General features: G+C 62.8%; 43 protein-coding genes (2 of these 43 running past the window's edge). 20 read left to right on the forward strand and 23 right to left on the reverse strand.

Translation table 11 applies throughout. The features are described from left to right. From CKW24_RS13650 to CKW24_RS13665, 4 genes are all read right to left on the reverse strand, one after another. Positions 1 to 659, reverse strand: partial view of an AraC family transcriptional regulator gene (locus tag CKW24_RS13650; protein WP_095168706.1) — the 5' portion only. The gene continues 175 nt to the left of window position 1, outside the view; the window shows 659 of its 834 coding nt (coding positions 1–659); it begins with the start codon at positions 657 to 659; its stop codon lies off the left edge, out of view. Between the two features lie 149 nt (positions 660 to 808). Next, a complete protein-coding gene (locus CKW24_RS13655; protein ID WP_177440642.1) occupies positions 809 to 3,289 on the reverse strand; it encodes a TonB-dependent siderophore receptor in 2,481 nt (826 codons plus the stop codon). Between the two features lie 112 nt (positions 3,290 to 3,401). Next, positions 3,402 to 4,388, reverse strand: coding sequence for a FecR domain-containing protein (locus CKW24_RS13660; RefSeq protein WP_095168707.1), 987 nt, complete (start codon positions 4,386 to 4,388; stop codon positions 3,402 to 3,404). A 6-nt stretch (positions 4,389 to 4,394) separates the two neighbouring features. Further along, positions 4,395 to 4,919: a sigma-70 family RNA polymerase sigma factor gene (locus CKW24_RS13665; RefSeq protein ID WP_095168708.1), complete on the reverse strand. Its 525-nt coding sequence runs from the start codon at positions 4,917 to 4,919 to the stop codon at positions 4,395 to 4,397. Between the two features lie 358 nt (positions 4,920 to 5,277). On the opposite strand from CKW24_RS13665, the gene CKW24_RS13670 reads away from it, so the two are divergent. From CKW24_RS13670 to CKW24_RS13685, 4 genes are all read left to right on the forward strand, one after another. Further along, positions 5,278 to 6,432, forward strand: a complete 1,155-nt coding sequence (locus tag CKW24_RS13670; RefSeq protein WP_095168709.1) for an NnrS family protein — start codon at positions 5,278 to 5,280, stop codon at positions 6,430 to 6,432. A gap of 159 nt (positions 6,433 to 6,591) precedes the next feature. After that, on the forward strand, positions 6,592 to 7,053 hold the full coding sequence (locus tag CKW24_RS13675; RefSeq protein WP_095168710.1) for a (2Fe-2S)-binding protein: 462 nt from the start codon (positions 6,592 to 6,594) through the stop codon (positions 7,051 to 7,053). Between the two features lie 2 nt (positions 7,054 to 7,055). After that, positions 7,056 to 9,224 (forward strand): xanthine dehydrogenase family protein molybdopterin-binding subunit, encoded by a 2,169-nt coding sequence (locus CKW24_RS13680; protein ID WP_095168711.1) that lies wholly within the window; start codon positions 7,056 to 7,058, stop codon positions 9,222 to 9,224. 1 nt (position 9,225) lies between these two features. After that, the gene (locus CKW24_RS13685) at positions 9,226 to 9,804 is read left to right on the forward strand and encodes a hypothetical protein (RefSeq protein WP_095168712.1); all 579 of its coding nucleotides are present in this window, start codon (positions 9,226 to 9,228) and stop codon (positions 9,802 to 9,804) included. Positions 9,805 to 10,279: 475 nt separating this feature from the next. Here the strand turns inward: CKW24_RS13685 and CKW24_RS13690 are convergent, their stop codons facing one another. Next, positions 10,280 to 12,223: a DNA topoisomerase III gene (locus CKW24_RS13690; protein ID WP_095168766.1), complete on the reverse strand. Its 1,944-nt coding sequence runs from the start codon at positions 12,221 to 12,223 to the stop codon at positions 10,280 to 10,282. Positions 12,224 to 12,479: 256 nt separating this feature from the next. Here CKW24_RS13690 and CKW24_RS13695 point away from each other — a divergent pair, with 256 nt between their 5' ends. Together CKW24_RS13695 and CKW24_RS13700 are read left to right on the forward strand one after the other, a co-directional pair. After that, positions 12,480 to 13,805, forward strand: coding sequence for an OprD family porin (locus CKW24_RS13695; RefSeq protein ID WP_095168713.1), 1,326 nt, complete (start codon positions 12,480 to 12,482; stop codon positions 13,803 to 13,805). Between the two features lie 173 nt (positions 13,806 to 13,978). Next, on the forward strand, positions 13,979 to 14,194 hold the full coding sequence (locus tag CKW24_RS13700; RefSeq protein WP_095168714.1) for a hypothetical protein: 216 nt from the start codon (positions 13,979 to 13,981) through the stop codon (positions 14,192 to 14,194). A gap of 173 nt (positions 14,195 to 14,367) precedes the next feature. Here the strand turns inward: CKW24_RS13700 and CKW24_RS13705 are convergent, their stop codons facing one another. The 4 genes from CKW24_RS13705 to CKW24_RS13720 all read right to left on the reverse strand — a co-directional run bounded on the left by CKW24_RS13705 (position 14,368) and on the right by CKW24_RS13720 (position 20,485). Next, positions 14,368 to 14,700, reverse strand: a complete 333-nt coding sequence (locus CKW24_RS13705; RefSeq protein ID WP_095168715.1) for a DUF2790 domain-containing protein — start codon at positions 14,698 to 14,700, stop codon at positions 14,368 to 14,370. 149 nt (positions 14,701 to 14,849) lie between these two features. Next, a complete protein-coding gene (locus CKW24_RS13710; RefSeq protein WP_095168716.1) occupies positions 14,850 to 18,011 on the reverse strand; it encodes a CusA/CzcA family heavy metal efflux RND transporter in 3,162 nt (1,053 codons plus the stop codon). A gap of 26 nt (positions 18,012 to 18,037) precedes the next feature. Next, entirely contained in the window at positions 18,038 to 19,243 is a 1,206-nt protein-coding gene (locus tag CKW24_RS13715) for an efflux RND transporter periplasmic adaptor subunit (protein WP_095168717.1), read from the reverse strand. A 66-nt stretch (positions 19,244 to 19,309) separates the two neighbouring features. Continuing rightward, positions 19,310 to 20,485, reverse strand: a complete 1,176-nt coding sequence (locus CKW24_RS13720) for a TolC family protein (protein ID WP_095168718.1) — start codon at positions 20,483 to 20,485, stop codon at positions 19,310 to 19,312. Between the two features lie 537 nt (positions 20,486 to 21,022). Here CKW24_RS13720 and CKW24_RS13725 point away from each other — a divergent pair. Next, positions 21,023 to 21,697 carry a heavy metal response regulator transcription factor gene (locus CKW24_RS13725; protein ID WP_095168719.1) on the forward strand — a complete coding sequence of 225 codons (675 nt, stop codon included), beginning with the start codon at positions 21,023 to 21,025 and terminating at the stop codon, positions 21,695 to 21,697. Further along, on the forward strand, positions 21,694 to 23,100 hold the full coding sequence (locus CKW24_RS13730; protein ID WP_095168720.1) for a heavy metal sensor histidine kinase: 1,407 nt from the start codon (positions 21,694 to 21,696) through the stop codon (positions 23,098 to 23,100). The genes CKW24_RS13725 and CKW24_RS13730 overlap by 4 nt, the downstream gene beginning before the upstream one ends. A 50-nt stretch (positions 23,101 to 23,150) precedes the next feature. Here the strand turns inward: CKW24_RS13730 and mgtA are convergent, their stop codons facing one another. Further along, positions 23,151 to 25,865 carry a magnesium-translocating P-type ATPase gene (gene mgtA / locus CKW24_RS13735; protein WP_095168721.1) on the reverse strand — a complete coding sequence of 905 codons (2,715 nt, stop codon included), beginning with the start codon at positions 25,863 to 25,865 and terminating at the stop codon, positions 23,151 to 23,153. Positions 25,866 to 26,787: 922 nt separating this feature from the next. Beyond that, positions 26,788 to 27,006, reverse strand: coding sequence for a DUF4287 domain-containing protein (locus CKW24_RS13745; RefSeq protein ID WP_095168723.1), 219 nt, complete (start codon positions 27,004 to 27,006; stop codon positions 26,788 to 26,790). 166 nt (positions 27,007 to 27,172) lie between these two features. On the opposite strand from CKW24_RS13745, the gene CKW24_RS13750 reads away from it, so the two are divergent. From CKW24_RS13750 to CKW24_RS13760, 3 genes are all read left to right on the forward strand, one after another. Continuing rightward, entirely contained in the window at positions 27,173 to 27,694 is a 522-nt protein-coding gene (locus tag CKW24_RS13750; protein ID WP_095168724.1) for a sigma-70 family RNA polymerase sigma factor, read from the forward strand. Beyond that, the gene (locus CKW24_RS13755; protein WP_095168725.1) at positions 27,691 to 28,662 is read left to right on the forward strand and encodes a FecR domain-containing protein; all 972 of its coding nucleotides are present in this window, start codon (positions 27,691 to 27,693) and stop codon (positions 28,660 to 28,662) included. The genes CKW24_RS13750 and CKW24_RS13755 overlap by 4 nt, the downstream gene beginning before the upstream one ends. A gap of 106 nt (positions 28,663 to 28,768) precedes the next feature. Then, a complete protein-coding gene (locus tag CKW24_RS13760; RefSeq protein WP_095168726.1) occupies positions 28,769 to 31,246 on the forward strand; it encodes a TonB-dependent receptor in 2,478 nt (825 codons plus the stop codon). Between the two features lie 252 nt (positions 31,247 to 31,498). Here CKW24_RS13760 and CKW24_RS13765 read toward each other — a convergent pair whose 3' ends face one another. Beyond that, positions 31,499 to 33,121, reverse strand: coding sequence for an MFS transporter (locus CKW24_RS13765; protein ID WP_095168727.1), 1,623 nt, complete (start codon positions 33,119 to 33,121; stop codon positions 31,499 to 31,501). A gap of 108 nt (positions 33,122 to 33,229) precedes the next feature. Beyond that, positions 33,230 to 34,882, reverse strand: a complete 1,653-nt coding sequence (locus CKW24_RS13770; protein ID WP_095168728.1) for a GMC family oxidoreductase — start codon at positions 34,880 to 34,882, stop codon at positions 33,230 to 33,232. Positions 34,883 to 35,015: 133 nt separating this feature from the next. On the opposite strand from CKW24_RS13770, the gene CKW24_RS13775 reads away from it, so the two are divergent. Further along, positions 35,016 to 35,912, forward strand: coding sequence for a LysR family transcriptional regulator (locus CKW24_RS13775; protein ID WP_095168729.1), 897 nt, complete (start codon positions 35,016 to 35,018; stop codon positions 35,910 to 35,912). A gap of 5 nt (positions 35,913 to 35,917) precedes the next feature. On the opposite strand, the gene CKW24_RS13780 is transcribed toward CKW24_RS13775, so the two are convergent. Both CKW24_RS13780 and CKW24_RS13790 read right to left on the reverse strand, forming a co-directional pair. Then, entirely contained in the window at positions 35,918 to 37,021 is a 1,104-nt protein-coding gene (locus CKW24_RS13780) for a DNA alkylation repair protein (RefSeq protein ID WP_095168730.1), read from the reverse strand. A gap of 253 nt (positions 37,022 to 37,274) precedes the next feature. Continuing rightward, positions 37,275 to 39,086, reverse strand: coding sequence for a monovalent cation:proton antiporter-2 (CPA2) family protein (locus tag CKW24_RS13790; RefSeq protein WP_095168732.1), 1,812 nt, complete (start codon positions 39,084 to 39,086; stop codon positions 37,275 to 37,277). A 231-nt stretch (positions 39,087 to 39,317) separates the two neighbouring features. On the opposite strand from CKW24_RS13790, the gene CKW24_RS13795 reads away from it, so the two are divergent. Next, positions 39,318 to 39,656, forward strand: coding sequence for an FKBP-type peptidyl-prolyl cis-trans isomerase (locus CKW24_RS13795; RefSeq protein WP_095168733.1), 339 nt, complete (start codon positions 39,318 to 39,320; stop codon positions 39,654 to 39,656). A gap of 7 nt (positions 39,657 to 39,663) precedes the next feature. On the opposite strand, the gene CKW24_RS13800 is transcribed toward CKW24_RS13795, so the two are convergent. Beyond that, positions 39,664 to 40,770 carry a cytochrome P450 gene (locus CKW24_RS13800; RefSeq protein ID WP_095168734.1) on the reverse strand — a complete coding sequence of 369 codons (1,107 nt, stop codon included), beginning with the start codon at positions 40,768 to 40,770 and terminating at the stop codon, positions 39,664 to 39,666. Between the two features lie 80 nt (positions 40,771 to 40,850). On the opposite strand from CKW24_RS13800, the gene CKW24_RS13805 reads away from it, so the two are divergent. Beyond that, the gene (locus CKW24_RS13805; RefSeq protein WP_095168735.1) at positions 40,851 to 41,615 is read left to right on the forward strand and encodes a helix-turn-helix transcriptional regulator; all 765 of its coding nucleotides are present in this window, start codon (positions 40,851 to 40,853) and stop codon (positions 41,613 to 41,615) included. Between the two features lie 125 nt (positions 41,616 to 41,740). On the opposite strand, the gene CKW24_RS13810 is transcribed toward CKW24_RS13805, so the two are convergent. The 5 genes from CKW24_RS13810 to CKW24_RS13830 form a co-directional block, all read right to left on the reverse strand. Continuing rightward, a complete protein-coding gene (locus tag CKW24_RS13810; RefSeq protein ID WP_095168736.1) occupies positions 41,741 to 42,760 on the reverse strand; it encodes a branched-chain amino acid aminotransferase in 1,020 nt (339 codons plus the stop codon). 242 nt (positions 42,761 to 43,002) lie between these two features. After that, positions 43,003 to 44,385, reverse strand: a complete 1,383-nt coding sequence (gene lpdA / locus CKW24_RS13815; RefSeq protein ID WP_095168737.1) for a dihydrolipoyl dehydrogenase — start codon at positions 44,383 to 44,385, stop codon at positions 43,003 to 43,005. Positions 44,386 to 44,388: 3 nt separating this feature from the next. After that, positions 44,389 to 45,672 carry a dihydrolipoamide acetyltransferase family protein gene (locus CKW24_RS13820; protein WP_095168738.1) on the reverse strand — a complete coding sequence of 428 codons (1,284 nt, stop codon included), beginning with the start codon at positions 45,670 to 45,672 and terminating at the stop codon, positions 44,389 to 44,391. Beyond that, on the reverse strand, positions 45,673 to 46,731 hold the full coding sequence (locus tag CKW24_RS13825; protein WP_095168739.1) for an alpha-ketoacid dehydrogenase subunit beta: 1,059 nt from the start codon (positions 46,729 to 46,731) through the stop codon (positions 45,673 to 45,675). A gap of 1 nt (position 46,732) precedes the next feature. Next, a complete protein-coding gene (locus tag CKW24_RS13830; RefSeq protein ID WP_095168740.1) occupies positions 46,733 to 47,968 on the reverse strand; it encodes a 3-methyl-2-oxobutanoate dehydrogenase (2-methylpropanoyl-transferring) subunit alpha in 1,236 nt (411 codons plus the stop codon). A 186-nt stretch (positions 47,969 to 48,154) separates the two neighbouring features. Between CKW24_RS13830 and bkdR the strand changes: the two genes are divergently transcribed. After that, positions 48,155 to 48,643, forward strand: coding sequence for a Bkd operon transcriptional regulator BkdR (gene bkdR, locus CKW24_RS13835; RefSeq protein WP_095168741.1), 489 nt, complete (start codon positions 48,155 to 48,157; stop codon positions 48,641 to 48,643). 12 nt (positions 48,644 to 48,655) lie between these two features. Here bkdR and CKW24_RS13840 read toward each other — a convergent pair whose 3' ends face one another. Next, entirely contained in the window at positions 48,656 to 49,519 is an 864-nt protein-coding gene (locus tag CKW24_RS13840; protein WP_095168742.1) for an MBL fold metallo-hydrolase, read from the reverse strand. Positions 49,520 to 49,680: 161 nt separating this feature from the next. Between CKW24_RS13840 and CKW24_RS13845 the strand changes: the two genes are divergently transcribed. The 5 genes from CKW24_RS13845 (at position 49,681) to CKW24_RS13870 (ending at position 56,775) form a co-directional block, all read left to right on the forward strand. Beyond that, positions 49,681 to 50,487, forward strand: a complete 807-nt coding sequence (locus CKW24_RS13845) for a sulfite exporter TauE/SafE family protein (protein WP_095168743.1) — start codon at positions 49,681 to 49,683, stop codon at positions 50,485 to 50,487. A gap of 331 nt (positions 50,488 to 50,818) precedes the next feature. Further along, positions 50,819 to 52,003 carry a porin gene (locus tag CKW24_RS13855; RefSeq protein ID WP_095168745.1) on the forward strand — a complete coding sequence of 395 codons (1,185 nt, stop codon included), beginning with the start codon at positions 50,819 to 50,821 and terminating at the stop codon, positions 52,001 to 52,003. A gap of 153 nt (positions 52,004 to 52,156) precedes the next feature. Then, positions 52,157 to 53,320: a nitric oxide-sensing protein NosP gene (nosP, locus tag CKW24_RS13860; RefSeq protein ID WP_095168746.1), complete on the forward strand. Its 1,164-nt coding sequence runs from the start codon at positions 52,157 to 52,159 to the stop codon at positions 53,318 to 53,320. Beyond that, a complete protein-coding gene (nahK, locus tag CKW24_RS13865) occupies positions 53,250 to 55,883 on the forward strand; it encodes a hybrid sensor histidine kinase/response regulator NahK/ErcS' (protein WP_095168747.1) in 2,634 nt (877 codons plus the stop codon). Before nosP ends, nahK begins: the two co-directional genes overlap by 71 nt. Positions 55,884 to 56,028: 145 nt before the next feature. Beyond that, the gene (locus CKW24_RS13870; protein ID WP_095168748.1) at positions 56,029 to 56,775 is read left to right on the forward strand and encodes an SDR family oxidoreductase; all 747 of its coding nucleotides are present in this window, start codon (positions 56,029 to 56,031) and stop codon (positions 56,773 to 56,775) included. Here CKW24_RS13870 and mapR read toward each other — a convergent pair. After that, a protein-coding gene (gene mapR, locus CKW24_RS13875) for a GntR family transcriptional regulator MpaR (protein ID WP_095168749.1) crosses the window boundary here: on the reverse strand, positions 56,772 to 57,671 show its 3' portion. 510 nt of this gene lie beyond the right edge of the window; only the last 900 of its 1,410 coding nucleotides appear in the window; the start codon falls outside the window, past its right edge — the gene reads right to left on this strand; its stop codon occupies positions 56,772 to 56,774. The genes CKW24_RS13870 and mapR overlap by 4 nt on opposite strands.

Below are 57,671 nucleotides of genomic sequence, written 5' to 3' on the forward strand. Positions count from 1 at the left end.
CCGTACTGCTGCTTGAACGCGCGGATCAGGTACGAGGCCGAAAGCTCGGCGGCCGCGCAGATGTCTTCGAGCTTGAGCGCCTGGGTGCAGTGTTCGCGGATATATTCGGCAGCCCGTTCGAGCTTGCTGTTGGGCTCATCGAGCATGACCTGGGCCGGGTTGAGACGGATCTGCACCTCGGTGAAAAACGCCACGGTGGCGCTGTGCTTCTGCAGGGTGGAGGCCTGGGCATCGAGCAGCAGTTCATACAGCAGGTTAAGGCCATCGAACAGCGCGCGGTCGGCGGTATGGGCGCAGGCGAACCGGCGAAAATCCAGCTCGGCAGCAAAGCCCAACTGATGCTGCAGGTCAGTCAGCCAGGGCGTGTCGACATACAACATGAGGTACGACCAGGGTTGATCGTCGATGGGGTTGCAGGCGTGCACGTCACCTGGGTTCATCAGGACCACGGTGCCGGTTGCCACTTGCCAGGCCCCCTGTTCATGCACGTAGGTGCTGCGTCCGGCAGTGATTGCGCCGATCGAAAAGTGTTCGTGGGAATGGCGGGCGTAGCAGACCTCGCGGCCATCGGCGATGGCGCGGGCTTCGATGAAGGGCAGGGCCGCATCACGCCAGAAGCGCGGGGCTTTGTCGGCATCTTTGGTGATGGCGTGCTTCATCGGTCAACGTCCTTTGGCAGTCCGGTGGGCCAGTGTAATGGCTCGCGACGGCAAAGGCTCGTGGTTGTGGGGGGGGGACGATTGTCGGTAGTCAGGCGGGGGAAACCGCACGCTGCCCGGGGAGCGGGCAGCGTGCGGGTGTCACAGGTTTAGAAGTCCCACTTGGTGGTGAGCATCAGGTTGCGTGGCTCGCCGTAGTAGGTGGTGTCGAAGTTACCCAGGCCTGACAGGTACTTCTTGTCGAAGACGTTGTTGGCATTGGCGGTGAAGCTCAGGTGCTCGTTGAACTGGTAGCGGGTCATCAGGTCGACCAGGGAGTAGCCGCCTTGCTTGATCCGGGTGTAGTCACCCACGCTTGAGCTGTAGATGTTGCCGTAGAACGAACTCTGCCAGCTGACGCCGCCGCCGACGGTGACCTTGTCCAGTGCGCCTGGCAGACGGTAGGAGGTGAACGTGCGGAACACGTGCTCCGGCTTGGAGGTGGTCAGCGGATAACCAAAGATCCGTTGCTCATCCTGGTCACGGGTGCGGGCATAGGTGTAGCCGGCCATCAGGTTCCAGCCTTCTTGCAACTCACCGGCCAGCTCCAGCTCGATGCCCTGGGTGGTCGCGCCGTCGATGGCCTTGTAGATGCCTTCGTTGGTGACCGGGTTGGTGCCGATCGACTCGGCGACGTTGTCCTGTTCGATGCGGAACAGGGCCAGGCTGGCGTTCAGCGTGCCGTCCAGGTAGGCGGCCTTGATCCCGGTTTCGTAGCTGTCGCCTTCGACCGGTGCCAGGGTCTTGCCGTCGATGTCCTTGTAGGTCTGCGGTTGGTAGATCGAGGTGTAGCTGGCGTAGACCGAGTAAGTATCGTTGAGGTCATACACGACCCCGGCGTAGGGGGTGACGACCCCGTGTTCCTTGTAGCTGGCGTGGGTGTCGTCAAGGCCCGCGCTTTGGGCGTAGGAATAGTCTTCGTTGTACTTGAAGGTACTTACGCGACTGCCGAGGATGAACGACAGGTCATCGGTAGGACGCAGGCGGGTGGCCAGGTACATGCCGTTCTGGCTCTGGGTGCGCTCGTACTTGCCGTTTTTCGGGAACTCCTGGTACGGCAGGTCGCCGTCCCAGTCATAAATGCTGCCCGGTACCTGGCTGAAGGCACTGGTGTCAAAGGTCGAGCCGGTCTGGCGCGAGTGCGAGGTCATCACGCCGGCCACCAGGTCGTGTTCACGCCCGCCCAGGGTAAACGGCCCCGAGACGTTGGCGTCGGCGGTGTTCTGCACGCGGTGACCTTCCCAGCGACCCCAGTACAGGAACATGCCTTCACCGGTAGCACGGTCCGGGCTGCCGCCGCTGGCCGAGGCCAGGCGGGTGTCGTGGTCGGTGGTTTTCTGGTCGAGGCTGACCTTGAACGTCCAGTCGTTGGCCAGGGCCTGTTCCAGGGAGGTGAAGTAGGTGATGTCGTCGAAGTCGCGACGGCTCCAGTCGGCACCCGGGTTGAAGTGCCGTGGGAAGTCGGTGCGGCCGCCGTCGGCGAAGTAGGTCGGGTTACCGGTCCACGAGGTGCCACGCGGGGTCACGCTGGACTTGTCGATGCCGAAGGTCAGCAGGGTGTCGGGGGTCAGGTCGGCTTCGAGGATGCCGTAGAACAGGTCCTTTTTCTGGCTGTAGTGGTCCAGGTAGGAGTTCTTGTCCTGATAGGCGCCGACAAAGCGCCCGCGCACGCTACCGCTGTCGTTCAGCGGGCCGGAGATATCACCCTCGGTGCGGTAGGCGTCCCAGGAGCCGGCCGTGCCGCTGACTGAGGCCTTGAATTCCTTGGTCGGCTTCTTGCGGACCAGGTTGACGGTGGCGGAGGGGTCGCCGGAGCCGGTCATCAGGCCGGTTGCGCCCTTGACCACTTCGATGCGGTCCAGGGTGGCGGCGTCGACGTTGGTCGCCGCTTCACCGTAGACGCCGTCATAGGGACGATTGATGCCATCGTACTGGTAGTTGGTGATGGCAAAGCCGCGGGAGGAAAACTCCATGCGGTCGCTGTCGTAGGCCTGCTGGCTGATGCCTGGGGTATTGCGCAACACATCGCCGACGCTCTGGGCGCCACGGTCGTCCATTTGCTGGCGGGTGATCACGGTCACCGATTGCGGGGTTTCGCGCAGCGACAGCGGCAGTCCGGTGGCGGTGGCGGTCGAGCCGGTGGTGTAGGAGTGCGTATCTTCGGTGGTCGCGCCCAGGCCCTGGCCGGAGATGGTGGTGGCGCCCAGTTCCAGGGTGCCGTCACCCTTGGGGGCTGCTTGCAGGATGTAGCCGCCATTGTCCAGGGCCTGGGCCTGCAGGCCACTGCCTTGCAGCAAGCGCTGCAGGGCTTCGGTTGCGCTGAAGTTACCTTTCAGGCCCGGGCTGCGCTTGCCGCTGGCCAGGTCGTTGTGCCCGGCGAGGAACACCCCACTTTGCTCGGCGTAGCTGTTCAGGGCCGCGACCAGCGAGCCACTGGCGATGCTGTATTGGCGCTTGCTGCTGGACTGTTCGCTGGCGGCGGTTTCAGCGGCATGGGCGACTGCCGGGGCAAGGCTCAGCAGAGCGGCCGGCAGGGCCAGCGCCAGGGGGCGCAAGGCAAATCGAAAACGGGCAGCGACGTGGTGCGGCATGGGGGTCCCTTTGGATCGAGTCGATCGGCAATTGAAGTACTTGTGCAGGGTTATCCGAACGAAAAACGCAAAAGGGAACCGCGAATCAAAATAATTCGTAATTGATTGATCTTTAGCTTCTGGCGTTGACGTTGACCCACCACGGCATGGGCTTTTCCACCGCGATTGGCAGCGCGGCTGCCAGCAGGCGCAGGGCCTGGTCGGTGTCCTTGAGCGGGAAGGAGCCCATCACCGGCATCTGCGCGACGGCCGGGTCGCAGGCCAGATGGCCGTGGCGGTAGCGGCTCAGTTCTTCGAGCAACTGGCCCAGGGGCAGGTTGTCAGCCAGCAGCACGCCACGGCGCCAGGCTTCGCGTGCAGGGGAGACCGGGTGTTGAGGCTCGAAGCGATCCTGGCTGAAGGCCATTTGTCGGCCAGCGGGCACTACTTGCACCTGGGCGTTGGCCAGGCGCACCTGGACCGCACCTTCGAACACGCTGAGCAAGGTCCGATCCTGGCCCTGGCGCACACTGAAGCGCGTACCCAGGGCGTGTAGCAGGCCCTGGTCGGTGTGCACACGCAACGGCCTGAGGGCGTCCTTGGCGGTGTCGATCAGGATTTCGCCGAGTCGTAGATTGAGCAGCCGCTGGTGGCTGTCGAAGCGTACATCCAGCGCGCTCAAGGCGTTGAGCCAGACCTGGCTGCCATCGCTGAGCCGGGATTCGCGTATTTCACCGGTGCCGGTAGATAGGTCGGCGGTCCAGCGCTCCAGGGTGGCGGGCAGCGAGGTCTGGCGCCAGGCACCGAAGCCCAGCAGGCTGCCCGAGGTCAGGATCAACAACGACTTGAGGGTCTGGCGCCGCGTGACGCTGGTGCGTCCGGAACCGCGCAAGACCTTGCTCGCCGCTTGGGTATCGGTGTCGCCCTGCAGTGGCGCAAAGCGCTCGCCGACCCGCTGCACATACCGCCAGGCATCCTGATGCTCGCCGCTCTGGGCCAGCCAGGCTTGCCAGCGCAGGCGCTCCTGCTCGCCGACCTGTTGGTCGTTGAGTTGCACGTACCAATGGGCCGCTTGCTGCAGGCTGGCGTGACTGAGTTTGTTCAAGGCAGGGGTGGGCAAGGGCGGTTACTCGATCAGCAGGCCGTCGAGTTCGGCCTCGAGAATGGCGCAGTGCATCAGGGCCTGGGCCAGGTACTTCTTGACCATGCGCTCGGACACGCCGATCTCCAGGCCGATGGCTTTGTAGGGCATGCCATGCAGTTGCGCGAGGATGAACGCGTCGCTGACCCGCTGCGGCAGGCGCTGCAACATGGCGTCCACTTCGTGCAGGGTTTCGACGATGATCGCCCGTTGCTCGGGAGAGGGTTGCACGGCCTGGGGGCGTTCGCTCAGTGCCTGCAGCCAGGCCTGTTCCAGTTGCCGGCGGCGCCAGTGATCAATGCACAGGCCACGGGCGATGGTCGCCAGGTAGGAGCGCTCATGGACTTCGCCCTGGAACTCCTGCGGGCGCTTGAGGACTCGGATGAAGGTGTCGTGGGCCAGGTCCGCGGCATCGAAGGCGTTGCTCAGGCGACGACGCAGCAGCTCGTACAACCAGCGATGGTGGCTGGTGTAGAGGTTCTGCACGAGTGAGGTTTCGACGACCATCATAAAGAGCGCATTTCCATACGGCGTGATGGCACCAGAGGTGCAAATGGGAATTGGTCGCGATTAAAGCAAAAGGTGTGTCAGGGTGCAAATGATATTGGTTTGCTTTTAGGCACTTGATTGCTGCGGCCGACGGTAAATTCGTCCAGGCAGCCGGTTCAAGTAGTCATTATGACGTGTGGTGTGGTCGTTATGACCTGAATGGTGTGCAGTCAATATGACTCTCAAACTGTCAAGGCCAGGGTTTGCCGGAGGTTGAAGCTGGCACGGGACTTGATAGCTATCAGCTACAACTGACGGATTAGGGAGTGACGAACAATGTTCGGCAACAATCTATGGCTGATAGACGGGGTGGCCTGACATGCCTTCAATCAAGGATGTTCCCCTGTGGAGCTTGGGTTTTCGCCCGTTTTTTCTTGCCGGCGCCGGGTTTGCCTGTGTCGCGCTGGCGATCTGGAGTCTGTGGTTGTACGGGCGCTTGCCGGCGGCCCAGCCCCTGGGCGGCATGGTCGCCTGGCATCGGCACGAAATGCCCTTTGGTTTTGCCACGGCGATCATTGCCGGGTTCCTGCTGACGGCGGTCCCCAACTGGACCGGCCGCCGCGGGGTGTGCGGCTGGCCGCTGCTGGGCCTGGTGCTGGTATGGCTGCTGGCTCGCCTGGCCTGGCTGCTGCCGATCGACGCGAGTGCCTTGCTGGTGCTGCAACTGCCGTTCCTGCCGTTACTGGCACTGTTGCTTGGACGGGACCTGATCGCGGCGGGTAAAACCGAGAACTACCCGATCCTGTTGATGATCGGCTTGTTGGCCGGTTGTCAGTGGCTGACGCTGTGGGGCATGGCCCACGAGGACCTGGCCTGGCAGCGCCGTGGGGTGTTGGCGGCACTGTGGTTGGTGGCGGGGTTGATGAGTGTCATTGGTGGGCGGGTGATTCCCTTCTTTATTCAACGCGGCCTGCAACGCGCGCCAGGTCCTGCGGCCAGCCCGCTGCCGACCCGGGTGCTGCTGGTAACCAGCCTGCTGGCGGCGGTGCTGATCGGCATCGGCAGCAACGACCTGCCGCGGCCCTGGCTGGCGGCGCTGTACCTGTTGATCGGTGGACTGCACCAGGCGCGCCTGTGGCGTTGGCATGACCGGGGCATCTGGCGCGTACCACTGCTCTGGTCGCTGTACCTGGCTTATGCCTGGCTGCTGGTGGCCGCGCTGGCCATGGCGCTGTGGCAACTGGGGGTGCTGGCGCAACAGAGCCTGGCCACCCACGCGCTGGCGGTCGGCGGCATCGGCGGCCTGGTGCTGGCGATGATCGCCCGGGTCAGCCTGGGGCATACCGGGCGCCCGCTGCAGCCGCCCATAGGGGTGGTGCTCGGGTTCGCCCTGGTGTTGCTGGCCGGTCTGTCCCGGGTGGTGCTGGTGCCGTTCAACAGCCATGGCCTGGGGATTTCAGCGTTGTGCTGGTGCCTGGCGTTTGCCCTGTTTTTGCAGGGTTACACGCGGATTTTAAGCGGGCCCAGGGTGTAGGACGGTTAGATCGGTGCCTGACCGGTGGTCGCGCCAGCCCAATTGCCGGGGGAATTGCGCTTAGCTCAAGGGACAACCACCAGCGCGCGTAGGCACTCGATGCCACAGCGACGCTGACCCAGGACACCGTGAGTCCTGACCGTCCCTGAGGAGATTGCCGTGCTGACGTTCAATATCAATGGCATCGATCAACCCCTGGAAGTGCCCGGCGACATGCCACTGTTGTGGGTGTTGCGCGATGTCGCGCACTTGACCGGGACCAAATTCGGCTGCGGCATGGCGCAATGCGGGGCCTGCACCGTGCATGTCGACGGTGCGCCCTTGCGCTCGTGCATCACCCCGGCTGCGGCGGTGGCCAAGGGACAGAAGATTGTCACCATCGAAGGCTTGTCCAGCGACGGCTCGCACCCGGTGCAGAGGGCCTGGGCCGAGATCGACGTGGTGCAATGCGGTTACTGCCAGTCTGGGCAGATCATGTCGGCAGTGGCCTTGCTGGCGAAAATTCCCGCGCCGACCGACAGCGATATCGATCAGGCGCTGTCGGGCAACATCTGCCGCTGTGGCACCTACCCGCGTATTCGGGCGGCGATCAAGCGTGCTGCGCAAATCGGGGAGGCCTGAGCATGAGCGTACTCATTGATAGCTCGCGCCGGTCCTTTCTCAAAGGCAGCGCCGTGCTGGGCGCCGGCCTGGTGGTGGGGTTTGTGATCCCCGGGGCCAATCGTTTTGCCCGCGCTGCCACAGCCGCCGATCCTGGCTTTGCACCCAACGCGTTTTTGCGGATCGCCCCGGACAGCAGCGTCACCATACTGTTGGGGCACTCGGAAATGGGCCAGGGCATCTGGACCGGCCTGACCATGCTGATCGCCGAGGAGCTGGACGCGGATTGGAGCAAGATTCGCGTCGAACACGGCCCGGCATCGGCGGCGTTGTACGGCCTGCCAGCCTTTGGCGGCATGCAGATCACTGGGGGCTCGACTTCGACCTGGATGGAGTTCGACCGCTATCGCCAGGCCGGTGCCGCAGCGCGCCTGATGTTGATCGAGGCTGGCGCCAAGCGCTTCAACGTTGCGCCATCCCAGGTGCGCACTGAGGCGGGAGTGGTAATCGCCGGCGAGCAGCGGGCCAGCTATGGCGAACTGGCCAATGAGGCGGGGCAACTGCCGGTGCCGGATCCGGCGTCGATCAAGCTCAAGCAAGCCAAGGACTGGACCCTGATCGGCAAGCCGACCAAGCGCCTGGACTCCCCGGAAAAAATCACCGGCCAGGCCAAGTTCGGCATGGACGTGCAGTTCGAGGGCCTGCTCACCGCCATGGTCGCCCGTCCACCGGTACTCGGCGGCAGCGTCCGCTCGTTCGACGCCCAGGCCGCGCTGGCGGTGCCGGGAGTGCACAAGGTGCTGCAGGTGCCAACGGGCGTGGCGGTGGTGGCCGATCATTATTGGGCCGCCAAGCTAGGGCGCGATGCGCTGAAAATCGACTGGGACCTGGGTCCCAATGCTGGCCTGGACAGCGTTGCCCTGCTGCAGGGCTTTCGCAAGCTGGCCACCACCGCGGGCACCCCGGCCAGCCAGGCGGGGGATGTCAGCGCGGCGTTGGCCAAGGCGACGAAGACCGTGGATGTCGAGTACAGCGTGCCGTATCTGGCGCATGCGCCGATGGAGCCGCTCAACTGCACGGTGCGCATTACCAACCAGCAATGCGAGATCTGGACTGGCACCCAGTTCCAGACCCTGGACCAGATGGTCGCGGCGAAGATCACCGGGCTCAAGCCCGAGCAGGTGGTGATTCATACCGAATTCCTTGGCGGCGGTTTTGGCCGGCGGGCCAACCCGACCTCGGATTTTGTCAGTGAGGCGGTGCAAGTGGCCCACGCCGCCGGAGCGCCGGTGAAAACCGTGTGGTCGCGCGAAGATGACATCCGTGGCGGCTATTACCGCTCGGCCTTCCTGCATCACGCGCGGATCGGCCTGGGGCCGGACGGCTTGCCATTGGCCTGGCAGCATGTGCTGGTGGGCCAGTCGATCATGGCCGGGACCATGTTGGAGGCGAGCATGGTCAAGGACGGCATCGACAAGACTTCGGTCGAAGGGGTGGCGGACAGTCCCTACCTGGTCGGCCTGGCCAATCACCGGGTCGACCTGCACTCACCCAAGACCGGCATCAGCGTGCTGTGGCTGCGTTCGGTGGGGCACACCCACACCGCCTTTGTCATGGAATCCTTGATCGACGAACTGGCCGCAGCGGCGGGCAAGGACCCGGTGGACTACCGGCGGACCTTGCTCAAGGACCATCCACGGCACCTCGGGGTGCTCAACCTGGCCGTGGAAAAAGCCAACTGGCAGGCGCCCTTGCCAGCGGGGCATGCCTTGGGGGTGGCGGTGCACGAGTCCTTTGGCAGTTATGTCGCGCAAGTCACGGAAGTGTCCCAGGACAACCTGAAAATCCGCGTGCACCGGGTGGTCTGCGCCGTCGATTGCGGGATTGCGGTGAACCCGGCGAGCATTGCCGCGCAGATGGAGTCCTGCATCACTTTCGGCCTGGGTTTCACCTTGCACAGCAAGGTGACCTTCAAGGATGGCCAGGTGGTGCAGTCCAACTACCACGACTACCAGGTGCTGCGGCTCAATGAAATGCCCGAGGTGCAGGTGCACATCCTGCCCAGCAACGAGAAGCCGGGCGGTATTGGCGAGGCTGGCGTGCCACCCACTGCGCCGGCGGTGGCCAATGCGGTGTACGCGCTGACCGGGCAACGCTTGCGTGAGTTGCCGTTGCAACTGGAGGGGGTGTGAGATGAGACGCCACCTGTTTTGGGCCACGTTGCTGTTGCTCGGGGTGGGCGGCTACACCTCGGACCTGTTCGCCGAAGAGTCGCCGGCGCTGAGCGCATTTGGCACGGTGCAGAAGGTGTTCCAGAGCCCGCGCTGCCAGAACTGCCATATTCCTGGGGATGCGCCTTTGCAGTTCGATGCCGGGCTGACCCACGGGATGAATGTGGTGCGCGGGGTGGAGGGCAAGGGGTCTGCTGGCTTGCCCTGTGCTACTTGTCATGCCGAGTCCAATCCTCCGGCCAGCTATGGCCCCCACGCGCCACCCGGTGCCCCTCACTGGAGCCTGCCACCGGCCGCGCACAAAATGGCCTGGATCGGGCTGCCGGCCGATCAGTTGTGCCAGATGATCAAGGACCGTTCGAGCAACGGCGACCGCGACTTTGCTGCGCTGATCAAGCATGTCAGCGATGACAAGCTGGTGCTTTGGGGCTGGAACCCCGGCGGTAACCGAGCGCCGGTGCCGGTGCCCCATGATGTGTTTGTCAGCCAGTTCAAAGTGTGGGCCGAGGCGGGTGGGCCTTGTCCGGTGGCGGGGAGTTAGGGGACAGGTGAGATCTGCGGTCAGGCAAAAACACTGTGGGAGCGGGCTTGCTCCGGGCGGCGCTCCGACGATGGGGCCAGGGCATTCAACATCGATGGTGCCTGACCCACCGCCATCGCGGGCAAGCCCGCTCCCACCCATGTGTTGGGTGTATGCGAGATCTGCGGGCAGGCAAAAACACTGTGGGAGCGGGCTTGCCCGCGATGGGGTCAGCACATTCAACATCGATGGTGCCTGACGCACCGCCATCGTCGGAACGCCGCCCGGAGCAAGCCCGCTCCCACAGGTTTGTTGGGTGTATGCGAGGTCTGCGGGCAGGCAAAAACTCTGTGGGAGCGGGCTTGCCCGCGATGGGGTCAGCACATTCAATATCGATGGTGCCTGACCCACCGCCATCGCGAGCAGGCTCGCTCCTACAGGTTTGCTGGGGGTATCCGAGATCTGCGGGCAGGCAAAACACGGTGGGAGCTACCATTCAGGCCTTGGGCTTGGCCTTGCGTTTGCCGGTCGTTGCGGTTTTGCGCGCAGCGCTCTTGCGTTTGCCTTTCCAGGGTGTCGCGCCTTTGCCGGCTGGGCTTGCCGGGCCGCTGATGGTCAGGCGCAGGCCGGTGCAGCGGCCCACTTGCTTGCTCATCCAGGCGGCCTGCTTGGCGACAAACTCTTCCAGGCTCATTTCTCCGCTCTGCACCATGTCCAGGGCTTGTTCCCAGATGGCCGTGGTGCCGGGATCGGCGATGGCCCGGGGGACGGCGTCGATCAGGCTGAAGGCCGCCGGCGTGGCAGCCAGCGCCTTGCCGTGCTTGACCAGGTAACCACGGTCCAGCAGCCCCTGGATGATCCCCGCGCGGGTGGCTTCGGTGCCGATGCCGGTGGTGTCCTTGAGCTTTTGCTTGAGCAGCGGGTCCTGCACCAGCTTGGCCACGTTTTTCATGGCCTTGATCAGGTCGCCTTCGGTAAACGGCTTGGGTGGCTGGGTCCACAGGTCCTTGAGGTTGACGCCGGCAACTGGATAGTCGCTGCCCTGGGTCAAGGGTGGCAGGTTTTGCGGGGCGGCTGGTTCGCGTCCCTTGGCCGCTGCCAGGGCCTCGGGCATGGCGCGTTTCCAACCCGGTTCCACCACCTGCTTGCCCACCGCGCGCAGTGCCTGGCCGGCACAGTCGAAGTCGGCCTGGGTGCGGTCGTACTCATGGTTGGGTAGGAACTGCGCCAGGTAGCGCGCACGAATCAAGGTGTAGACCGCCCGGTGCTTGCCGCTCAGGCGCTCGAAGTTGTGGGCGGCGGCAGTGGGGATGATGCCGTGGTGGGCGCTGACCTTGGCATCGTTCCAGGCCCGGGAGCGGCGTTGCGGTTCCAGGTGCTGGAGCAACGGCGCGAGGCTTGGGTCCGCGCGGCCCAGGGCCTGGAGAATCGCCGCCGCTTCGCCATGCTGGCTCACGGGCAGGTAGCCGCAGTCACTGCGCGGGTAGGTGATGACTTTGTAGGTTTCGTACAGCGCCTGGGCCACGTCGAGGGTTTCCTGGGCCCCCAGGCCGAGCTTTTTCGAGCAGATTTCCTGCAGGGTGCCGAGGTCGAACGGCAGTGGTGCGACCTCCCGCATCCGCTCGGTGCGCAGTGTGACCAGGCGCGCACTGGCGGCATTGCGCATGGCGTGCGCCGCTTGTTGGGCCAGTGCTTGATTGAGGCAACGGTCCTGTTCATCGCACAGGTCCGACGGCGCCCGCCATTGGGCGGTAAACGGCATACCGTCGTGCAGCAACTGCACGTCGATCGCCCAATAGGGCACCGGCACGAAGTCGGCGATGCTGCGGTCGCGGTCCACCACCAGGCGCAGGGTCGGGGTCTGCACCCGACCCACCGGCAGTACGCCCTGGTAACCGGACTGGCGCCCGAGCAGGGTGAACAGCCGGCTCATGTTCATGCCGATCAACCAGTCGGCCCGCGAGCGACCCAGTGCCGAGTGATACAGGCTGAAGGTTTCCGCTCCCGGCTTGAGGGCCGCCAGGGCCTTGCGGATCGAGGCATCGTCGAGCGCCGACAACCACAGCCGCTGGATCGGCCCGCGATAACGACAGTGCTCCACCAGTTCGCGGGCAATCATTTCCCCCTCCCGGTCGGCGTCGGTAGCGATCACCAGATCCTGGGCCTCGCCCAGCAGGCGCTTGACCGCCTTGAACTGGCTGGCGGTCTTGGGCTTGACCAGCATCTTCCACTTCTCGGGAATGATCGGCAGGTCTGCCAGCACCCAGCGTTTATAACGGGCGTCGTAGGCATCCGGTGGCGCGGTTTCCAGCAAGTGGCCGATGCACCAGGTGACGGTGATCCCCGACCCCAGCCAGCAGCCATCGCCACGCCGGCTGGCGCCGAGCACCGCGGCAATGTCTTTGGCCTGGGAAGGTTTTTCACACAGATACAGACGCATATCGACCATCAGTCTTCAGGTAACAAGCTGCACAGCATGCGCGGTGCAGCGGCCTGGATCAATCTTTATCTGTATGGATGTACAGTCAAAGGCGTTGCCGGCCATTGCGCCCGACACCACGCCCGTGCATGACGAAATTGTCATTCGCCCATCATCTTCACGTTATCTCGTGCTTGCCACGATATCGCTCGGCGGACCTGGGGCGCTCGGCCCCGCACTACAACAAGACTTTGCGCCAAACATTCAGGAGCGAAAGATGAATAACAGCACAACATTGACCCTGGCGGCGATAGCCGCGCTGGCCGGTTCCGGCGCTTCACTGGCGGTGGCCGAAGAGAAGCCCGAGGGGTTTGTCGAGGGCAGCAGCCTGACGGTGCTCAACCGCAACTATTACTTCAACCGTGATCACCGCAACGGCCAGTCCAGCCCTACGGGCAATGGTTACTCCGAGGCCTGGGCACAAGGGATTATCAGCAAGTTCGAATCGGGATTCACCCAGGGCACTGTGGGTGTCGGGGTGGATGCCTTCGCCATGATCGGCCTGAAACTGGACACCGGCGACGGGCGCAATGGCGGACGCAGTTCGTTCGATGTATTGCCGGTCGACGCACGGGGCGAGGCCCGCGATGAATACACCAAGCTCGGAGGCGCGGCGAAACTTCGTGCGTTTGATACGGTGGTCAAGGTGGGCGATGTGTTTCCTGCCACGCCGGTGGTGGCTGCCGGTGATTCGCGACTGCTGCCGGAAAGCTTCACCGGGGTCACGGCCAGCAACACCAGCCTGGAGGGCCTGACGCTGCAGGGCGGTCGTCTGCACGCGATGAGCCAGCCGGTTTCGAGCAACATGCGCGACAACTTCGCAACCTTTTATGCCGGGCCGGTCAACTCGCCCTGGGTGGCGTACTTCGGCGGCGATTACAGCCTCAACCGGCACGTCAGCGTCAGCCTGTATTCCAGCCGGCTGAAGGACGCCTGGAATCAGTACTACGCCGGTACGACCCTGAGTTATCCGCTGGCCGAGGAGGTTTCGCTGTTCGGGGGGGTGAACTATTACAAGGCGGTAGATGAGGGCCAGCAGTTGCTGGGCCGGTTCGATAACAACATCTGGAGTGCCAAGGCCGGGGTGAAGTTCGGTGCCCACAGCCTGGCGCTGTCCCACCAGCGCAATAACGGCAGCGATGACTTCGACTACCTGCGACAGTCGGACTCGATCTTCCTCGATAACTCGATCCAGTACAGCGACTTCAATTCGCCCAAGGAGCGTTCGTGGATGGTGCGTTATGACCTGGACATGACCACGTACGGAGTTCCGGGCCTGAGTTTCATGACCCGTTATGGTCGCGGCAGTGATGCCGACTACTCCAACGCCAACGCGGTGTACATGCGCCGCGATGCCGAAGGCAATCCGTTGACGGACCAGAAGCGCTGGGAGCGGGATATCGAAGTCAAATACGTGGTGCAGTCCGGATCGCTCAAGGATCTGTCGTTGCGCGTGCGCCAGGCGAACACCCGGGCCACGGCATTCGAGTCGGATCTGGACGAAGTCAGGCTGATTGTCGAATACCCTTTGGCGATTCTTTAATAGTGGGTGATGGGATAAGCCGTTTGGCCCAGTTTTAATAGCCAACCTATCAAGAATGTAATGTCCCGCCCATGCTCCTGTTAACTTGGCTTTTTTATACTTGTCGGCAAGCCAAAGACTTGAAGGCCACTAGGTCGGCGAGTCTTTCCGATAATGGTAAGAGGAAGCCTGTCATGAAACTTGCGAAGTTCGTGTTTATTGCGGTAGTTGCCGTGGCCAGCAGCAGTGTGTTTGCCGAAGGGGGCGCCGAGCGTTCTCAGCAATACCTGGCAGCGTTCAAATTGAGTCAGCAACAAGTGCACGGTACTTCGAGCACGGTTGATGTTCAGTCGACGGCCAACGCTGACGCACAGGGTGAGGACAAGCAGGGCAAGAACTCGGAGGGTTGATCACCGTTCACAGTGTCCATTCACCTTGGTAGCGTCGTGCTCCTTTGGAAGAGGTGAATTTTTCAGCGTCCTTCGGGACGCTTTTTTTTGTTCTCCAGATTGTTGCTGCTGTCATAGCCGCTGGAGCGAGTGCGCTCGCTCCAGCGGGGCGGACGTTGCCGGGCTCAGCGGGGTCAACCGCCGCGACGGTTGCAGTCGCCGGCAACGGTGTAGCGCAGGGTATTGAGTTGCCCGCGGGCGTCTTCATAGGTCATCTGCGCCGGCACGGGCCCGCAGGACTTTATCGGGGGAGTGACATTCACCACTTTGACCACATCCAGTTTCATGCCATAGGCATATTCCTTGACGATGGGTTGTTCCTTGCCTTGTTGGGCGGCATAGCGCTGCATGGCCATCCGATTGTTCTGCATCATCGTTTCAAATCGTTTGTCGCCGCCACTTTCGGCGAGGGTGTTAGTGGACACAATCAGCGCTGCGGTGAGGCTGATAAGTTGGCTAAGTTTCATGTCGATTACCTCGGTTAAATAAAGCGCAATATTATCAATCCCGACCTGTCGTCGACGTGGCGGCACGATGACAGATCAGTCATGCAAATACCCAAAACACTAAAAAACCCGCAGTCATTAATGACTGCGGGCAAGTAAGCACGAATAGATTAGTGCGCTGGGTTTTCGCTCACGAGCTCTTCATCCCGCCGATGGGCCCAGTGATACAGCGCCGGCAATATCAATAACGTGAGGGCCGTCGACGACAGGATTCCACCGATCACCACGGTGGCCAGGGGCCGTTGGACCTCAGCACCGGTACCGGTTGCCAGGGCCATAGGGATGAAGCCCAGGGACGCCACCAGCGCGGTCATCAGCACCGGACGCAAGCGCGTCAAGGCGCCTTCGTTGACGGCCACGCCAAGGGATCGACCTTGCTCGCGCAGGTTGCGGATGAAGGCGATCATCACCAGGCCGTTGAGCACTGCCACTCCGGACAGCGCGATGAACCCCACGCCGGCGGAGATCGACAGTGGAATATCCCGCAGCCACAGGGCCATAACACCACCGGTCAAGGCGAACGGGATGCCGGTGAACACCAACAAGCCATCCTTGAGGTTGTTGAACATCATAAATAGCAGCGCGAACACCAGCAGCAAGGCCACCGGCACCACAATCTGCAGGCGCTTGGCAGCCGACTGCAGCTGCTCGAACTGACCACCCCAGGAGGTCCAGTAACCGGCAGGAATCTGTACCTGCTGCTCGATCTGGGCACTGGCCTGCTGCACGAACGAACCGATATCGCGGCCACGCACGTTGGCACTGACAATCACCAGGCGCTTGCCATTCTCGCGACTGACCTGGTTTGGCCCGAGCACCAGATCCAGGCTGGCAACGTCCGCCAGGGCTATGAAGCCGATGGTATTGGCACTGCCGTTGAGCAGGGCGGGTACTGGGATCAGCAGCTTCGACAGGCCATCGACGTCCTTGCGCATGGCGTCGGACAAACGCACCACCATGTCGAAGCGCCGATCTCCTTCATACAGGATGCCGGCCTGGCGTCCGCCAACCGCCACCGCTATGGTGTCCTGCACATCACCGACGTTGAGCCCGTAACGCGCGGCTTTGTCGCGGTCGATATTGATGGTCAATACCGGTAGGCCGGTGGTCTGTTCGACCTTGACCTCCGAGGCGCCATCGATTTTTTGCAGCGTCGCCGCAATCTTCGTCGCGGTGCTGTTGAGTACGTCCATGTCGTCACCGAAGACCTTGACCGCGACGTCGCTGCGCACCCCGGAAATCAGCTCGTTGAAGCGCAGCTGGATCGGTTGCGACAACTCATAGTTACTGCCCGGCAACAGTGCGGTCACCCGCTGGATATCGGCGATCAGCGCCTCGCGGCTTTTGTTCGGGTCGGGCCACTGTTGCTGCGGCTTGAGCATCACGTAGCTGTCGGAGATGTTTGGCGGCATCGGGTCGGAGGCGATCTCGGCGGTACCGGTGCGGGCGAATACACGTTGCACTTCGGGGATCTTTTCCAGCAGCAGCGTTTCCAGGCGCTGTTGCATATCCACGGATTGGCTCAGGCTGGTGCCCGGTACGCGCAAGGCTTGCAGGGCGAAGTCGCCTTCGCTGAGGCTGGGCACGAACTCACTGCCCATGCGGCTGGCGACCACCGTGCAGACGCCGATCATCGCGAGCGCCAGGGCGAACGCCAGTTGGCGGTGCCCCATGACCCAATCCAGCGCTGGCGCATAGGCCCGGCGCGCGCCGCGCATGACCAGGTTCTCGCCTTCCTTGACCTTGCCGGTGACAAACATCGCGATTGCCGCTGGCACGAAGGTCACCGAGAGCAGCATGGCGCCGAGCAGGGCAATCACCACGGTGAACGCCATTGGATGAAACATTTTGCCCTCGACCCCGGTCAGGGCAAAGATCGGCAAGTACACCACCATGATGATCAATTGGCCGTAGATCAGTGGCCGTCGTGCTTCCCTGGCTGCCGCGAAGACTTCATGGAAGCGCTCGGAGCGAGTGAGAATACGGCCATGCTGCTGCTGGGCGTGGGCCAGACGGCGGATGGCGTTCTCGACGATGACCACTGCGCCGTCGACGATAATGCCGAAGTCCAGCGCGCCGAGGCTCATCAGGTTGGCGCTGACCTTGTTGGTGAACATGCCGGTGAAGGTGAACAGCATGGCCAGGGGGATCACCATGGCGGTGATCAGCGCTGCGCGGATATTGCCCAGGAACAGGAACAATATGGCGATCACCAGGATCGCGCCTTCGATGAGGTTTTTCTTGACCGTAGCAATGGCTTTGTCGACCAGCGTGGTGCGGTCGTACACCGTCACTGCGACCACGCCCTGAGGCAGGGTCCGGTTGATCTGCTCAAGCCTGCTGGCCACCGCTTGCGACACCGTGCGGCTGTTTTCGCCGATCAACATGAACACCGTGCCGAGCACCACTTCCCGGCCGTTTTCAGTGGCGGCACCGGTGCGTAATTCACGGCCGATGTCGACACTGGCGACGTTCTTGATCCGGATTGGTGTGCCGTCGACGTTGGCCATGACGATGTTGGCGATGTCATCGAGACTCGCCACCTGACCGGGAGCGCGAATCAGCAACTGCTCCCCACTGCGCTCGATGTACCCGGCACCGACGTTGGCGTTGTTGCGTTCCAGTGCGCTCACCAGGTCGGTCAACGTCAGCTTGTAGGCGGCCAGGCGCTTGGGGTCGGGGGCAATCTGATACTCCTTGGCAAAGCCGCCGATGGTGTTGATCTCCGCCACACCGGGCACATTGCGCAGTTGCGGCTTGATGATCCAGTCCTGGATCACCCGCAAATCGGTGGGGGTGTACGCGCTGCCGTCCTCCTTGCGCGCATCGGCGCTGGCTTCCACGGTCCACAGGAAAATCTCCCCGAGCCCCGTGGAGATGGGGCCCATGACGGCCTCGACGCCCGGAGGCAGTTGCTCCTTGGCCACCTGCAGCCTTTCATTGACCAATTGCCGCGCAAAGAACAGGTCGGTGCCTTCCTTGAAGATCACCGTCACTTGCGATAGCCCTGAGCGTGACAGCGAACGGGTCTGTTCCAGCGCCGGCAACCCGGCCATGGCCGTTTCGATGGGGAAAGTGATGCGCTGCTCGGTTTCCAGCGGCGAGAACCCGGCTGCCGCTGTGTTGATCTGCACCTGGACGTTGGTGATGTCCGGCACGGCGTCGATCGGCAACTTCTGGTAGCTGGCGATACCCAGGCCAGCCATGAGTAGAACCGCGAGCAGCACGATGATGCGCTGCTGGATGGCGAATTGGATCAGGCGTTCGAACATGAGGACCTTCTTGTGCCGATAGCGGATCAGTGAGCGTGCTCGGCCGAAGCCTTGCCCAGTTCTGACTTGAGGATGAAGCTGCCCGCCGTGGCGACGTGCGCCCCGGCATCCAGCCCCTGGAGGATTTCCACCTGGCCTGCGGAGCGGCTGCCGAGCACCACTGTCCGAGCCTCAAAGCCGTCGTCAGTGCGCAGGAAAACACTGGGGCTGTCCTCAATGGTCTGAATCGCGGTTTCAGGGACGGTGACCGGGGCCTGGCGGGTATCGGTCGTGACCCGCACGGTCACGAACAACCCCGGACGCCAGGCGCCGTCTGGGTTGGCGAGGCTGGCCCGGACCGTGGCCGTGCGGGTTTGCTCGCCCAGCAGGCTGCCGACGTAGGACACGTTGCCCGCCACTTCGGCATTCAGTTCCGGGGCATTGACGTTGACCGCCGTGTCGACTCGTACGCTGCCCAGATCCTTTGGCGAAACCCCAAACGTTACCCATACCCGCGACAGGTCGGAGAGGGTAAACACGCTGGTGGAGTCATTGACCACTTCCCCCAGGGTCAGGTGTTTTTCCACCACCATCGCGTCGAAAGGCGCACGCAACTCATAACGATTGCCACCACCGGTAGCGCTGCTGCCACTCAATGCGCTGATTTTCTGGCGTGCGTTGTTCAGGGCGATCTCGGCTTCTTGCAGGGCTTGGCGCGCCTGCAGAAAATCCTGCTCGGCGGAAATCTGCTCCTGCCACAACTGGCGTTCACGCTCAAAGGTGCTGCGCGCCAGTTCAACGCGACGCTGGGCTGCCGCCTGCTCACTGCGTTGCTCGGAGATTTGCGGGCTGGCAATCACCGCCAGCAACTGGCCCTTTTTCACCGCTTGTCCGAGGTTGACCAGCACCTGCTCGACCACCCCGGGTGCGCGGGGAACGATGTGAGCAGTGCGGTCTTCGTCGAAACGTACTTCGCCGGGGAACGCCAGGGACAGCGCCATGACCTGTGGCCGTGCCTCGGCCAGTTGAATGCCGGCGGAGTTGATCTGCTCCTCGCTGAGCGTCAGGTGACCTTCGGCTTCCTCCGGTTCTGCTTCAGTTGCTTTGTCGACCGTGATCTGGGCGGGTGTGCCGTGCTCGGCGTGCGCCTGCTCTGCATCGGTCGCAGACGTGGCGCGGGTGGTCAGCAATGAGCCGAGGCCGATGCCGGCGCTCAGGGTCAAAGCGATGGCCAGGATGGCTTTTTTGTCCATGGATACTCCAGGCACCGTTGGGTCAGTACGACCGGACGGGTGCGCAATACGGCTATAGATAGGATTTCAAGGGGTGGGGAAGAGGGCGCGGGTGTCGCCATAGATGCGTTCGATACGCACCCAGGCATCGGTGGCATCGGCCACGGCCTGCAGGTATTGGCTGCGTGCTTCGAACAGGGTGCGCTGGGCATCGAGCACGTCGAGGAAGTTGAATTTGCCCATTTCAAAGCCACGGGTGGCGCTGTCGACTGCACTTTGGGCCGCCGGCAGGATCACCTGGTTGAAGGCGTTGACTTCGGTGTTGGCGGTGGCCCATTGGTCCAGGCCTGACTGAACCTCGGAGCGCAAGCGCAATTCGCTGGCGTTGCGCAGGTCCCGAGCCTGGTCGGTGCGGCGCGCGGCGGCCAGCACATTGCCCTGGTTGCGATTGAACAGTGGAATCGGCATCGACACGCCCAGGAGGTTGACCCGTTCGCGATCGGTCTCGCTGTACTGGCTACCGATGCTTACCGTCAGGTCGGGGATACGCAGGGCCTTTTCCAGGCCTAGTGAGGCTTCCTTCTGGTTGATCTGCAAACGCGCCAGGCGCAGCTCGGCGGTATCGGGGAGGCGATCAAGCAGGATCTGCGAGGACGCGATGGCCGGTAATGCGCTTGTCGGTTCTTCGGCGCGGGTAAAGGTGGCCTGTGGGGCCCCGGTGACCTGTGCCAGCTGCTGATAGGCGGTGGCCTGGTCACGTTCGGCGCGACGCAGTTGCAGGCGCACCTGCGACAGTTGCACCTGCGCACGCATGGCTTCGACCGGCGCCGCCTTGCCGGCGTTGATGCGCCCCTGGGCTACGCGTAGTCCGCGCTCGGCCAGTAGCAGCGATTGCTCGGTCAATGACAAACGTTGCTGGGCGGTGGTCGAACTGTAGAAGGCCTGGATCACATCCGCGCGCAATTCATTGCGTCGACGTTCCAGCTCGATGCTCGCAGCGTCCTGCGCACGCTCGGCGACTTCGATTCGGGCGCCGCGTTTTCCACCCAGTTCCAGCGGTTGGCTGAGCATCAGTGTGGTGGTTCGCGAGCGGCGTCGGGTGTCTTCGGCCTCCCAGGACACTTGCGGATTGGGGATCAAACCCGCCTGCTGACGGTCACCCTCGGCAACCCCAATTTCCCATTGTGCCGCAGCCAGATCAGGGTTGTCGGCAAAGGCACTCTGCAGCGCTCGCTCCAGGGTCAATGGTGCGGCCTGTGCCATGGCCGGCAAGGCACTGGCGGCGACTGCCAGACTGAGCAGTAAAACAGCAGGGCCAGTGATTAACTTTCTGATCCTGGGTGGAATAACGACGCATTGATAACCCTGCACTGTGGACGTTCCTTTAATGCGAAACAGGCGATGGCGTTAATCTAGAGGTCGGTGCTTATCAGTAAGGTGGCTGGATAATTACAAATACGTTATCCGCGGTGTGCGCGGGTACGTGTGTATTAGGATGGAAAGTGTTGGAACGTTATAGGTATCGCCATCGAAATATGACGATACAAACACCGATGGTTTATCCGCTCAGATGCACTTGTTGATTTTGTTTGTTCGTGAATTAGCCTGCCTGTTAGTTGCGGCATTTTGTCGCGCCTGCAGATTGCAGCGCTCAAGGTCGCGGATTCCGGTTGACCCTGAAGCCACTACAGACATTAGCGTGGTGCATGAGCGGTTCATGTTGAATCACAGAGCCGTATGAAAAAATCTTTGTCGTGCTCTGAATAAATCCATGCGTTATTTGTTTAAAGGTGAACAACTATGCGAATCCTTGTGATCGAGGACGAGCTGAAAGCTGCCGACTATTTGCACCAGGGGCTGACCGAAAGTGGCTATGTAGTGGACTGTGCGAACAACGGTGCAGATGGACTTCACCTGGCCCGGCAACAGGCCTATGACTTGGTGATACTTGATGTAAACCTGCCTGAGGTAGATGGCTGGTTCGTGCTGGAACATATCCGCAAGAGTGGCAACACCCTGGTGATGATGCTGACCGCCAGAGGGCGGCTTGCCGATAAGGTCCGTGGGCTGGATCTGGGGGCTGATGACTACCTGGTCAAGCCCTTCGAGTTTCCCGAACTGCTGGCGCGGGTACGCACATTGCTACGGCGCAGCGCGCAGATTCCGTTGCCTCAGGTGTTGAAGGTGGCCGACCTGGAACTGGATCAGGGGCGACATCGGGCGTTCCGGGGTGAGCAACGTATCGACCTGACCACCAAGGAGTTCGCGTTGCTGCACCTGCTGATGCGCCAGTCGGGTGAAGTGCTGTCGCGGACCCAGATTATTTCCCTGGTATGGGATATGAATTTTGATTGTGACACCAACGTGGTCGAGGTTTCGATCCGCCGCTTGCGGGCCAAGATCGACGACCCATTCGACCGTAAGCTGATCCACACCCTGCGCGGCGTCGGTTATGTGCTGGAGGCGCGCGAATGAAACCGGCCAGCCTGTCGATGCGCTTGGGGTTGACGGTCAGCGTCCTGGGCGCAGTGCTGGTGGTGGTGTTGGCCATTCTCGCGTTCCTGGCGCTGACCCACGAACTGGACGCCCTGGCCAAGGGCGGCCTGGAAAGGAAAATGCAGCAGATTCGCCACAGCCTGGCACTGGAGCAGCACGCCAGCGACCTGCCGCTCAAGCCACACTCATTGCTGGACCAGGTCATGGGGCATGACAACCTGAACCTGACGATTCTCGATCAAAGCGACCCGACGGCACCGTTGCTCAGTGTCGGCAGCCCACTGCCGTTACCGGCGCAGGCCCGTCGTGAGGCGGCCGCGGCGAGTCAGGACAAGGTCACCTACTTCAGCCGTTCGGATGATCAGGGCAGGCACTTTCTGACGGCCACCCAATTGATGCCGATCAACGATGGGCAGTTGGTTGTGGTGCTGTTGTCGGTTGACCGCTCCAATGATGAGGCCCTGCTCAGTGCCTACCTCAGCTCGACCCTGATTGCCTTGCCGTTGCTGTTGATCCTGATTGGCCTCAGTGCCTGGGCGGTTGTCCAGCGTGGCCTTGCCCCGCTGCGTGAGTTTCGCAAAGTCGCAGCGATGGTTTCGGCCCAGGACCTGAATCATCGACTGTCGGAAGCCAATATGCCCCAGGAGCTCAGCGAACTGGCGCATGGCATCAACTTCATGCTGCACCGGCTCGACAACGGTGTGCAGCAACTGTCGCAGTTCTCCGACGATCTGGCGCACGAACTGCGTTCGCCCATCAGCAACCTGATGGGCAAGGCCCAGGTGACCCTGTCGCGGGAGCGTCCAATCGAGGAGTACAAGGCGGTGCTGGTGTCCTGCACCGAGGAACTGGCGCGAGTCACGCGCATCGTTTCCGACATGCTGTTCCTGGCCCAGGTCAGCCACCCGGCGGCGCTGGTGCCCTTTGAAGTGATTTGCCTGGAGGATGAGGCGCTGAAGGTCGCCGATTTATTTAGCCTGGCGGCGCAGGAAAAACACATCACCCTGCAGGTTTCCGGCAGCGGACGAGCCCTGGGCGACCGACTGATGATCCAGCGCGCGATGTCGAACCTGCTGTCCAACGCGATTCGCCATTGTCCTGACGGGCAGGCGATTTCGCTGGTTATCGAACGTCACGGCGAACACCTGTCGGTGCTGGTGAGCAACCCCGGTGCGGGCATCGAATCCCACCATCTGCCGCACCTGTTCGACCGCTTCTACCGCGTCGACAACAGCCGCTCCCGCGCTCAGGGCGGCACCGGCCTGGGGCTGGCCATCGTGCGCTCGATCATGAGCCTGCACCAGGGCTCGGCCCAGGTGCAGAGTTCACCTGGGAGTGTGACGGTGTTTCGGTTGGTGTTTCCCAATGGGCGTAACAGCTAAGGCATTGGGAAACTTCTTTGACAGCTGCACGGCCGGGAGGCCTCAGCCCCTCAAAACCACTGCTTGAAACGGCGGATGTAGAGCGTCTTCATCACCTGGGCGACCACGCAGTAGCTGAGCAGGGTGCCCACCAGCCATGGGAAGTAGGACCACGGCAGCGGCGTCAGGCCGACCAGGTTGCCCAGTGGCGAGAACGGAATGTAGATGCCCAGCACCATGACCAGGCCGGTCATCAGGATTACCGGTAGCGCCGCGGTGCTCTGGAAGAACGGGATCTTGCGGGTGCGCAGCATGTGCACTACCAGGGTCTGGGACAGCAGCCCTTCGATGAACCAGCCGGACTGGAACAGGCTCTGCATTTCCACGCTGTTGGCCGCGAACACGTACCACATCAGGGCGAAGGTGGTGATGTCGAAGATCGACGAAGTCGGCCCGATCCACAGCATGAACCGCCCGATGTTCTGCGCATCCCATTTGCGCGGTTTGCTCAGGTATTCCTTGTCCATCTTGTCCCACGGCAGGGCCAGTTGGGAGATGTCGTACATCAGGTTCTGCAGCAACAGGTGGATCGCCAGCATCGGCAGGAAGGGAATGAACGCGCTGGCCACCAGCACCGAGAACACGTTGCCGAAGTTGGAGCTGGCGGTCATGTTCAGGTACTTCATGATATTGCCGAAGGTCTCGCGGCCCTTGAGCACACCTTCCTCGAGCACCATCAGGCTTTTTTCCAGGAGGATGATGTCGGCTGATTCCTTGGCAATGTCGGTGCCGCTGTCCACCGAGATGCCGACGTCGGCATCGCGCAGGGCCGGGGCGTCGTTGATCCCGTCGCCGAGGAAACCGACGGTGTGGCCGTTGGCTTGCAGTGCCTTGAGCACCCGGGATTTCTGCAGCGGCGTCAGCTTGGCAAACACCGTGCGTGTTTCGACCTGTTGTTGCAGGGTCGCGTCGTCCATCGGCTCGATGTCCTGGCCGAGCAGCGGCTTGCCGGGCTCCAGGCCGACTTCACGGCAGATCTTGCAGGTCACCACGGGGTTGTCGCCGGTCAGCACCTTGATGGTCACGCCCATGTCCCGCAGCGCAGCAATCGCCGGGCCGGCCGTTTCCTTGGGCGGATCGAGGAAGGTCAGGAAGCCGCGAATCACCAGGTCGCGCTCGTCGCCAGTGGCGTACTGGGCTTTGCTCTGGGCCTTGGGGATGTGCCGGGTCGCCAGCACCAACACGCGGAAGCCGTCTTCGTTGTATTGGTTGGCCAGGCGCAGCAAGGCTTCGCGTCGCGGGTCATCGAGGGGCACGTCTATGCCGTCCTCGTGCAGGTAGCTACTGATGCCGAGCATTTCCTCGACCGCACCCTTGCACACCAGCAGGTGATCGGTGTGGTTGTCTTCGACGATGATCGACAGGCGCCGGCGAATGAAGTCGAACGGCAATTCATCGACCTTGCGGTAGGCCAAGGGTCGCTTGAAATGTGGGTTCTGCCGGGCGAACTGCACCACCGCCTGGTCCATCAGGTTTTTCATGCCGCTTTGGTGGTGGCTGTTGAGCCAGGCCAGTTCCAGCACGGCGTCGTCGCGCTGGCCGGCGCTGTCGAGGTGATGCTCGAGGATGATTTTGTCCTGGGTCAGGGTGCCGGTCTTGTCGGTGCACAGCACGTCCATCGAACCGAAGTTCTGGATCGCATTGAGGCGCTTGACCACCACTTTGCGCTTGGCCATCGCCACCGCACCCTTGGCCAGGTTGGCACTGACGATCATCGGCAGCATTTCCGGGGTCAGGCCGACCGCCACGGCCAGGGCAAACATGAAGGCTTCGCTCCAGTCGCCCTTGGTGAAGCCGTTGATCAGCAACACCACCGGCACCATCACCAGCATGAAGCGGATCAGCAGCCAGCTGACGCTGTTGACGCCCCGGTCGAAGGCGGTTTGCGTGCGTGAGCCGACGATGGCCTTGGCCAGCGAGCCAAAGTAGGTGCGTGGGCCGGTGGCGACCACCACGGCGCGCGCGGTGCCGCTGACCACGTTGGTGCCCATGAAGCAGATGTTGGACAGGTCCAGCAGGTTGTTCTGCTCGCTGGTCACGCTCGCCGCGGATTTCTGCGCGACGTCCCCCAGGGTGTCGTATTTCTCCACCGGCAAGGCTTCACCGGTCAGCACCGCCTGGCTGATGAACAGGTCCCGGGATTCGAGCAGGCGGATGTCTGCGGGGATCATGTCGCCGGCCGACAGCTGCACGATGTCGCCTGCCACCAGTTCACGCATGGGTACTTCGCGCAGGGTCGGCGTGCTGCCCGGCTGGTCGCGGCGCAGCACGCTGGCGGTGGTGCGCACCATGCTCTTCAGGGCTTCGGCGGATTTGCCCGAGCGGTACTCCTGCCAGAAGCGCATCAGGCCACTGGCCAGGACCATCACCAGGACGATGATGACGCCGGTCAGGTCGGTGTCTTCGCCGTCCCGCAGAGGGATCCAGAAGTCGGTGATGAAGCTGATGACCGTCAGGGTCAGCAGCACATAGATGAAGGGATTGTTGAAGGCCTTCAGTACTTGCACCAGGGCGTGGGGTGGCTGGTCGTGCGCCACCTCGTTGCTGCCGTCGCGCAGCAGGCGGCCTTCGGCGTCGAGTTCGGTCAGGCCGACGCTGCTGGTCTTGAGGTTGGCTAGGGTCACGGCCAGGCCGTTCTGCGCTTCACGGGCGGCGCGCATTGACAATTTGCCGGCGTCGCGTGGGCTACCCTTGAGGACTTTTTTTGCGGTTTTTACTGTGTTCATGCTGGGTGCTCCTGCCGCTGGCTGGCGGCACGACACAGCAACCACTCAACTAATAAAAGGCGAGCGAAAGTGCATCGAATCGCCCGGCAGCGATCGATTCTGGGAGTTGTTGTTATGCTGTTTTAATGTTCGCCGTACACCGCTGAAACACAGGCATACAGCGAACCGTCTACTGGCGTCGTCCATGCTTGTTCTCGCTCTATTAATGTTTTAACGGGCAATAGAAAGTTGCCGAATTCCTGAATAAGGAAAACGTCGATCATTGGTGCCTGGAGAACTTTCAGATCAACTGAAAGTGCGCGCCCCGAGAAACCGGCCGAGTAGCAAAATGGCCTGTTGCATCAGGTGCACGAAGCCCCGACTTGGAGGTTCCTGGCCGTCATCGAGGCTCCAGCGTTGCTCGAGCTGGCCACTCGCCGGGCAGACGTGCCAATGCCCCAGCGGGTGAGATCGCAGGCGTGCAGGCGGGGCGTTGAAAAGCGCCCGTGGGAGGGCCGCTGGCGGGCGGCGCAGCAGGGCGCGCGCCGCTTTGGCAAGGGGGCGAACCCCTGGGATGTAGGTGCAGATGAAGTTCATAACATGCCTCGCAACCGGACTGACGCCGGCGAGGCAGGTTACGTTGGAACCTCAGGCTCTAGCGCAGCATGCCCGACCGAGGTCGAGTCCCGTCGATGACTGGGTAAGTGGCCCGACCTGGCGTATACGCATCGGTCGGGCAGCGTCTAGATACTGTGTCCATTGAATTCTTTTGTGAGTTGAAAAAAGGGTCGGCTTTACCGACCCGGGGCAATCTACTCAGGCGAGTGTTTTAAGTCAACCGTGAATTAACAGTTGTTTGGCAATTAGACAGGAAACAGTGGTAGTCGGTGTAAGTTACCGTTTAAAGGTCGTTTATATATGACAGCACTATGACAGTCGATCCTCATGACTCTTTACCTTTGAGCAATGCATAGATAGCCATGGAGTGGCCATGACCGAGGTCGAAGTCGGCTTTCAACCATTCGATGATCTGGCCGGCCTTGACTCCGGCTTTCAATTTGCCGTCTTCGGCGAACCCTTTGGCGTTGGCCAATTGCTTGAGGTCAGCCGGTGATTGGCCGGTCTTGGCCTGGATGTTGTCCAGATAGGCTTGGAATGACATGACGTGGCAGCTCCTGGATGCACGTAGAGGTGGCTTCAAGCCTAGACCAGATTTAATCCCTGGCGACCAAGGGTGGGTGCGGCAGACGAATGGCAACTGCCTATTGCCAAGCCCACCCGCGCCACATGACAATGCGAAACATTATCAATCACGAACCTGCGCCGTCATGTCTGCCAACGATCTTTCCCTGCGCAGTGCCGTCCACGACCTGTACCACGAGCATCACGGCTGGCTGCAAGGCTGGTTGCGCCAACGCCTGGGCAGCGCCTGCGATGCGGCTGACCTGACGCAGGACACGTTCGTGCGGGTGCTCAAGGCACGTAATGCGCTAGAGATTCGTGAGCCGCGGCCGTACCTGTCGCAGGTCGCCAAGGGCCTGTTGATCGATCTGTTTCGCCGGCGTTCGCTGGAGCAGTCCTACCTTGAAGTTCTGGCCAGCGCCCCGCAATCTCAGCAACCGTCGCTCGAAGAGCAGGCGATCATGCTGCAGGCGCTGCTGGATATCGACCGCATGCTCGAAGGCCTGGGCAAGCAGGTCAAGCAGGTGTTCATCCTGTCGCAGTTCGAAGGCCTGACGTATCCGCGCATCGCCGAGCGCCTGGGCATTTCCACGCGCACGGTGAATAACCACATGGCCAAGGCCATGGAGCATTGCTGCCTGATGCAACTGCAGTTGCAGCTGTCATGAGTCACCTCAAGTCCAGCTTGTCCGGTCCTGAACTGCAGGCGCTGAGTGCGGCCGCGCAGTGGTATGCGCGGCTGCAGTCCGGTCAGGCAAGCGACCAGGATCGACAGGATTGGCATGCCTGGCAGGCTGCCGATGAGCTGCACCGCCAGGCCTGGCAACGCATCGAGTCAGTACGCCAGCAGATGGACCGGGTGCCGGGCAACTTCGTGGCGCCGACCTTGCACGGTGTCCAGCACTCGCGCCGGCAGGTATTGCGCAGTGTGCTGGTGCTGGCGTCGGCCGGTTCCCTGGGGTGGTTGGGCTGGCGCAGCGAGACCACCCAGAACCTGTTGGCCGACTACCGCACTGCCGTGGGGGAGCGGCGTGAGGTGCGTCTGGCGGATGGCAGTTCGTTACTGCTCAACACCGACACCTCGGTCAACGTGCGCTTCGACGGCGCGCAACGGGTGCTGGAATTACTGTGGGGCGAAATGCTGGTCAGCAGCGCCCTGGATCCGCGCAAACGACCGCTGCGGGTCAGTACCCGTCACGGGCAGGTGCTGGCCCTGGGGACTCGTTTCATCGTGGGTTCCCAGGTCGCTGGCGGGGCGGTCGCGGTGCTGGAAAACGCCGTGCAGGTCAGCCTGGCGCAGAGCGGGCCAGCGGTTCGCCTTGAAGCTGGGCAACGCCTGGACTTCACCGCCCAGGCCCTCGGCTCGATTCGCCAGAACGATGCCACGGTCGGTGCCTGGCAGCAGGGCAGCATCATCGCCATCGACCGACCGCTGGGCGAGTTGCTCGCCGATCTCTCGCGCTATCGTCCCGGGGTACTGCGCTGCGACCAGCAGATTGCGCGGATGAAGATTTCCGGCGCCTTTCCGGTGGATGACACTGACCGGGCACTGGCTGCGTTGCACAGCGGCTTCGGTCTGAAGATCCAGCACTACAGCCGCTATTGGGTCAATGTTTCCGGGCCTGCGGCGGCCTGAAACGGTGCGTCTGAAAAATTAATTGATTCTCATGTGCACTTTTTATCGACCTCGTTCGGCTCATCCCTCAGTGATTTCATTTGGATGGTTCTGGGGGAGGGTAAGCATGTCTTTTGTGTACAAGCCGGGTGCGGGTCGGTTGGCGACTGCGGTGAGGATTGGCCTGTTCGCGCTGGCAGCCAGCGGCACTGGTGTGGCGACTGCCCAGGCCGCGGCGGCGTCGCAGCAGGCGGTGCAATCCTACGATATCGCGGCCGGCAGCCTGACCGAGGTGCTGAGCCGATTCGCCAGTGCGGCGGGCGCGGCCATCTCGTTCGACGCACGGCAGACCGCGGGCCAACAATCAGCGGGTTTGCGCGGTACCTATAGTGTCGGCGATGGGTTTGCGCGGATTCTCGCCAACAGCGCCTTGCAAGCCGAACCCCAGGCCAACGGCAGTTATGTGCTGCGTCCCCGTCCGTCCGCAGGCTCGGCCCTGGAGTTGGCGGCGACCAACGTCAATGCCCAGGAACTCGGGGCGACGACCGAAGGCAGCGGTTCGTACACCACCGGTGCGGTGACCATCGCCAAGGGGGCCCATTCGCTCAGGGAAACCCCGCAATCGGTGACCGTGATCACCCGCAAGATGCTCGACGACCAGAATCTCAACACCATCGACCAGGTCATGGAAAAGACCCCGGGCATCACCGTCTATGACTCGACCATGGGCGGCAAGTACTTCTACTCCCGGGGTTTTCGCATGTCCGGGCAGTATGAGTACGACGGTGTGCCGCTGGACATGGGCAACTCCTATGTCCAGGCCGACAGTTTCAGCAGTGACATGGCCTACTACGATCGCGTCGAGGTGCTGCGCGGGGCAGCCGGGATGATGAAGGGCTCGGGCGGCACCGCCGGCGGCGTCAACTTCGTGCGCAAGCGCGGGCAGAGTACCCCGCAGACCCAGTTGAGCCTGTCCGGCGGAACCTGGGACAACTACCGAGGCCAGGTCGATACCGGCGGCCCGCTGAACGAGTCCGGAACGTTGCGTGGCCGTGCGGTGATCGCCGAGCAGAGCAAGCATTACTTCTATGACGATGCCAGTCGCAAGGACCAGGTCTACTACGGTGCACTGGATTACGACTTGTCCGCCGACACCACCCTGGGCTTGGGCATTGCTTACGAAGATGTCGACGCCAACCCGTGCTGGGGTGGCATGCCGCGCTACCGCGATGGCAGCGACCTCAAGCTCAGCCGCTCGACCTGCCTGGACCCGTCCTGGAATACCTGGCGCAGCCAGCGCACCACCACCTTCGGTGACCTGGCGCACCAGTTGAATGACAACTGGGCGCTGAAAGTGGCCGGGGTCTACAGCAAAAACACCCAGGACATCAAATACGCGTTCCCGTCCGGCGCGATCACCCCAGGCAACGGCACCGTGCGCATGCTGGGCAGCATGTACGACTACGATCAGGTCGACTATGGCCTGGATGCTTACCTGGACGGCAAATTCGAGGCGTTGGGGCGCGAGCATGAGTTGATCGTCGGCCTCAATGGCAGTCGCTCGAACAAGAACGACTTCTACTCGGTGGCATTCCTGCCGCAGACCCAGGACGTATTCAATCCCGACAAGCACCTGCCGAAACCCGATGACAGTTATTTCATCGCCAACTCGACCCGTGGTGGTCCGGTGGACAGCGTCACCAAGCAGTATGGGGTTTACTCCACGGCCCGCCTGAAACTGGCCGACCCCTTGACCTTTGTCCTCGGTGGGCGGGTCAGCTGGTACGACTCCGAAACCGATTCGCTGTTCATCAACTCGGGTATTTCACAGACGGCCAAGACCAAGGAAACCGGGCAGGTCACGCCGTTTACCGGGCTGCTGCTGGACCTCAATGAAAACCTTACGGCCTATACCAGCTATTCGGAGATCTTCACCCCGCAAGGCAACCTGCGCTCCGAAAGCGGCGCGGCGCTCAAGCCGCTGGTAGGGCAGAGCTATGAATTGGGGATCAAGGGCGAGTGGTACGGTGGTCGCCTCAACAGCTCGTTCAACCTGTTCCGCACCATCCAGAAAGACCAGGCCCAGACCGACTACAACTCGTCCTGCCCATCCTCGGACGGTTATTGCTACGTCAACGCCGGCAAAGTCCGCGCCCAGGGTTTCGAAGCGGAGGTCAGCGGTGAGCTGATCGAGCGCCTGCAGTTGCTCGCCGGCTACACCTACACCCAGACCAAGACCCTCGATGACATCGACACCAGCCTAAACGGTGAGGCGTTCAACAGCTATGTGCCACGCCACGTGCTGCGTATGTGGGGCGACTACGCCCTGGAGGGAGCGCTGGAGCGATTCACCCTGGGGGCCGGGGTCAATGCGCAAAGCGACAACTTCCGCGTGTCACCCTTGAGTGGCGAAAAGATCAGCCAGGGCGGGTACGCCGTGTGGAACGGCCGGGTCGGCTACCGCATCGACGACACCTGGTCGCTGGCGCTCAATGGCAACAACCTGTTCGACAAGCGCTACTACAGCACCATTGGCACCGAGACCTTTGGTAACTACTACGGCGAGCCGCGTAATTTCATGGTCTCGGTAAAAGCCGACTTCTGAAGTTAATGCAGGAACTTGTGGGAGCGAGTGCCCGCTTGCGGCTTGCTCGCGATGGTCGTCAACGATGACGCGTTTTGCCTGGATGAACGCGTCGCACTGGCCTCATCGCGAGCAAGCTCGCGATGAGGCCAGCCCATTCGACATCGATGGTGCCTGACACACCGCCATCGCGAGCAAGCTCGCTCCCACAGGGTTTGCGGTGCCTACAGGGCCCGATTTACACAGGACCTGTAGGAGCGGGGCCCTTCGGGCTCAGTTCTTCTCCAGGTCGACATCCTTGGTTTCCCGCAGGCACAACATACCCACCACCAGGCTCACGCCGGTGATCAGCACCGGGTACCACAGGCCGTAGAATATATCGCCGGTGTACACCACCAGGGCAAACGACACCGTTGGCAGGAAGCCGCCGAACCAGCCGTTGCCGATGTGGTAGGGCAGGGACATCGAGGTGTAGCGGATGCGGGTCGGGAACAGTTCGACCATCAAGGCCGCCAGCGGCCCGTAGCACATGGCCGAGATGATGATCAGCGCCACGATCAGGGCGACGATCATCGGTTTGTTGACCTGCTGGGTATCGGCGGTCTGCGGATAACCGGCCAGGGTCACGGCACCGCGCAGGGCGGCTTCGTCGTAACCGTCGATTTTCACCTCGCCAATGCTCACTTGCACGCCACTGCCGGCCGGTGCGGCGGCGCTGCTGTACGGCAGGCCCTGCTTGACCAGGAAGGTCTTGACCTTGTCGCACGGGCTGTCGAAACGAGCCTTGCCGACCGGGTCGAACTGGAAGGTGCAGGTGGCTGGATCGGCCAGCACGGTAATCGGCGCCTGTTGGCTGGCGCGGTCGATGGCCGGGTTGGCGTAGTGGGCCAGGGTCTTGAAGATCGGGAAGTACAGCACGGTCGCCAGCAGCAGGCCGAGCATCAGGATCGGTTTGCGCCCGACCCGGTCCGACAGCCAGCCGAAGAAAATGAAGAACGGCGCGCCGATCACCACGCTGACAATCAGCAGGGTGTTGGCCAGGGCCGGGTCCATCTTGAGGAACTGGGTGAGGAAGAACAGCACGTAGAACTGCGCGGCGTAGAACGTCACCGCTTGCCCGGCGTTGATGCTGAACAGCGCAATCAGCACCACCTTGAGGTTTTCCCAGTTGCCGAAGGACTCGCGGATCGGCGCCTTGCAGGACTTGCCTTCTTCTTTCATTTTCAGGAAGGCCGGCGATTCATGCAGGCTCAGGCGGATCCAGGTGGAGATGCCCAGCAGCACGATCGACAGTAGGAACGGAATACGCCAGCCCCAGACTTCGAACTGGTCGCCGGTGAAGTAGCGGCACCCCAGCACCACCAGCAGCGACAGGAGCAGGCCGAGGGTCGCGGTAGATTGAATCCAGCTGGTGTGGAATCCGCGTTTGCCCATCGGTGCGTGCTCGGCGACGTAGGTCGCAGCCCCGCCGTACTCCCCGCCCAGGGCCAGGCCCTGGAGCATGCGCAGCACCACCAGGATGATCGGCGCGGCGATGCCGATACTGGCGTAGGTCGGCAGCAGGCCGACGCAGAAGGTCGCCACACCCATCAGGATGATGGTGGCGAGGAAGGTGTATTTGCGCCCGATCATGTCCCCCAACCGGCCGAACACCAGCGCGCCGAACGGCCGCACGATGAACCCGGCGGCGAAGGCCATCAAGGCGAAGATGAACGCGGTGGTGTCGTTGACCCCGGCGAAAAACTGCTTACTGATGACCGCCGCGAGGGCGCCATAGAGAAAGAAGTCATACCATTCGAAAACCGTCCCCAGGGACGAGGCGAAGATAACTTTCTGGGTGTCCTTGCTGGTGCCGGTGCTCAGCGTTCCTGCCACGGCGGGTGCCTGGTCTGACATACGGGTATCCCTCACAGTGATTATTTATTGTTGTTCCACTGTCGGCGCCTGCCTTACGGGCTGGCGCGTCTGCTGTCATGCATCTGCCCTGTAGGGGCAAGCTTGCTCCTACAGGTGCGGTACGGTTGCCCGTTCTGTGGGTGTGGCGTTGCTCCTTGTCGGTGAGGCGAGAATCAGTTGCGCCGCTTTCTCGGCGATCATCAGCGTGGGTGAACAGGTATTGCCCGAGGTGATGTGGGGCATGATCGAGGCGTCGGCGATGCGCAGGCCGGGAATGCCATGCACCCGCAGTTGGGCATCGACGACCGCATCGCCATCCTGGCCCATGCGGCAGGTGCCCACCGGGTGGAAGATGGTGGTGCCGATCCGCGCGGCAGCCTCGTGCAACTGCTCCTCGGTGTGCAAGTCGGCGCCCGGCAGATACTCCACCGGCTTGAACGGTTGCAAGGCTTTGGCGCTGACAATCCGCCGGGTCAGGCGAATGGCGGCGGCGGCCACGCGCAGGTCTTCGGGGTGGCTCAGGTAGTTGGGCTGGATCAGCGGCGCCTGCTGTGGGTCGGCCGAACTGATCTCGATCCGGCCACGGCTTTGCGGACGCAGGTCGCACACCGAGGCGGTGAATGCCGGGAATGGGTGCAGCGGTTCGCCGAAACGCTCCAGCGACAACGGCTGGACGTGGTACTCAAGGTTGGCCGAAGTCTGCTCGGGCCCTGATCGGGCAAAGGCGCCGAGTTGGCTGGGGGCCATCGACAGCGGGCCGCTGCGGTCGTACAGGTAGCGCAGGCCCATGCCCATCTTGCCCCACAGGCTGCCGGCAATCTGGTTCAGGGTGCGGGCGTTTTCCAGCTTGTAGATCAAGCGCAGTTGCAGGTGATCCTGCAGGTTGCCACCCACGCCATTGAGTTCATGCACCAGGTTGATGCCCAGGCGCTTGAGCAGGCCAGCCGGGCCGATGCCGGAGCGCTGGAGGATGCTGGGCGAGCCGACGGAGCCGGCGCTGAGGATGATTTCCCGGCGTGCGGTGAAGGTGCTGGCCTGGCCCTGCCAGCGCGCGGTGACCTTGCAGGCCCGGCCGTTTTCCAGGAGCACGCGGTCGACATCGACCCCCGTCAGTACCGTCAGGTTAGGCCGCTGGGCGACAGGCTTGAGAAACGCCTTGGCGGCGTTCCAGCGCACGCCGGCCTTCTGGTTGACCTGGAAATAGCCGCAGCCTTCGTTGTCGCCCTGGTTGAAGTCGTCGATGTTGGCGATGCCGGTCTGTTCGGCGGCGTTGCGAAAGGCGTCGAGAATCGGCCATGACAGGCGCTGGCGTTCAACCCGCCATTCGCCGCTGGCGCCGTGAAAGTCGTCGGCGCCGGCAAAATGGTTTTCGCTTTGGCGAAACAGCGGCAGTACCTCGTTCCAGCTCCAACCGGGATTGCCTTCGCTGGCCCAGCGATCGTAGTCACCGGCCTGGCCGCGCATGTAGATCATGCCGTTGATCGACGAGCTGCCACCGAGCACTTTGCCCCGTGGGTAGCTCAGGCTGCGGCCCTGCAGGCCAGCTTGGGCCTGGGTCTTGTAGCACCAGTCGGTGCGTGGGTTGCCGATGCAGAACAGGTAGCCGACGGGGATGTGGATCCAGGGATAGTTGTCGCGCCCGCCGGCTTCGAGCAGCAGCACCCGGTGTTGTGGGTTGGCGCTCAGCCGATTGGCCAGCAGGCATCCGGCGGGCCCGGCGCCGACCACGATGTAATCGTATGCATCAACGGCAGGTGACATCCATGACCTCGCAGCGTGTTGTTCTTATTGCGCTTCATCCTAGTTGTTAGTTTTCGACAAAAGAATGTTAGTTTTTGCTCAGCCGCTGTGCGTTTATAGACAGCGCCAAGTCCACGTTTAACAAGGAAGGCCGATGTTCGACTGGAATGACCTGCGGTTTTTTCTCGAGCTGCAACGCAGCGGCCGCTTGCTGACCGCGGCCAAGCGCTTGAAAACCACGCATGCCACGGTGGCGCGGCATATCGAGGCCATCGAACAGAGCCTGGGCACCGCGTTGTTTGTCCAGCAGGCGCAGGGCTACCAGTTGACCCCGGCCGGCGAAGCGCTGCTTAAACATGCCGAGGCCATGGAAAATGTCGCGTTGCTGGCCCAGGAGGAAATCACCCAGTCCACGGCGCCCCTGGGCAAGATCCGCGTGGGGGTCACGGAAGGGCTGGGCATCATGTTTCTCGCCAGCCGCATGAAGGGCCTGTTCGACCGCTACCCTGGGCTTGAGGTGGAGTTGGTGGCCGTGCCGCGGTTCGTCAGCATCCTCAACCGCGAAGCCGAGATCAGCATTCATCTGGAGCGGCCGTCGGCGGACATGCTGGTCACCCGCAAACTCACCGATTACCGCCTGGCGCTCTATGCCAGCCAGGACTACCTCGACCGCGCGCCGCCCCTGCGCAGCCGCGAAGACCTGGGCCATCACGCCTGGATCGGCTATGTCGACGACCTGTTGTTCAGCCAGGAACTGATGTTCCTCAACAGCTTCTGCCGCAGCCCCCAGGTGGTGTTCCACAGTACCAGCGTGATCGCCCAGCAACAGGCGGCGCGCGCGGGCCTGGGGATCGCCGTATTGCCGTGCTACATGGCCAGTGGCGACCCGGATCTGGTGCCGCTGCTGCCGGCCGAAAGCATCCAGCGCAGCTACTGGATCAGCACCCGGCGCGAGCTGCACAAGTCTGTGCGGCTGCGGGTGCTGTGGGATTATGTGGTGCAGCTGTGTGAGCGCGAGCAGGCCCTGTTGCTGGGCCCGAAACTAGCGTAGGCGCTTCAGCGGGTGATTTCGAAGGCCGTGCTCGCCAGTCGCTCGCCGTTGACCATGATGTGCACCGCGTGGGTGCCGGGGTAGTGCTTGCGGGTGGTCATGTCGCGGATCCGCTGGGCTCGGCTGATTTTCTGCCGGTTTCGGGCGGGCAGGGTCAGGCCCTTGAGCTTGAACACCTTGGTTGACGTCGCCCCCGAGGCCTTGACGTATTCGATGGCGTAATCCACCACCAGGCGCTGGGCGACATCGGCGGTGGACTGCAGGTCGAACGACAGGCTGATGCTTTGCCCCAAGGCGATCACGGCGGGTTCAATGCTCAGCTGATGAATCTCGACTTCAGGCTTGCCCCCTGCGCCAATCAGCGTCAGCGCCCGTTGATTGCCCTGCTTGATCAGGCTGCGCAGCGCATGACGGGCGATCCAGGCGGTACGAGGATCCTCCAGCGACCAGCCCTCGAGAGTGTCCAGCACCCAGTCCGGGTGGTCCTTGGTGATGTCGTTGAGGTGGTTGGCCACTGACTTGCGCACGTACAGGCTGCTGTCGGCCTTGAGGTTGTCGATGATCCCGGCGGCCAGGGTCGGGTCGGCCTGGACCTGCTCCAGGCGGAACGACCAGGGCAAGCGGGGTCGGCTGCCTTCGCTGGCGAGCCGGCGCACGTGTTCGTTGGGGTCCAGCGACCAGTCGTGCATCAGGGCCAGGGTGCGTTCGAAGTCGCTGCGCAGGAAGTGCCGTACCGCAAATTCCGAGGAGCCGAAGCGAGTGAAGTGCTGCAGCGCGTCCATCGACAATTCGAACGCGTGGCTGCCGTAGCGGGCGACGTAGTGGGCCAGGAACATGCTGACGAAGCCGCTGTTGAGGCGTGGCGCCAACAGGCGCAGGACCTCCAGCGTCTGCTCGTAGTCCAGGCCCAGCACTGCATGCAGGCACTCGGCGGTATGGGCCATGCGCTGCATCACCGACAGTGGTTCGAGTCCGTCGCAGGCCATGGCCAGGAACGCCTGGTGATCGAACGCTGGATACACCGCGCGCAGTTCACTGGCGATGTGGGCAAAGCGCTCGGCGTTGAAGATCTCCTTCAAGGCCGGGGAGGATTGCTCAGGGGTGCTCATTGAGGGTCCTTTGAAGATTGGAGCAAAGCTTGCTCGCAATGGCGCCTGCCTGGGACGCCACAATTTATGGATACGTGTGGGAGCGAGCCTGCTCGCGATGGTCGTCAACGATGACGCGTTATACCTGAATAAACGCGTCGTGCTTACGACCATCGCGAGCAAGCTCGCTCCCACAGAAGCCCTTGTACACCTGCTCCTGTAGGTGCGGGCAGGTCTTGCTCCTACGGTGGTGGAGGGGGCGCAGAGCGGGTTCCTATGCCGGCTTGGGGGTGTCCTCTTGCGTTTGGTCGGCCTCGAACAACCGGGCCAGTTCCTCCCGTGCTTCCTGTGCGGTCTGCATGACTTTGGCGGCATCGTCGTAGATCGCGCGCTGGGCTTCGAGCACTTGTTCGTCGTGCTGCTTGAAGGTTTCGATGCGCGCTGCGGCCTGGGCCTTGCTTAGTCCCAGGCCGATCAGGGTCATGCGGCTCATTTCCAGGCTGGAATGGAAGGTTTCCCGCACCGCCTCGGCGCCCAGGTCGACCAGGCGATGGACGTGTTGACGGTTACGGGCGCGGGCGATGATTTTCATGTGTGGGTAGAGCCGGCGCACCAGTTCCGCAGTCTTGATGTTGGTGTCCGGGTCGTCGGTGGCAATCACGAAGAACTCCGCCTGCTCGACCTTGGCCGCGCTGAGAATCTCCGGGCGCATCGGGTCGCCGTAGAACACCGGCACACCGCCAAAACTGCGGGACAGTTCGATGGTTTCCACCGAGGTGTCGAGGGCCACGAAGCGGATTTTTTGCGCCCGCAGGATCCGCGCCACGATCTGCCCCATACGGCCCATGCCGGCGATCACTACGCGCGGGGTGTCGGTGTCGATCTCACGCAGGTGCGGCGGCACGGCCACCGGCTCGACCTTGGGTTTGGCCAGGCGTGCGCACAGCAGCAACAGCAACGGGGTGACGGCCATGGACAGGGTAATGGTCAGCACCTGCAGGTCATACAGGCGGGCATCGAACAAGCCTTGGTCGCGGCCAATCTTGAACACCACGAAGGCAAATTCGCCGCCAGCTGCCAGGACGATGCCCAGGCGCACCGCGCTCACGCGGTTGAGGCCACCGGCCATGCGTCCGACCAGGTACAGCAGCGGCAGCTTCAGCGAAATCAGCAGCACGGTCAGGCCGAGCACGGCAACCGGGGCGCTGAACAGCAGGCTGATGTTGGCGCCCATGCCCACGCTCATGAAAAACAGCCCCAGCAACAGGCCCTTGAACGGTTCGATCTGCGCTTCCAGTTCGTGGCGGTATTCAGAGTCCGCCAGCAGCAGGCCGGCGAGGAACGCGCCGAGGGCCATCGACACCCCGACTTCATCCATCAACCAGGCGGTGCCGATCACCACCAGCAGCGCCGTGGCAGTGGCCACTTCCGGCAGGCCGGACTTGGCGACGATGCGAAATACCGGGCGCAACAGATAGCGCCCACCCACGACCACCACTGCGATACTGCCGAGTACCTGCAACCCATGGTTGAGGTCTTCGGCAGGGGTGGTGGTGTCATTGCCCCCGGCCAACAGCGGCACCATGGCAATCAACGGGATCGCGGCGATGTCCTGGAACAGCAGGATGGCAAACGCCAGGCGCCCGTGAGGGCTGGTCAGCTCCTTGCGTTCGGCCAGGCTTTGCAGGCCAAAGGCGGTGGATGAAAGGGCCAGGCCGAGGCCGAGCACGATGGCACTGTTGAGTTTCTGGCCGAACATATAGAACGCCAGCACGCCGATCACCGAGGCCGTCAAGACCACCTGGGCCAAGCCGACGCCGAACACCGCCTTGCGCATCACCCACAGTCGGCGCGGCGACAGTTCCAGGCCGATGATGAACAGCAGCAGGACCACGCCCAGCTCGGAAATATGCATCACGCTTTGCGGGTTGCCGATCAGCCCCAGCACGGCGGGGCCGATGAGGACCCCGGCCAGCAGGTAGCCCAACACGGCCCCCAGTTGCAGGCGTTTGGCCAAAGGCACGGTGAGCACCGCCGCAAACAGAAACACCACAGCGGCTTGCAACAGGTTGCCTTCATGGGGCATGAGTCACTCCTGGACAGTCAAAAAGATTAAACACGGGGCTGACACTCCGTCTGGTTCGACGCGCAGTGTAACGGTGGGGCACGTTGACTGCATCGGTGGATCAGCCGTTGGCCAGTCTGACAAGCGAGTGTTACGCCGCGGAGTGCCTGGTCTGATGCAGCGAATCCAGCACGCTGTCTGGGTTAAGATTGCCCACTGGCCAGTCGGGCCAGTGAACAGACGAGAGCAGCAATGAACGACGAATTACAGGTCCTCGACCTGCTGGTGGGCAGCGGCAAAGCTGCGGTAAAAGGCGCGTTGATCACCACCCAATACCGCGGCTGCCTGGAAGACGGCACCGAGTTCGACTCTTCCTGGAGCCGCGGCAAGCCGTTCCAGTGCGTGATCGGCACCGGACGCGTGATCAAGGGCTGGGACCAGGGCATCCTGGGCATGCAAGTCGGTGGCAAACGCCAGCTGCGGGTACCTGCGCACCTGGCCTACGGCGAGCGCAGCATGGGCAGCATCCCGCCCAATTCCAACCTGGTGTTCGAGATCGAACTGCTGGAAGTGCTGACGCGGGACGACTGACTGATGCTCATTTTTCGCTGAACAGGGGGATCCGCCCGTTCAGCGAGGGGCGGTAGCGCCAGGCCAGTCGGCCGAAGTGCTCCCTGTGCGCCAGCAACTCGCGCAGGGTGGCACTGGCGATGCTCATGGCCAATGCCTGGCCGGGGCAGTGGTGGCGTCCGGCACCGAAACTCAAGCTGCGCCGGGCCGGGCGTTCGAGTACAAAACGCTCGGGCTCTGGGTTGAGTTGCGGGTCGCGGTTGGCCGAGGCCAGCAACAGCAGCACGCTATCGCCGGGTGCCAGGCGCACGCCCTCGATCTCGCAAGGTGCGCTGACAAAGCGCCGGGTATTTTGCACTGGCGGGTCAAAACGCTGAACCTCTGCCACAAACCCATCGACTCGCCCGGGCTCCGGCAGTAGCCCTGGCTCGCGAATCAGCGCCAGTACGGCGTTGCCAATCAGCCCGGCACTGGCTTCGTACGTCTGGGAGAGCAGGCCGATCAGGTTGGCCAGCAGGACTTCGCGATCAGTCAGGCCCTGGCACAGGCTTTCCAGTAGCGGGCTCTTTGCGTTCTCGGCGCTCAGTCGCTCGATGAAATAACCCTTCAATTGCTCGGCGGCCTGGTGGGCCGCGACCCGTTGCGCGGCAGTGCTCAGGGGCGAAAGGCAGGCGACGAAGTCCGCGGTCAACTGGCTGAGGGTCCTGCCTTCGCTGGGCGCGAAGCCCAGCATTGCGGCGAGCACCGCCACCGGCCCCAGGAACATGGCCTGGTGCAGGCCGGCGGCGTCTGCCGTGATCAGCCGGGCACGCAGCCGTTCGCCAACCTGCTCGGTGTCGACCCGCTCCAGCGCCGGCGCCATGGCCGAGCGCGGGCAGCGATGGGGTTCGCCGTCGTTCATCCGCATCAAGCGCGCGAATACCTGGCCGGCTTCACCCTGGGCAATTGCAGCGGGCACCGGTTCGTGTGCCGGGCGCACCCGGCAGTCGGCATGCGCCAGCACAGCAGCCACCGCCCGGGCGCTGCTGGCCACCCACAGACCCAGATCCTGGTCGAAGGCGAACCCGCCCGCAGCGCGCAGACTGGCGTAGTAGGGATAGGGATCGGCGTGAGTTGCGGCGATGATCGGGTCCATGGGACGCGGCCTTATGGGTAGTGGTAAGTCTTGTTACTATCCGGGGTTCGGCAGGACGACGATTCGTCCGGGAGCGAAATATGAGTGCAGAACAACACGACGTTGGTGTCTCGCAGGTGGCGGCAGCGATCGCCGAGCCGGCTCGGACCAAAATCCTCTGTTCGTTGATGGATGGCCATGCCCGTACCAGCACCGAACTGGCGAGCATTGCCGAAGTCAGCACGTCGACCGCCAGTGCCCACCTGGCCCGGCTCAAGGAGCTGGCGCTGGTGCGCCTGCACGTACAGGGCCGCCATCGTTATTACAGTCTTGCCAATCAGCAGGTCGCCCAGGCCCTGGAAGCACTGATGGTGATCGGCCAGAACGCCGCGCCGACCTTCACCCCACGCACCCCGGATCGCCTGCAGTTTGCCCGCACCTGCTACGACCACATGGCCGGTACTCTGGCGGTGCTGCTGCACGATCGGATGCTCGAGACCGGTTGGCTGCTGGTGACCGAGCAACAGGCGTACCGGTTGAGCGCGAGCGGCGAGGCGGGGTTCCAGCAGTTGGGCATCGAGGTCAGTGACTTGAGCGCACTGCGGCGACGATTTGCCTGCCCGTGCCTGGACTGGAGCATGCGTCGACCGCACCTCGGTGGAGCGCTGGGTGCGGCCTTGCTGGCGACGGCGCTGCAGCGCAAATGGCTGGTCCAGGACCTGGACAGCCGGGCGCTGGCGTTGACCGCCACCGGGCGCAAGGAAATCGGCAGGCGGTTCGCAATCGAGTTGCCGAGCCAACTGCCGCCAGCGTCCCGTGAGACTCGCAAAACTGCACGCCGAGCACTCGTCAGTCCTGGGCTCTAGGGGCAGGGTGTTGCCTTGTACCCGACGCATGGTTGCGCGCCCAGTCCGCAGCAGCGGCGCTGACAAAAAAGGCCCAGCCGACGCGCTAACGCCGGCTGGGCCTGTTCAGTGCCTGGAACGCTGGATCAGACCTTGACGATCCAGCCTTCTGGCGCTTCGATGTCGCCGGTCTGTACACCGGTCAGCTCTTTGTAGAGCTTCTGGGTGATCGGGCCAACTTCGGTTTCGCTGTGGAACACGTGCAGGTGGTCGTTGTAGCTGATGCCACCGATCGGCGTGATCACTGCGGCAGTGCCACAGGCGCCGGCTTCCTTGAAGTCCGCCAGCTTGTCGATGAACACGTCACCTTCCACCACTTCCAGGCCCAGGCGCGACTGAGCCAGCTCGATCAACGACAGACGAGTGATGCCCGGCAGCACCGAAGGCGACTTCGGCGTGACGAACTTGTTGTCGTGGGTGATCCCAAAGAAGTTGGCCGAGCCGACTTCTTCGATTTTCGAGTGGGTCATCGGGTCCAGGTAGATGCAGTCGGCGTAGTGCGCCTTCTTGGCCTGGGAGCCGGGCATCAGGCTGGCGGCATAGTTGCCACCAACCTTGGCCGCGCCGGTGCCTTGTGGAGCGGCACGGTCGAAGCTGGAGATCAGGAAGTTGTGCGGGGTCAGGCCGCCCTTGAAGTAGGCGCCGACCGGGATAGCGAAGATCGAGAAGATGAACTCAGGGGCGGTGCGTACGCCGATGTTGTCACCCACGCCGATCACGAACGGGCGCAAGTACAACGCGCCGCCGGTGCCGTATGGCGGAATGAAACGCTCGTTGGCACGGACCACGGCCTTGCAGGCTTCGATGAACTGTTCGGTTTCGACGAACGGCATCAGCAGGCGTGCGCAGCTACGCTGCATGCGCAGGGCGTTCTGGTCCGGACGGAACAGGTTGATCGAGCCGTCCTTGCAGCGATAGGCCTTCATGCCTTCGAAGCATTGCTGGCCGTAGTGCAGGGCGGTGGAGCCTTCACTGATGTGCAGCACGTTATCTTCGGTCAGGGTGCCTGCGTCCCACTCGCCGTTACGCCAGTGCGACAGATAGCGCTTGTCTGTCTTGATGTAGTCAAAACCCAGCTTGTCCCAATTGATGCTTTCGTTACCCATGACACCCTCTATCACTTAACAATCGCCTGAACGGTTCAAGGCTTCTGACGTTTTTCTGGATGGGCACAACAATACTTCATTCCGGGCCGGTTTCGCAGCCCAGACGATCGGACGAGAGGCAGATTAATCGTGTTGGCCTCAAGAAATCGCGGGCAAGCCCGCTCCCACAGTACGTCTAACCCATGTGGGAGCGGGCTTGCCCGCGAAGAGGCCATCACCTATGCCCACCAATCGCCCCTGGATTACAGGTGCAGCGCATGCCCCAAGGCCCGCAATGCAGCCTCTTGTACCGCCTCGCCCAGTGTCGGGTGGGCGTGGATGGTGCCGGCGATGTCTTCCAGGCGAGCGCCCATTTCCAGGCTCTGGCCGAATGCGGCGGACAACTCCGAGACCCCGACCCCGACGGCTTGCCAGCCCAGGATCAGGTGATTATCGCGACGTGCCACGACCCGCACGAAGCCGCTTTTCGATTCCAGGGTCATCGCCCGGCCGTTGGCGGCGAACGGGAAGCTGGCAACGATGCAGTCCAGGCCCGCCGCCTTGGCTTCGTCCGGGGTCTTGCCGACCACCACCAGTTCCGGGTCGGTAAAGCACACGGCGGCGATGGCGGTGGGGTTGAACTCGCGGGTTTTGCCGCTGATCAGCTCCGCGACCATCTCACCCTGGGCCATGGCGCGGTGAGCCAGCATCGGCTCGCCACTCAAGTCGCCGATCGCCCAGACGTTGCGCATGCTGGTGGCGCAGCGGTTGTCGATCTTGATCGCAGCACCGTTCATCTGCAGGTTCAGGGCTTCGAGGTTCCAGCCCTGGGTGTTGGGTTTGCGTCCGACGGCCACCAGCACCCGATCGGTCGCAAGGCTCAGGGTGCCGCCATCCGGCTCCGTTACTTGCAGAGTATTTGCATCAGAATCAAAGCTTTGCACGCTATGTTTCAAGTAAAGCTTTATCCCGAGTTTTTTCAGCTCTTCGTGCACCGGCTGGGTCAGCTCGGCGTCGTAGGCTGGCAGGATCCGCTCCTGGGCTTCGACCACGCTGACTTCGGCGCCGAGCTTGCGGTAGGCAATGCCCAGCTCCAGGCCGATGTAACCGCCGCCCACCACCACCAGGTGTTTCGGCAGGCTTTGGGGTGCCAGGGCTTCGGTGGAGGAGATGATCGGCCCGCCAATCGGCAGCATCGGCAGGTTGACGCTTTTCGAACCGGTGGCCAGCAGCAGGTGCTCGCACTGGATGCGGGTGTCGCCGACGTCAACGGTCTTGCCGTCGACTACCTTGGCCCAGCCATGGATGACCTGGACCTTGTGCTTTTTCAACAGGGCCGCAACGCCGGTGGTCAGGCGATCGACGATGCCATCCTTCCACTCGACGCTTTTGCCAATGTCCAGGCTCGGCGCGGCGACGGTGATCCCCAGGGCCGAGTGCTGTTTGTGTTGGCGGGTCTGGTGAAACTGTTCCGCGACATGGATCAGCGCCTTGGACGGAATGCAGCCGATATTCAGGCAGGTGCCGCCCAGTGCCTGGCCTTCGACCAGGATGGTATTGATGCCCAGTTGCCCGGCACGAATAGCCGCTACGTAACCGCCAGGGCCGCCGCCAATGATCAGCAGCGTGGTGTTCAGAGTCTGCATGTCTTACTCCACAAACAGCGTAGCGGGTTGTTCGAGCAAACCACGCAGGGCCTGGATGAATTGTGCTGCGTCCATGCCATCGACCACTCGGTGATCGAAGGAACTGGAGAGGTTCATCATTTTGCGGATCACGATCTGGCCCTTGATCACCATAGGCCGCTCGACGATCTTGTTGACGCCGATGATCGCCACTTCCGGCAGGTTCAGCACCGGGGTGCTGACAATTCCACCCAAGGCGCCGAGGCTGGTCAGGGTGATGCTGGAGCCGGACAGTTCGTCGCGGCTGGCCTTGCCGTTGCGCGCGGCCGTGGCCAGGCGGGCGATTTCCCCGGCGCTGTCCCACAGGCTGCGGGCTTCGGCGTGCCGCACTACGGGCACCATCAGGCCGATGTCGGCCTGGGTGGCGATACCCACGTGCACGGCGCCAAGGCGGGTGATCACCTGGGCTTCGTCATCGTAGCGGGCGTTGATCTGCGGGAAGTCGCGCAGGGCAACCACCAGGGCGCGCACCAGGAACGGCAGCAAGGTCAGCTTGCCGCGGCTCGCGCCGTGTTTTTCGTTGAGGTGCGCGCGCAGTTCTTCGACGGCGGTGACGTCGATTTCTTCGACATAACTGAAGTGCGCCGCACGCTGGGTAGCGTCCTGCATGCGTTGGGCGATCTTGCGGCGCATGCCAATGACCGGGATCTGCTCTTCGTCATGTCGTTCGCGGTAGGCATTGCCGGCCGTGGAGGTTGTCCCGGGGCCCTGTGCCAGGTAGGCGTCGAGGTCTTCGTGGAGAATGCGCCCGGCAGGGCCGGTGCCCTGGACCAGACGCAACTGGATACCAGCGTCCAGGGCATGCTTGCGCACGGCCGGCGAGGCCAGCGGACGTTCGTCGGCGGTGCGAGCCACCGGCGCCTGGGGCGCTGGTCGGCAGGCTGCTGCAGGTTTGCTCGGCGCCACGGTCTCGACCTTGGGTGCGGGTGCCGGCGCTATTTTGGCGGGCTCGGCCTTGACCTCGGCCACGGCAGCCGGCTGTGCGGATTCCTTGTAGTTGCCCGCGCCTTCGACTTCGATGCTGATCAGGATGCTGCCCACGGCCATCACTTCACCGGGCACACCGCCCAGGGAAATCACCTTGCCGTGCACCGGCGAAGGGATATCGACCATCGCCTTGTCGGTCATCACATCGGCCAGTACCTGGTCTTCGACCACCAGGTCGCCAACCTTGACGTGCCACACCGACAGTTCTACTTCTGCAATGCCTTCGCCAATGTCCGGCATTTTAATAACGTGCGTGCCCATTCAGACCTCCATGACCCGTTTCAACGCCGCGCCCACACGGGACGGCCCTGGGAAATACGCCCACTCTTGCGCGTGCGGGTAGGGGGTGTCCCAACCTGTCACACGTTCGATCGGCGCTTCCAGGTAGTGGAAGCAGTGTTCCTGTACCAGCGACACCAGCTCGGCGCCAAAACCGCAGGTGCGGGTGGCTTCGTGGACGACCACGCAACGGCCGGTCTTCTTCACCGAGTTGACGATGGTTTCCAGGTCCAGCGGCCACAGGCTGCGCAGGTCGATGACTTCGGCATCGATCCCACTTTCTTCAGCCGCCACCTGGGAGACATAGACGGTGGTGCCGTAGGTAAGGATGGTCACGTCCTTGCCCGGACGGGTGATTGCCGCGACGTCCAGTGGCACGGTGTAGTAGCCGTCCGGTACCTGCGCGGCCGGGTGTTTCGACCAAGGGGTCACCGGGCGGTCGTGGTGGCCGTCGAACGGGCCGTTGTACAGGCGTTTCGGCTCGAGGAAAATCACCGGGTCATCGTTTTCGATGGAGGCGATCAGCAGGCCCTTGGCGTCGTAGGGGTTGGACGGCATCACGGTGCGTAGGCCGCAGACCTGGGTGAACATCGCTTCGATGCTCTGGCTGTGGGTCTGGCCACCGTAGATGCCACCGCCGCACGGCATGCGCAGGGTCATCGGGGCGGTGAACTCGCCGGCCGAGCGATAACGCAGGCGGGCGGCTTCGGAAATGATCTGGTCGGATGCCGGGTAGACGTAGTCGGCAAACTGGATCTCGGCCACCGGGCGCAGGCCATAGGCACCCATGCCGACGGCGACGCCGACGATCCCGCTTTCCGAGATCGGTGCATCGAACACCCGCGAGGTGCCGTACTTGTTCTGCAGGCCTTCGGTGCAACGGAACACGCCACCGAAGTAGCCGACGTCCTGGCCGAACACCACTACGTTGTCGTCGCGCTCAAGCATCACGTCCATGGCCGAGCGCAGGGCCTGGATCATGGTCATGGTGGTCGTGGTCATGGCGGTTTCCAACTCGATTTTATTGTTGTGATCGTTCATGTCAGATCCCCAACTCCTGGCGCTGGCGCTTCAAGTGCTCCGGCATCTCTTTATAGACGTCCTCGAACATGGTCGCGGCGCTCGGGATCTGGCCACCGGCCAGGGTGCCGTACTGCTCGGCTTCTTTTTGCGCGGCAATCACTTCGGCTTCCAGCTCGGCGCTCAGGGCCGTGTGTTCCTCGTCGGACCAGTGGCCATTTTTCACCATGTGCTGCTTCAGGCGGGCGATCGGGTCACCCAAGGGGAAGTGGCTCCAGTCGTCGGCAGGGCGGTACTTGGACGGATCATCGGAAGTCGAGTGCGGGCCGGCGCGGTAGGTGACCCATTCGATCATGGTCGGGCCCAGGTTGCGGCGCGCACGCTCGGCAGCCCAGGCGGACGCGGCGTAGACCGCGATGAAGTCGTTGCCGTCGACCCGCAGCGATGCGATGCCGCAGCCCACGCCACGACCGGCGAAGGTGGTGGCTTCACCGCCGGCAATGGCCTGGAAGGTGGAGATCGCCCACTGGTTGTTGACCACGTTGAGGATCACCGGCGCGCGGTACACGTGGGCGAAGGTCAGGGCGGTGTGGAAGTCCGACTCGGCGGTAGCGCCGTCACCGATCCAGGCCGAGGCGATTTTGGTGTCGCCCTTGATCGCCGAGGCCATGCCCCAGCCCACGCCCTGGATGAACTGGGTCGCCAGGTTGCCAGAGATGGTGAAGAACCCAGCGTCCCTGACCGAGTACATGATCGGCAATTGCCGGCCCTTGAGCGGATCGCGCTCGTTGGACAGCAGTTGGCAGATCAGGTCGACCAATGGCACTTCACGGGCCATCAGGATGCTTTGCTGGCGGTAGGTGGGGAAGCACATGTCGTCGATGTTCAGGGCCAGGGCCTGGGCACTGCCGATGGCTTCTTCGCCGAGGCTCTGCATGTAGAACGACATTTTTTTCTGACGCTGGGCGACCACCATGCGGTTGTCATAGATCCGCGTCTTGAGCATGGCTCGCATGCCTTTGCGCAGGATCTCCACCGACACGCCTTCGGCCCACGGGCCCAGGGCATTGCCCTGGTCGTCGAGCACGCGGATCAGGCCACGGGCCAGGTCGGCGGTGTCGGCCGGTTCTACGTCGATTGGGGGTTTGCGCACAGTGCCCGCATCGGTCAGATGCAGGTAGGAGAAGTCGGTTTTGCATCCCGGACGGCCCGATGGTTCAGGCACGTGCAGGCGCAGCGGTTCATACGCTTCTTTCATGGCTTCTACGCTCGATCTTGTGAATTTCTTGTAGTGAGCTGACGTTCATCCTTCGGGTCGAAGGAATCTTGTCCTACAACAATCATAGGCCCGGCGCAGAAGAATATTTATCTCTGTTTCGTTGCACTTGAGATCATTTGAGGATAAAAAATCTGCATAAACATAAAAAACAGGTGGTTTTGTCTCATGCGCAAACTGGACCGTACCGATATCGGCATTCTCAACAGCCTTCAGGAGAACGCGCGCATCACCAATGCCGACCTTGCCCGCTCGGTGAATCTGTCGCCCACGCCCTGTTTCAATCGGGTCAAGGCCATGGAGGAGCTGGGGCTGATTCGCGAGCAGGTGACGCTGCTGGATGCTGATCTGCTGGGGTTGCATGTCAATGTGTTCATTCATGTCAGCCTGGAGAAGCAGGTGGAGGAGGCGCTGCAGCATTTCGAGGAGGCGATTGCCGATCGTCCGGAGGTGATGGAGTGTTATCTGATGGCCGGGGATCCGGACTATCTGATCCGGGTGCTGGTGCCGACCATTCAGTCGCTGGAGCGCTTCATGATGGATTTTCTGACCAAGGTGCCGGGGGTGGCCAATATTCGCTCCAGTTTTGCCCTTAAGCAGGTGCGGTATAAGACGGCGTTGCCTTTGCCGGCGAATGGGTTGACGTTGGGGGGGTGACGCGTCTCGGCTTCAGAGCTGGTTGATCGGGATTTTCAGGTACACCACGCCATTGTTTTCCGGCGGCGGCAGGCGGCCTGCTCGGACGTTGACCTGGATCGCTGGCAACAGCAGGGTCGGCATGTCCAGCCCGGCATCACGTTCGGTGCGCATGGTGATGAATGTGGCGGCGTCGATGCCGTCGTGTACATGGATGTTGTGCGCGCGCTGCTCGCCGACGGTGCTCTGGCACTGTGGCGGGCGGGCGGGTGGTGGGTAGTCGTGGCAGACGTAGAGGCGGGTGGTGGCGGGGTAGGCCAGCAGGCGCTGGATCGAGGCGTACATCTGCGCGGCGTTGCCGCCGGGGAAGTCGCAGCGGGCCGTGCCGACATCTGGCAGGAACAGGGTGTCGCCCACCAGGATCAGTTGCTCGTCGATCAGGTACGCCATGTCTGCCGGGGTGTGCCCAGGCACATGCAGGGCTTTGGCCGACAGGTTGCCGATGGCAAAAACCTCGTCCGGCGCAAATAGATGATCGAACTGCGAACCGTCGACAGCAAATCCCGTTTCCAGGTTGAACAGGCCCTTGAACACCGCCTGTACCTGGCTGATGGCCTGGCCGATGGCGATCTTGCCGCCCAGTTCGCCGCGCAGGTAGGGCGCGGCGGACAGGTGATCGGCGTGGGCGTGGGTTTCCAGCAGCCATTGCACCTGCAGTCGGTGTTTGCGCACGAAGTGGATAATCCGCTGGGCCTGGACCGTCGAGGTTTGTCCGGAGGCTGCAGCGTAGTCGAGCACTGGGTCGACGATCGCGCAGGCGCCGCCATCGGCTTCGTAGATCACGTAGCTGTAGGTCGACGAGGCGGGGTCGAGGAAGGCTTCAATCAAGGCGGGCATGGTGGCCGTTTCTGTCGGGACAAGCCTTGAGGGTAGTGGCATCTTCCCTGGCTTGACCAGCCCCGGGACAAATCAATACATGAAAAAAGCCGCGCGCGCTCTATCCTGTCAGGCATCGATACCGGGCGTTCCCGGCTTTTTTCGCGGACCGTGAGTGTTTTATGTTGCTGGCGAGTTTTTTTGGCGTGGTGATGGGGTTGGTGCTGGGCTTGACGGGGGCAGGGGGTGGCATTCTAGCGGTCCCGGCGTTGGTGCTCGGTCTGGGCTGGAGCATGACCCAGGCGGCCCCGGTGGCTCTGTTCGCGGTGGGCAGCGCGGCGGCGGTGGGTGCCATCGATGGTTTGCGCCACGGCCTGGTGCGCTATCGCGCGGCGCTGTTGATTGCGTTGTTGGGCGCGGTGTTTTCCCCTCTGGGCATTTATTTCGCCCATCAGTTACCGGAAAAAATCCTCATGCTGCTGTTCAGCCTGCTGATGGTCATGGTGGCCGTGCGCATGCTGCGCCGTGAACGCCAGGACGCCGGGCCGAGCGATCACGGTCACGCCAACTGGGGGCAGAAGAACTGCATGCTCGACCAGCAGACCGGGCGCTTTTCCTGGACCGCCAAGTGCACCGCAACCCTGGCCGCACTCGGCGCAGTGACCGGGGTGGTGTCGGGGTTGCTCGGGGTGGGCGGTGGGTTCCTGATTGTCCCGGCGTTCAAGCAACTGACCGACGTGCAGATGCGTGGAATCGTCGCCACATCGTTGATGGTGATCAGCCTGATTTCGCTGATTGGCGTGATCGGTGCGTTCCATGCCGGCGTACGTATCGACCGCCTGGGTGTGGCGTTCATCGTCGCCAGCATCTTCGGCATGCTGCTCGGTCGCAGACTCTGCGCCCATGTCCCGGCTCGCGCGTTGCAGGTCGGCTTTGCCAGCGTGTGCGTGGTGGTTGCGCTGTACATGCTGGTAAAGGCCCAGGCCTGACGAGCAGAACCCAGCTCCACAAATTCGCGGGTTCAATGCAAAACCCACGAGCACCGCAAATCCCTGTGGGAGCGAGCCTGCTCGCGATAGCGGTGGGTCAGGTGCTATCCATGTTGGCTGTGTCGGCCATCGCGAGCAGGCTCGCTCCCACGGTAAAGAGGCGTACGCCGAAAGTGGCGGGCCCTTGGCTGGGGCCGGTCTTACACCGTAGTAGCTGAGCATCACCCGCCAGTCCAAAGCACCTGGCAACCGCCTCCAAGGCAGCGTATGACGCCGCCGGTCGGCTTTCGATAATCGCCTCCGACATCAAGTCCCCGTTGCGGAGCGCGCCATGCACAACAATAAGAACTTCCAGCACCGTTTCTTGCCAGCCTTCATCGCCAGTCTGTCGACCCTCGGCCTCAGCTCGTTCGCCCAAGCCGATATCATGCTCTACGACAAGGACCAGACCACATTCTCCACCGACGGCTACATCAACGCGTTCTACGTCAACAGTGACGTTGACCGCACGGGTGATCAGTACGATCGGCGGCAGTCGCGGGTGAAGATGGGTTTTTTGCCCAACTACCTGGGCTTCAACATGGGCAAGCAGGTCGATGACCTGAAACTCGGCGCCCGGGCTTCGTTCTGGGTGACCATCAACGACAGCGAAACCAACGGCACCGACACCGCCATCGACGTGCGCCAGTTCTACGGCACGGTAGCCAACCCCGAGTGGGGCGAGGTGCTGATCGGCAAGGATTTCGGGTTGTTTGCCCGTTCCAACATCCTGCTCGACGAACTGCTGGCCGGTTATGGCCAGGTCAGCGACACCCTGGGTCTGGTGGATGGTGGTGGAGTGTCGTTCGGCAACATCGGCACCGGCTACCCGTACCCGTTCCCGACTTCGCAAATCACCTACCGCACGCCGGTGCTGGACGGGTTGCGGGTGGCCGTAGGGATCATGGACCCGGTCGACACCAACGACAGCAGCCCGACCGGCAAGGCCTACCAGGAAAACCCGCGGACCGAGAGCGAGATCACCTACCAGTTCGACCTCGCCGGGGCGAAGATCTACAGCTGGGTCAACGGCAGCTACCAGACCTCCGACAACACCGATTCGAGCGTCGATACCATTACCTCCAAAGGCGTCGGCTACGGCGTGCAGGCCAAGATGGGCGGGCTGTCGCTGACCGGTTCGGGCTTCCAGGCCAAGGGCATCAACCCGTTCTATACCAACAACGCCGGCGAACCCACGCTGCGCAATGTCGACAGCGACGGCTACCTGCTGCAGGGCTCCTACAAGCTGGGCAAGAACCGCCTGGCCTTGTCCTACGGCAAGACCAAAGACGATGGCAACGGCGTGGTCGGCAGCGGCGCGGACTACGAGACCCGGGGCATCGCCCTGTTCCACGACGTCAACGACAACCTCAAGCTGGTGGCCGAGTACAACCAGTTCGAACTCAACGGCCACGATAGCGACGCGCAGAACGAAGACACCGATACCTTTGCCGTGGGTGCGGTGCTGACCTGGTAACCCCCCGGTGTGGCGCTGGCTGTGCGCATCACGGCCGGCGTCGCACCCCTCTCATCCCATCGAAGTGCCAGACCGCTACCCAAGTAGCATAGGTCGCGGTCCGTGGCCTTCGTACACTCAAGCCTCAACCATGCGCACCTGCCGGAGGCGACGATGCAGCAGGTCCAGAGTGAAGGGGTCGTCAGTGCCATGTCCCAGGCCAGTGACGCGCAACAGGTAGCCCAGGAGCTGGCGCGGCAGTTGTTGCATCCGCACTTGGGGTTCGTGCTGTTTTTCTGCTCCGCCGAGTACGACCTCCAGGCGCTGGGCCAGGCCCTGCAGCAGGGGTTCGGCGGGATCCGCCTGGTGGGCTGCACCAGTGCCGGGGAAATCACCCCCCAGGGCTACGGCCGCAACTGCGTAACGGCGGTGGGTTTCGATCACCGGCACTTCTCTATCTCTACCGCGCTGATCGACGAGATGGAGCACTTCAGCCTGATCGACGCCCAGCAGATGGTCGAGCGCCTGGTCAGTGGCTGTCGCAGCAACACCCTGGCCCCGATCAAGGGCAACAGCTTTGCCCTGACCCTGCTTGACGGGCTGTCCAGTCGCGAGGAGATGGTGCTTGCCGCCCTCAGTGCCGCCTTGGGCGACATCCCCCATTTCGGTGGTTCGGCCGGCGACGACAATTACCTGACTCACACCCATGTGTACTTCGACGGCGCATTTCACAGCGGCGCGGCGGTGGTGGTGCTGGTCAATACCTGGCTCGACTTTGAAGTGTTCACCACCCACCACATCCTGCCGCGTGCGGAAAAGCTGGTGGTGACCGGTGCCGACAGTCCTTCCAGGCGGGTGTTCGAACTCAACGCCGAGCCAGCCGCCGAAGAGTACGCCCGGCACATTGGCGTGCCGGTGGCCGAGCTCGACCACCGGATTTTTGCCGCCCACCCCTTGGCCGTGCGGATCAACCAGCAGTACTACGTGCGGGCGATCCAGCAAATGCACCCGGACCTGAGCCTGAGTTTCTACTGCGCCGTGGAAAACGGCATTGTCCTCACCGCCATGACGCCGGGGCCGATGCTGCCGAACCTGGAGCAGCTGTTCGCGGGCTTGCAGGAGCGCCTCGGCGAGCTGCTGCTGACCATCGGTTGCGACTGCTTCCTGCGGCGCCTGGAACTGGAAGACAGCGGCAAGCTGGAGCAGATCGGCGGGTTTTTGCGGGACCAGCGGGTGATGGGTTTCAACACCTACGGAGAACAGTTCAATGGCATGCACATCAACCAGACCTTTACCGGGGTTGCCATTGCCCGTGGCCGATCCCCAGCAAAACGCTGAGCTGCAGGCGCAGATCGCCAGCCTGCAGCGCGACAACCACAAACTGGCGCGCATCAACAGTGCCCTGATCGAGCGCATCGAATCCGGCGTCACCCGGGGCAACGACCCCTATGCGGCGTTCCAGCACTCGGTGGTGCTGGCCGAACAGGTGCGTGAGCGTACCGATGCGCTGAACCAGGCGATGGCCGAGCTCAAGGCTGGCAATCACCTGCTCAGTGACGCGCGGCTGCGGGCCGAGACGGCGCACCAGCACCTGATCGATGCCATCGAGAGCATTTCCGACGCCTTTGTGCTGTTCGACGCCGACCAGCGCATCGTCCTGTTCAATAGCCGCTTCAAGGCGTTCTGGAGCAACAGCCGGGTGCGGATCATCGCCGGCATGCGCCTGGGCGAGGTCAAGCGCCTGATGGCCGGGACCGGGCTGTTTACCGAGGAACCCCGGGGCAGTGCCGACGAAAGCCTGCTGTATCGCCTGCAGAACGGGCGCTGGCTGCAGGTCAGCGAGCGGCCGACCCAGGAAGGCGGGCGGGTGATCCTGTTCACCGATATCACCGAGGTCAAGCAAAGCGAGACCGTGCGCCGTGAGCAGGCGGTGGCGCAGAAATCCCATTTGTTGCAACGGGCGGTGGACAACCTGTCCCAAGGGGTGGCGATGGTCAACGCCGAGGGCGTGCTGGAACTGTGGAACCGGCGTTTTCTCGAACTCAGCGGACTGGCTCCGGTGGCCGCCCATCGACCGTTCAGCGAGGTCATCGGCGACAGCGAACTGCAACTGCTGACTCCCGCCAGTCGCGACGCCAACGGCCGCCCCGTGCAGGAGTGCGAACAGCGCCTGTACGATGGCCGGGTCCTGGAGATCCGCACCCATCCATTGCCCACCGGCGGTTTCGTCAACACTTTCACCGACATCACCGAGCGCTACCAGCACGCCGAAGCGCTGAGTGAAAGCGAGCGCTGGATCCGCCTGATCACCGACCACGTGCCGGCCCTGATCGCCTACCTCAACGCCGACCTGGTCTACGAATTCACCAACAAGGTCTACGAAGAGTGGTACTGCTGGCCGCGCGGAGTGATGCTCGGCCAGAGCCTGCGCGAGGTCCACAGCGAACAGCACTACCAACGCCTGGAAGCCTATGTGGCGCGGGCGCTGGCGGGCGAGAGCGTGACCTTCGAGTTTGCCGAGACCAACATCAACAATCAGGAGCGCTACATGCTGCGCTCCTACGTGCCCAATCGCCTGGCCAGCGGCGAAGTGGTGGGGATCTTTGTGCTGATTCGCGACATCACCGAGCGCCGACGGACCGCCGAGGCACTGCATCAGGCCTATCAGAACCTCGAGCTGCGGGTGCGCGAACGCACCACGGAGCTGACCACCCTCAACACGCAACTGCGCAGCGAGATCGACGAGCGCCGGCGCGTCGAATCGCGGCTGCGCGAGGCCAAGCTGGAGGCCGAGCGGGCCAACCTGTCGAAGACCAAGTTTCTCGCCGCGGTCAGCCATGACCTGCTGCAACCGCTGAACGCCGCGCGGTTGTTTACCGGGGCCTTGCTCGAACGCCGCGAGCCCCAGGCCAATGAAGTGCTGGTGCGCAATGTCAGCAATTCGCTGGAGGACGTGGAAAACCTGCTGGGCACCCTGGTCGATATTTCCAAGCTGGATGCCGGGGTGATCACTGCCGATATCGCGCCGTTCGCCTTGAGCGAATTGCTCGAAAACCTCGCCGCGGAGTACACCCAGGTGGCTCGCAGCGAGGGCCTGGAACTGCACTTCGTGGCCTGTTCGGCCTTGGTGCGCAGCGACATCCAGTTGCTGGCGCGGATCCTGCGCAATCTGCTGAGCAATGCCATCCGCTACACCTACAGCGGCCGCGTGGTGTTGGGATGCCGGCGCCAGCACCAGCGGCTGTCGATCGAGGTCTGGGACAGCGGCATGGGCATCGCCGAAGATCGCCTGGAGGAAATTTTCCAGGAGTTCAAGCGCGGCGACGTGCAGCGCCCCCATCAGGATCGAGGGCTGGGCCTGGGGTTGGCGATCGTCGAGAAGATCGCCGGGATCCTCGGCCACCGGATCCACGTGCGTTCCTGGCCGGGGCGCGGCTCGGTATTTTCCGTGGAGGTGCCGCTCAGCGCCACTGCGCCCAAGGCCCTGCCAAGCCTGGTCATCAGCGAGCCGATGTTGGAGCGCCTGCGGGGCGCGCGGGTGTGGGTACTGGATAACGACGCGGCGATCTGCGCCGGCATGCGCACCTTGCTTGAAGGCTGGGGCTGCCGGGTGGTAACCGCGTTGTCCGAGCAGGACCTGGCACGCCAGGTGGACAACTACCACGCCGAAGCCGACTTGCTGATCGCCGACTATCATCTGGACGACGAGCAGAATGGTGTCGACGCCGTGGCCCGGATCAACGCGCGGCGCGCCTGTGCGATTCCGGCGATGATGATCACCGCCAACTACAGCAACGAGCTCAAGCAGCAGATCCGCGAGCTCGGCCATACCCTGATGCACAAGCCGGTGCGGCCGATGAAGCTCAAGACCGCGATGAGCCATTTGCTTGGCCGGGTGTAGGCCTGGGTCGGGCGCCCTGGGGAGCTTTTTATCGGCAATTCGGCCTGCGGATAACCCCGCGGCTGTTCGTCCCCATGCAAAACCCGGCTGTGGCGGGTATCCTTGCCACGCGAGGTTACACGTCTGGATAGGGGAGCAAGCAAGCATGGATAAAGTCATCGTCATCACCGGTGGCAGTCGCGGTATTGGCGCGGCCACGGCGTTACTGGCCGCAGAGCAGGGGTATCGCATCTGCATCAACTACCTGGCGGACGAAGAGGCGGCCCATCGGGTCCTGGCCCAAGTCCGTGCCCTGGGGGCCCAGGCAATCGCGGTGCGTGCCGATGTCAGCATCGAAGACGAAGTGATCAGCCTGTTCCAGCGCGTCGACCAAGAACTGGGGCGGGTCACCGCGCTGGTCAACAACGCCGGCACGGTCGGGCAGAAGTCTCGCGTCGAGGACATGTCCGAGTTTCGCATCCTGAAAATCATGAAGACCAACGTCCTGGCGCCGATTCTCTGCGCCAAGCACGCACTGCTGCGCATGTCGCCCAAACATGGCGGGCAGGGTGGCAGCATCGTCAACGTCTCGTCGGTGGCCTCGCGTCTTGGTTCGCCGGGGGAGTACGTCGACTACGCCGCCTCCAAGGGGGCACTGGACTCCTTCACCATCGGCCTGTCCAAGGAAGTCGCCGGCGAAGGCATCCGGGTCAACGCGGTGCGGCCGGGCTACATCTACACCGACTTCCATGCCCTGAGCGGCGACCCGGACCGGGTCAGCAAACTCGAGTCGGGAATTCCCATGGCCCGTGGCGGGCGTCCCGACGAAGTCGCCGAGGCAATCATCTGGCTGCTCTCGGACAAGGCGTCCTATGCGGTCGGGACTTTCATTGACGTGGCGGGCGGGCGCTAGAACGAGCGCACGATACGGCCCAGGGTCTCCATGGCCTTTTCCGTGTCCTCGGTCCAGGGGCTGCCGTAGTTCAGGCGGATGCAGTTGCGAAAACGTCGGGTCGGAGAAAAGATCGGTCCCGGCGCGATGCTGATGCCCTGGGCCAGGGCCATCTGGAACAACTTCAACGAGTCCATCTGCTCCGGCAGCTCCAGCCACAGGAAGTAGCCGCCGGCCGGCTGGCTGACGCGGGTCTGTGCCGGGAAGTAGCGGGCGATGGCCGCCAGCATGGCGCTTTGCTGTTCTTCCAGGGCATAGCGCAACTTGCGCAGGTGGCGGTCATAGCCGCCGTGTTGCAGGTAATCGGCAATCGCTGCCTGGGCCGGCATCGAGGCACACAGCGAGGTCATCAGCTTCAGTCGTTCGATCTTCTGCGCATAGCGCCCGGCGGCCACCCAACCAATGCGGTAACCGGGCGCCAGGCTCTTGGCGAACGAACCGCAGTGCATCACCAGGCCCTCGGTGTCGAAGGCCTTGGCCGGTTTCGGTGCTTGCTGGCCGTAATACAGCTCGGCGTAGACGTCATCTTCGATCAGCGGCACCTGATGACGGCGCAGCAACTCCACCAGTTCCTGTTTCTTGGCCTCGGGCATGGTCGCGCCCATCGGGTTCTGGAAGCTGGTCATACACCAGCAGGCCTTGATCGGGTGGCGTTCGAGGGTTTGCGCGAGCACCCCAAGGTCGATGCCATCGCGCGGGTGCACGGGAATCTCCACGGCCTTGAGCTTGAGCCGTTCGAGCACTTGCAGGCTGGCATAGAAGGCCGGGGCCTCGATGGCCACCAGGTCGCCGGGTTCGGTGACGGCTTGCAGGCACAGGTTGAGGGCTTCCAGCGCGCCGTTGGTGATCAGCAGTTC

The sequence above is a fragment of the Pseudomonas sp. Irchel 3H3 genome (assembly GCF_900187635.1).
In the GTDB taxonomy this organism is placed as follows: Bacteria; Pseudomonadota; Gammaproteobacteria; order Pseudomonadales; family Pseudomonadaceae; genus Aquipseudomonas.

Bases quoted from the DNA above. Each gene is read 5' to 3' on its own strand.
- CKW24_RS13655 (WP_177440642.1), bottom strand. From the start codon at position 3,289: ATGCCGCACCACGTCGCTGCCCGTTTTCGATTTGCCTTGCGCCCCCTG.
- CKW24_RS13665 (WP_095168708.1), bottom strand. From the start codon at position 4,919: ATGATGGTCGTCGAAACCTCACTCGTGCAGAACCTCTACACCAGCCAC.
- CKW24_RS13670 (WP_095168709.1), top strand. From the start codon at position 5,278: ATGCCTTCAATCAAGGATGTTCCCCTGTGGAGCTTGGGTTTTCGCCCG.
- CKW24_RS13680 (WP_095168711.1), top strand. From the start codon at position 7,056: ATGAGCGTACTCATTGATAGCTCGCGCCGGTCCTTTCTCAAAGGCAGC.
- CKW24_RS13685 (WP_095168712.1), top strand. From the start codon at position 9,226: ATGAGACGCCACCTGTTTTGGGCCACGTTGCTGTTGCTCGGGGTGGGC.
- CKW24_RS13690 (WP_095168766.1), bottom strand. From the start codon at position 12,223: ATGCGTCTGTATCTGTGTGAAAAACCTTCCCAGGCCAAAGACATTGCC.
- CKW24_RS13695 (WP_095168713.1), top strand. From the start codon at position 12,480: ATGAATAACAGCACAACATTGACCCTGGCGGCGATAGCCGCGCTGGCC.
- CKW24_RS13700 (WP_095168714.1), top strand. From the start codon at position 13,979: ATGAAACTTGCGAAGTTCGTGTTTATTGCGGTAGTTGCCGTGGCCAGC.
- CKW24_RS13705 (WP_095168715.1), bottom strand. From the start codon at position 14,700: ATGAAACTTAGCCAACTTATCAGCCTCACCGCAGCGCTGATTGTGTCC.
- CKW24_RS13710 (WP_095168716.1), bottom strand. From the start codon at position 18,011: ATGTTCGAACGCCTGATCCAATTCGCCATCCAGCAGCGCATCATCGTG.
- CKW24_RS13715 (WP_095168717.1), bottom strand. From the start codon at position 19,243: ATGGACAAAAAAGCCATCCTGGCCATCGCTTTGACCCTGAGCGCCGGC.
- CKW24_RS13720 (WP_095168718.1), bottom strand. From the start codon at position 20,485: ATGGCACAGGCCGCACCATTGACCCTGGAGCGAGCGCTGCAGAGTGCC.
- CKW24_RS13725 (WP_095168719.1), top strand. From the start codon at position 21,023: ATGCGAATCCTTGTGATCGAGGACGAGCTGAAAGCTGCCGACTATTTG.
- CKW24_RS13730 (WP_095168720.1), top strand. From the start codon at position 21,694: ATGAAACCGGCCAGCCTGTCGATGCGCTTGGGGTTGACGGTCAGCGTC.
- mgtA (WP_095168721.1), bottom strand. From the start codon at position 25,865: ATGAACACAGTAAAAACCGCAAAAAAAGTCCTCAAGGGTAGCCCACGC.
- CKW24_RS13745 (WP_095168723.1), bottom strand. From the start codon at position 27,006: ATGTCATTCCAAGCCTATCTGGACAACATCCAGGCCAAGACCGGCCAA.
- CKW24_RS13750 (WP_095168724.1), top strand. From the start codon at position 27,173: ATGTCTGCCAACGATCTTTCCCTGCGCAGTGCCGTCCACGACCTGTAC.
- CKW24_RS13755 (WP_095168725.1), top strand. From the start codon at position 27,691: ATGAGTCACCTCAAGTCCAGCTTGTCCGGTCCTGAACTGCAGGCGCTG.
- CKW24_RS13760 (WP_095168726.1), top strand. From the start codon at position 28,769: ATGTCTTTTGTGTACAAGCCGGGTGCGGGTCGGTTGGCGACTGCGGTG.
- CKW24_RS13765 (WP_095168727.1), bottom strand. From the start codon at position 33,121: ATGTCAGACCAGGCACCCGCCGTGGCAGGAACGCTGAGCACCGGCACC.
- CKW24_RS13770 (WP_095168728.1), bottom strand. From the start codon at position 34,882: ATGTCACCTGCCGTTGATGCATACGATTACATCGTGGTCGGCGCCGGG.
- CKW24_RS13775 (WP_095168729.1), top strand. From the start codon at position 35,016: ATGTTCGACTGGAATGACCTGCGGTTTTTTCTCGAGCTGCAACGCAGC.
- CKW24_RS13780 (WP_095168730.1), bottom strand. From the start codon at position 37,021: ATGAGCACCCCTGAGCAATCCTCCCCGGCCTTGAAGGAGATCTTCAAC.
- CKW24_RS13790 (WP_095168732.1), bottom strand. From the start codon at position 39,086: ATGCCCCATGAAGGCAACCTGTTGCAAGCCGCTGTGGTGTTTCTGTTT.
- CKW24_RS13795 (WP_095168733.1), top strand. From the start codon at position 39,318: ATGAACGACGAATTACAGGTCCTCGACCTGCTGGTGGGCAGCGGCAAA.
- CKW24_RS13800 (WP_095168734.1), bottom strand. From the start codon at position 40,770: ATGGACCCGATCATCGCCGCAACTCACGCCGATCCCTATCCCTACTAC.
- CKW24_RS13805 (WP_095168735.1), top strand. From the start codon at position 40,851: ATGAGTGCAGAACAACACGACGTTGGTGTCTCGCAGGTGGCGGCAGCG.
- CKW24_RS13810 (WP_095168736.1), bottom strand. From the start codon at position 42,760: ATGGGTAACGAAAGCATCAATTGGGACAAGCTGGGTTTTGACTACATC.
- lpdA (WP_095168737.1), bottom strand. From the start codon at position 44,385: ATGCAGACTCTGAACACCACGCTGCTGATCATTGGCGGCGGCCCTGGC.
- CKW24_RS13820 (WP_095168738.1), bottom strand. From the start codon at position 45,672: ATGGGCACGCACGTTATTAAAATGCCGGACATTGGCGAAGGCATTGCA.
- CKW24_RS13825 (WP_095168739.1), bottom strand. From the start codon at position 46,731: ATGAACGATCACAACAATAAAATCGAGTTGGAAACCGCCATGACCACG.
- CKW24_RS13830 (WP_095168740.1), bottom strand. From the start codon at position 47,968: ATGAAAGAAGCGTATGAACCGCTGCGCCTGCACGTGCCTGAACCATCG.
- bkdR (WP_095168741.1), top strand. From the start codon at position 48,155: ATGCGCAAACTGGACCGTACCGATATCGGCATTCTCAACAGCCTTCAG.
- CKW24_RS13840 (WP_095168742.1), bottom strand. From the start codon at position 49,519: ATGCCCGCCTTGATTGAAGCCTTCCTCGACCCCGCCTCGTCGACCTAC.
- CKW24_RS13845 (WP_095168743.1), top strand. From the start codon at position 49,681: ATGTTGCTGGCGAGTTTTTTTGGCGTGGTGATGGGGTTGGTGCTGGGC.
- CKW24_RS13855 (WP_095168745.1), top strand. From the start codon at position 50,819: ATGCACAACAATAAGAACTTCCAGCACCGTTTCTTGCCAGCCTTCATC.
- nosP (WP_095168746.1), top strand. From the start codon at position 52,157: ATGCAGCAGGTCCAGAGTGAAGGGGTCGTCAGTGCCATGTCCCAGGCC.
- nahK (WP_095168747.1), top strand. From the start codon at position 53,250: ATGGCATGCACATCAACCAGACCTTTACCGGGGTTGCCATTGCCCGTG.
- CKW24_RS13870 (WP_095168748.1), top strand. From the start codon at position 56,029: ATGGATAAAGTCATCGTCATCACCGGTGGCAGTCGCGGTATTGGCGCG.